The 55,729-nt window shown below is 63.8% G+C and carries 53 protein-coding genes, 2 tRNA genes and 2 pseudogenes (2 of these 57 only partly in view); 33 read left to right on the top strand and 24 right to left on the bottom strand.

Annotation, left to right across the window (positions count from 1 at the left end; translation table 11 throughout):
• On the bottom strand, positions 1–837 hold the 5' portion of the coding sequence (locus tag EAG14_RS06800; RefSeq protein ID WP_121728430.1) for an alpha/beta fold hydrolase. Its footprint begins 66 nt before the window's first position; only the first 837 of its 903 coding nucleotides appear in the window; its start codon is at positions 835–837; the stop codon falls past the left edge of the window.
• 31 nt (positions 838–868) lie between these two features.
• A complete protein-coding gene (locus tag EAG14_RS06795) occupies positions 869–1,867 on the bottom strand; it encodes a tripartite tricarboxylate transporter substrate binding protein (RefSeq protein WP_240456958.1) in 999 nt (332 codons plus the stop codon).
• 119 nt (positions 1,868–1,986) lie between these two features.
• Here EAG14_RS06795 and EAG14_RS06790 point away from each other — a divergent pair, with 119 nt between their 5' ends.
• Positions 1,987–2,952, top strand: a complete 966-nt coding sequence (locus tag EAG14_RS06790) for a LysR family transcriptional regulator (RefSeq protein ID WP_121728428.1) — start codon at positions 1,987–1,989, stop codon at positions 2,950–2,952.
• Here the strand turns inward: EAG14_RS06790 and EAG14_RS06785 are convergent.
• The 3 genes from EAG14_RS06785 to EAG14_RS06775 form a co-directional block, all read right to left on the bottom strand.
• Positions 2,910–3,563, bottom strand: coding sequence for a hypothetical protein (locus EAG14_RS06785; protein WP_121728427.1), 654 nt, complete (start codon positions 3,561–3,563; stop codon positions 2,910–2,912). The genes EAG14_RS06790 and EAG14_RS06785 overlap by 43 nt on opposite strands.
• 39 nt (positions 3,564–3,602) lie before the next feature.
• Positions 3,603–4,253, bottom strand: a complete 651-nt coding sequence (locus EAG14_RS06780; RefSeq protein ID WP_121728426.1) for a DUF1003 domain-containing protein — start codon at positions 4,251–4,253, stop codon at positions 3,603–3,605.
• A 263-nt stretch (positions 4,254–4,516) separates the two neighbouring features.
• Positions 4,517–5,458 carry a cation diffusion facilitator family transporter gene (locus EAG14_RS06775; protein ID WP_099656044.1) on the bottom strand — a complete coding sequence of 314 codons (942 nt, stop codon included), beginning with the start codon at positions 5,456–5,458 and terminating at the stop codon, positions 4,517–4,519.
• Between the two features lie 103 nt (positions 5,459–5,561).
• Here EAG14_RS06775 and EAG14_RS06770 point away from each other — a divergent pair, with 103 nt between their 5' ends.
• Entirely contained in the window at positions 5,562–5,927 is a 366-nt protein-coding gene (locus EAG14_RS06770; protein WP_121728425.1) for a FlxA-like family protein, read from the top strand.
• Between the two features lie 25 nt (positions 5,928–5,952).
• On the opposite strand, the pseudogene EAG14_RS06765 reads toward EAG14_RS06770, so the two are convergent.
• The 6 genes and pseudogenes from EAG14_RS06765 to EAG14_RS06740 form a co-directional block, all read right to left on the bottom strand.
• Positions 5,953–7,586, bottom strand: a pseudogene (locus EAG14_RS06765) (ABC transporter ATP-binding protein).
• Positions 7,586–8,662 carry an ABC transporter permease gene (locus EAG14_RS06760; protein ID WP_121730339.1) on the bottom strand — a complete coding sequence of 359 codons (1,077 nt, stop codon included), beginning with the start codon at positions 8,660–8,662 and terminating at the stop codon, positions 7,586–7,588. Before EAG14_RS06760 ends, EAG14_RS06765 begins: the two are co-directional and overlap by 1 nt.
• Before the next feature lie 29 nt (positions 8,663–8,691).
• Positions 8,692–9,108 carry a DUF86 domain-containing protein gene (locus EAG14_RS06755; RefSeq protein ID WP_121728424.1) on the bottom strand — a complete coding sequence of 139 codons (417 nt, stop codon included), beginning with the start codon at positions 9,106–9,108 and terminating at the stop codon, positions 8,692–8,694.
• The gene (locus EAG14_RS06750) at positions 9,098–9,532 is read right to left on the bottom strand and encodes a nucleotidyltransferase domain-containing protein (protein ID WP_121728423.1); all 435 of its coding nucleotides are present in this window, start codon (positions 9,530–9,532) and stop codon (positions 9,098–9,100) included. The genes EAG14_RS06755 and EAG14_RS06750 overlap by 11 nt, the downstream gene beginning before the upstream one ends.
• A 9-nt stretch (positions 9,533–9,541) precedes the next feature.
• Positions 9,542–10,576 (bottom strand): microcin C ABC transporter permease YejB, encoded by a 1,035-nt coding sequence (locus tag EAG14_RS06745; protein ID WP_121728422.1) that lies wholly within the window; start codon positions 10,574–10,576, stop codon positions 9,542–9,544.
• A gap of 83 nt (positions 10,577–10,659) precedes the next feature.
• Positions 10,660–12,495, bottom strand: coding sequence for an extracellular solute-binding protein (locus tag EAG14_RS06740; protein WP_121730338.1), 1,836 nt, complete (start codon positions 12,493–12,495; stop codon positions 10,660–10,662).
• 102 nt (positions 12,496–12,597) lie between these two features.
• Here EAG14_RS06740 and fabI point away from each other — a divergent pair, with 102 nt between their 5' ends.
• Positions 12,598–13,398 carry an enoyl-ACP reductase FabI gene (gene fabI, locus EAG14_RS06735; protein ID WP_099656051.1) on the top strand — a complete coding sequence of 267 codons (801 nt, stop codon included), beginning with the start codon at positions 12,598–12,600 and terminating at the stop codon, positions 13,396–13,398.
• Between the two features lie 99 nt (positions 13,399–13,497).
• On the top strand, positions 13,498–14,391 hold the full coding sequence (locus EAG14_RS06730; protein WP_121728421.1) for a DNA ligase: 894 nt from the start codon (positions 13,498–13,500) through the stop codon (positions 14,389–14,391).
• A 104-nt stretch (positions 14,392–14,495) separates the two neighbouring features.
• Here the strand turns inward: EAG14_RS06730 and EAG14_RS06725 are convergent, their stop codons facing one another.
• On the bottom strand, positions 14,496–16,778 hold the full coding sequence (locus tag EAG14_RS06725; protein ID WP_099656053.1) for an arginine/lysine/ornithine decarboxylase: 2,283 nt from the start codon (positions 16,776–16,778) through the stop codon (positions 14,496–14,498).
• A 161-nt stretch (positions 16,779–16,939) separates the two neighbouring features.
• On the opposite strand from EAG14_RS06725, the gene EAG14_RS06720 reads away from it, so the two are divergent.
• The 5 genes from EAG14_RS06720 to galU all read left to right on the top strand — a co-directional run bounded on the left by EAG14_RS06720 (position 16,940) and on the right by galU (position 22,592).
• Entirely contained in the window at positions 16,940–17,365 is a 426-nt protein-coding gene (locus EAG14_RS06720) for an NfeD family protein (RefSeq protein ID WP_099658716.1), read from the top strand.
• A 58-nt stretch (positions 17,366–17,423) separates the two neighbouring features.
• Positions 17,424–18,341 carry an SPFH domain-containing protein gene (locus tag EAG14_RS06715; protein ID WP_099656054.1) on the top strand — a complete coding sequence of 306 codons (918 nt, stop codon included), beginning with the start codon at positions 17,424–17,426 and terminating at the stop codon, positions 18,339–18,341.
• An 84-nt stretch (positions 18,342–18,425) separates the two neighbouring features.
• Positions 18,426–18,515, top strand: a tRNA-Ser gene (locus EAG14_RS06710).
• A 228-nt stretch (positions 18,516–18,743) separates the two neighbouring features.
• On the top strand, positions 18,744–21,641 hold the full coding sequence (locus EAG14_RS06705) for a valine--tRNA ligase (RefSeq protein WP_121728420.1): 2,898 nt from the start codon (positions 18,744–18,746) through the stop codon (positions 21,639–21,641).
• A 63-nt stretch (positions 21,642–21,704) separates the two neighbouring features.
• Positions 21,705–22,592, top strand: coding sequence for a UTP--glucose-1-phosphate uridylyltransferase GalU (galU, locus tag EAG14_RS06700; protein WP_099656113.1), 888 nt, complete (start codon positions 21,705–21,707; stop codon positions 22,590–22,592).
• A 117-nt stretch (positions 22,593–22,709) separates the two neighbouring features.
• Here galU and EAG14_RS06695 read toward each other — a convergent pair whose 3' ends face one another.
• From EAG14_RS06695 to cysM, 3 genes are all read right to left on the bottom strand, one after another.
• Complete coding sequence (locus tag EAG14_RS06695) at positions 22,710–22,937, bottom strand: sulfurtransferase TusA family protein (protein WP_099656114.1); 228 nt, start codon at positions 22,935–22,937, stop codon at positions 22,710–22,712.
• 5 nt (positions 22,938–22,942) lie between these two features.
• Positions 22,943–23,512: an NUDIX domain-containing protein gene (locus EAG14_RS06690; RefSeq protein WP_121728419.1), complete on the bottom strand. Its 570-nt coding sequence runs from the start codon at positions 23,510–23,512 to the stop codon at positions 22,943–22,945.
• Positions 23,513–23,627: 115 nt separating this feature from the next.
• On the bottom strand, positions 23,628–24,530 hold the full coding sequence (cysM, locus tag EAG14_RS06685) for a cysteine synthase CysM (protein ID WP_099656116.1): 903 nt from the start codon (positions 24,528–24,530) through the stop codon (positions 23,628–23,630).
• 41 nt (positions 24,531–24,571) lie between these two features.
• Here cysM and EAG14_RS06680 point away from each other — a divergent pair.
• The 10 genes from EAG14_RS06680 (at position 24,572) to EAG14_RS06640 (ending at position 32,823) form a co-directional block, all read left to right on the top strand.
• Positions 24,572–24,656, top strand: a tRNA-Leu gene (locus EAG14_RS06680).
• A 653-nt stretch (positions 24,657–25,309) separates the two neighbouring features.
• Positions 25,310–25,651: an AlpA family transcriptional regulator gene (locus tag EAG14_RS06675; RefSeq protein ID WP_121728418.1), complete on the top strand. Its 342-nt coding sequence runs from the start codon at positions 25,310–25,312 to the stop codon at positions 25,649–25,651.
• On the top strand, positions 25,648–25,986 hold the full coding sequence (locus EAG14_RS06670) for an ogr/Delta-like zinc finger family protein (RefSeq protein WP_121728417.1): 339 nt from the start codon (positions 25,648–25,650) through the stop codon (positions 25,984–25,986). The genes EAG14_RS06675 and EAG14_RS06670 overlap by 4 nt, the downstream gene beginning before the upstream one ends.
• Before the next feature lie 494 nt (positions 25,987–26,480).
• Positions 26,481–26,834, top strand: a complete 354-nt coding sequence (locus EAG14_RS06665) for a hypothetical protein (RefSeq protein ID WP_121728416.1) — start codon at positions 26,481–26,483, stop codon at positions 26,832–26,834.
• Positions 26,831–26,977, top strand: coding sequence for a hypothetical protein (locus tag EAG14_RS22685; RefSeq protein ID WP_162995926.1), 147 nt, complete (start codon positions 26,831–26,833; stop codon positions 26,975–26,977). Before EAG14_RS06665 ends, EAG14_RS22685 begins: the two co-directional genes overlap by 4 nt.
• Positions 26,974–31,047, top strand: coding sequence for a hypothetical protein (locus EAG14_RS06660; RefSeq protein ID WP_121728415.1), 4,074 nt, complete (start codon positions 26,974–26,976; stop codon positions 31,045–31,047). Before EAG14_RS22685 ends, EAG14_RS06660 begins: the two co-directional genes overlap by 4 nt.
• A complete protein-coding gene (locus tag EAG14_RS06655; protein WP_121728414.1) occupies positions 31,028–31,705 on the top strand; it encodes a hypothetical protein in 678 nt (225 codons plus the stop codon). Before EAG14_RS06660 ends, EAG14_RS06655 begins: the two co-directional genes overlap by 20 nt.
• On the top strand, positions 31,702–32,127 hold the full coding sequence (locus EAG14_RS06650; protein ID WP_121728413.1) for a hypothetical protein: 426 nt from the start codon (positions 31,702–31,704) through the stop codon (positions 32,125–32,127). The genes EAG14_RS06655 and EAG14_RS06650 overlap by 4 nt, the downstream gene beginning before the upstream one ends.
• Positions 32,128–32,224: 97 nt before the next feature.
• Complete coding sequence (locus EAG14_RS06645) at positions 32,225–32,431, top strand: hypothetical protein (RefSeq protein WP_121728412.1); 207 nt, start codon at positions 32,225–32,227, stop codon at positions 32,429–32,431.
• A 14-nt stretch (positions 32,432–32,445) separates the two neighbouring features.
• Entirely contained in the window at positions 32,446–32,823 is a 378-nt protein-coding gene (locus EAG14_RS06640; RefSeq protein ID WP_121728411.1) for a hypothetical protein, read from the top strand.
• Here EAG14_RS06640 and EAG14_RS06635 read toward each other — a convergent pair.
• Positions 32,769–33,907 (bottom strand): IS3 family transposase gene (locus EAG14_RS06635; protein WP_371414366.1). Its coding sequence is split into 2 segments (ribosomal slippage): positions 32,769–33,658 and positions 33,658–33,907, totalling 1,140 coding nucleotides; the frame shifts between segments, so codons are not numbered across the junction. The two genes, EAG14_RS06640 and EAG14_RS06635, sit on opposite strands and share 55 nt — an antisense overlap.
• A gap of 747 nt (positions 33,908–34,654) precedes the next feature.
• Between EAG14_RS06635 and EAG14_RS06630 the strand changes: the two genes are divergently transcribed.
• A complete protein-coding gene (locus tag EAG14_RS06630) occupies positions 34,655–35,602 on the top strand; it encodes a DUF4238 domain-containing protein (RefSeq protein WP_121728410.1) in 948 nt (315 codons plus the stop codon).
• A 53-nt stretch (positions 35,603–35,655) separates the two neighbouring features.
• Here EAG14_RS06630 and EAG14_RS06625 read toward each other — a convergent pair whose 3' ends face one another.
• Positions 35,656–36,834, bottom strand: a complete 1,179-nt coding sequence (locus EAG14_RS06625) for an integrase arm-type DNA-binding domain-containing protein (protein WP_121728409.1) — start codon at positions 36,832–36,834, stop codon at positions 35,656–35,658.
• Between the two features lie 423 nt (positions 36,835–37,257).
• Between EAG14_RS06625 and EAG14_RS06620 the strand changes: the two genes are divergently transcribed.
• Positions 37,258–37,566 (top strand): hypothetical protein, encoded by a 309-nt coding sequence (locus EAG14_RS06620; RefSeq protein ID WP_121728408.1) that lies wholly within the window; start codon positions 37,258–37,260, stop codon positions 37,564–37,566.
• Between the two features lie 251 nt (positions 37,567–37,817).
• The gene (locus EAG14_RS06615) at positions 37,818–38,006 is read left to right on the top strand and encodes a hypothetical protein (protein ID WP_099741632.1); all 189 of its coding nucleotides are present in this window, start codon (positions 37,818–37,820) and stop codon (positions 38,004–38,006) included.
• Between the two features lie 124 nt (positions 38,007–38,130).
• Here EAG14_RS06615 and EAG14_RS06610 read toward each other — a convergent pair whose 3' ends face one another.
• From EAG14_RS06610 to EAG14_RS06595, 4 genes are all read right to left on the bottom strand, one after another.
• Entirely contained in the window at positions 38,131–38,721 is a 591-nt protein-coding gene (locus EAG14_RS06610; protein WP_240457030.1) for a hypothetical protein, read from the bottom strand.
• Positions 38,722–38,840: 119 nt separating this feature from the next.
• Positions 38,841–39,857 carry an MlaD family protein gene (locus EAG14_RS06605; protein ID WP_099741633.1) on the bottom strand — a complete coding sequence of 339 codons (1,017 nt, stop codon included), beginning with the start codon at positions 39,855–39,857 and terminating at the stop codon, positions 38,841–38,843.
• Between the two features lie 42 nt (positions 39,858–39,899).
• Positions 39,900–40,700 carry an ABC transporter permease gene (locus tag EAG14_RS06600; protein ID WP_121728407.1) on the bottom strand — a complete coding sequence of 267 codons (801 nt, stop codon included), beginning with the start codon at positions 40,698–40,700 and terminating at the stop codon, positions 39,900–39,902.
• Positions 40,701–40,879: 179 nt separating this feature from the next.
• The gene (locus EAG14_RS06595) at positions 40,880–41,353 is read right to left on the bottom strand and encodes a Cd(II)/Pb(II)-responsive transcriptional regulator (RefSeq protein ID WP_099741635.1); all 474 of its coding nucleotides are present in this window, start codon (positions 41,351–41,353) and stop codon (positions 40,880–40,882) included.
• A gap of 288 nt (positions 41,354–41,641) precedes the next feature.
• Here EAG14_RS06595 and EAG14_RS06590 point away from each other — a divergent pair, with 288 nt between their 5' ends.
• The 10 genes and pseudogenes from EAG14_RS06590 (at position 41,642) to EAG14_RS06545 (ending at position 50,378) form a co-directional block, all read left to right on the top strand.
• Positions 41,642–42,277 carry a YitT family protein gene (locus tag EAG14_RS06590; RefSeq protein WP_121728406.1) on the top strand — a complete coding sequence of 212 codons (636 nt, stop codon included), beginning with the start codon at positions 41,642–41,644 and terminating at the stop codon, positions 42,275–42,277.
• 60 nt (positions 42,278–42,337) lie between these two features.
• Positions 42,338–42,832, top strand: coding sequence for a hypothetical protein (locus EAG14_RS06585; protein WP_121728405.1), 495 nt, complete (start codon positions 42,338–42,340; stop codon positions 42,830–42,832).
• Between the two features lie 81 nt (positions 42,833–42,913).
• Positions 42,914–43,390, top strand: a complete 477-nt coding sequence (locus EAG14_RS23040; RefSeq protein WP_205603502.1) for a hypothetical protein — start codon at positions 42,914–42,916, stop codon at positions 43,388–43,390.
• Positions 43,387–44,838, top strand: coding sequence for a TolC family protein (locus EAG14_RS06575; RefSeq protein ID WP_121728404.1), 1,452 nt, complete (start codon positions 43,387–43,389; stop codon positions 44,836–44,838). Before EAG14_RS23040 ends, EAG14_RS06575 begins: the two co-directional genes overlap by 4 nt.
• 28 nt (positions 44,839–44,866) lie before the next feature.
• Positions 44,867–46,249, top strand: a complete 1,383-nt coding sequence (locus tag EAG14_RS06570) for a multicopper oxidase family protein (RefSeq protein WP_121728403.1) — start codon at positions 44,867–44,869, stop codon at positions 46,247–46,249.
• A 12-nt stretch (positions 46,250–46,261) separates the two neighbouring features.
• A complete protein-coding gene (locus EAG14_RS06565) occupies positions 46,262–46,765 on the top strand; it encodes a plastocyanin/azurin family copper-binding protein (RefSeq protein ID WP_121728402.1) in 504 nt (167 codons plus the stop codon).
• Positions 46,766–46,969: 204 nt separating this feature from the next.
• On the top strand, positions 46,970–47,479 hold the full coding sequence (locus EAG14_RS06560; protein ID WP_121728401.1) for a DUF411 domain-containing protein: 510 nt from the start codon (positions 46,970–46,972) through the stop codon (positions 47,477–47,479).
• Positions 47,476–47,906, top strand: a pseudogene (locus EAG14_RS23220) (copper-binding protein). The gene EAG14_RS06560 and the pseudogene EAG14_RS23220 overlap by 4 nt, the downstream one beginning before the upstream one ends.
• Before the next feature lie 44 nt (positions 47,907–47,950).
• Complete coding sequence (locus EAG14_RS06550) at positions 47,951–48,961, top strand: P1 family peptidase (protein ID WP_121728400.1); 1,011 nt, start codon at positions 47,951–47,953, stop codon at positions 48,959–48,961.
• Positions 48,962–49,055: 94 nt separating this feature from the next.
• Entirely contained in the window at positions 49,056–50,378 is a 1,323-nt protein-coding gene (locus tag EAG14_RS06545) for a TAXI family TRAP transporter solute-binding subunit (RefSeq protein WP_121730336.1), read from the top strand.
• Between the two features lie 38 nt (positions 50,379–50,416).
• Here the strand turns inward: EAG14_RS06545 and EAG14_RS06540 are convergent, their stop codons facing one another.
• The 3 genes from EAG14_RS06540 to ettA form a co-directional block, all read right to left on the bottom strand.
• Positions 50,417–52,033, bottom strand: a complete 1,617-nt coding sequence (locus EAG14_RS06540) for a DUF1631 family protein (protein ID WP_256371478.1) — start codon at positions 52,031–52,033, stop codon at positions 50,417–50,419.
• Positions 51,955–52,836: a DUF1631 family protein gene (locus EAG14_RS23570; protein WP_256371477.1), complete on the bottom strand. Its 882-nt coding sequence runs from the start codon at positions 52,834–52,836 to the stop codon at positions 51,955–51,957. The genes EAG14_RS06540 and EAG14_RS23570 overlap by 79 nt, the downstream gene beginning before the upstream one ends.
• Positions 52,837–52,899: 63 nt before the next feature.
• Positions 52,900–54,561, bottom strand: a complete 1,662-nt coding sequence (gene ettA, locus EAG14_RS06535) for an energy-dependent translational throttle protein EttA (RefSeq protein WP_099656133.1) — start codon at positions 54,559–54,561, stop codon at positions 52,900–52,902.
• 319 nt (positions 54,562–54,880) lie between these two features.
• Here ettA and EAG14_RS06530 point away from each other — a divergent pair, with 319 nt between their 5' ends.
• Positions 54,881–55,729 carry the beginning of a DEAD/DEAH box helicase gene (locus EAG14_RS06530; protein WP_121728399.1) on the top strand. 960 nt of this gene lie beyond the right edge of the window, so 849 of the gene's 1,809 nt are visible here — the first part of the coding sequence; its start codon is at positions 54,881–54,883; its stop codon lies off the right edge, out of view.

Raw genomic sequence — 55,729 nt, 5'->3', positions numbered from 1 at the left:
GTAGTGGCCGCAGGGCAGCGCATGACCGCGCACGTCGGCCGCCACGCGCTGCCACTCCTTGAGCGGCTCAAAGCACTGGTGCACCACGCCCTGCTCGCCCCACAAAGCCAGCAGCGGCATGGCCAGCTGGCGGCCCGCATCACGGTCGGCGCGGTCGTGCACCAGGTCGATGCCTGCGGCGGCGCGGTAGTCCTCGCAGATGCCGTGGGCCGTGCCAGGCAAGGTCAGGCAGCGCACGTACTCGGCCAGGGCCCGGGGGTCGAACGGTGCCAGACCTGCGCTGCGCCGACCCATCACGTCGCGCAGGTAGGCGGCAGGGTCGGCCTCGATCAGGCGCTCGGGCAGCGGCGCGGGCTGGATCAAAAAGAACCAGTGCCAGTAGGCGCGGGCGAAGGCATTGCTGGTTTGCTCGTACATGGCCAGCGTGGGCGCAATGTCCAGCAGCACCATGCGCTGCACGGCATCCGGGTGGTCGGCCGCCAGGCGGTGGGCCACGCGGGCGCCTCGGTCGTGGGCCAGCACGGCAAAGCGCGGGTGGCCCAGGTGCTGCATCACAGCCAGCATGTCGGCGGCCATGGTGCGTTTGCTGTAGAGCAGGTGCTCCGCGTCGCCCTCCGGCTTCGCCGAGTCTCCGTACCCGCGCAGGTCCGCCAGCACCAGCGTGAAGTGCTGCGCCAGCACGGGTGCCACCTTGTGCCAGATGGCCGAAGTCTGCGGGTGCCCGTGCAGCAGCAGCAAGGGTGGGCCCGAGCCACCGACAAGTGCATGGATGTGTTGGCCATCGGGCGTGGACACGCGGTGGGGAGTGAAGCCGGGGAAAAGCGGAGCGGTGGTCATGGTTGTGAGGCAATGTGGAAGGCGAGCCCGCTCACTCGGCGGTGATGCCGCGCTCTTTGATCAGTTTGGCCCACTGGGGCATTTCCTGCTCCAGCCGGGCGCGGGCCTGCTCGGGGGTGGAGGGGATGGGATCGAATCCATCTTTGGCCATGCGCTCCTTCAAGGCGGGGGTGCCCAGCGCCTGGTTGAGTGTGGTGTTGAGCTTGTCGATGATGGGCCGGGGCGTGCCAGCGGGTGCGAAGACGATGAACCAGGTTTCGAAGGCGTAGCCCGGCAGGCCTGCCTCCGCGATGGTGGGCACCTCAGGCATCAGGGGCGAGCGCTTCGTGCCCGTGACGCCCAAGGCGCGCAGCTTGCCCGCCTGCACATGCGGTTGCGCGGCCGACAGCACAGGAAAGCTCATCGCCACCTGGCCTGACATGGTGTCGATCATGGCCGGGCCGCCGCCGCGGTAGGGGATGTGCACGATGGGCGTGCCTGCCACGGCCTTGAACAGCTCGGCCGACATGTGAAAGGTGCTGCCCGCCCCGGCCGAGCCATAGGAATATTGCCCCGGCTTGGCCTTGAGCAGTGCGATGAGCTCCTTGAGATTTTTCGCTGGCAAGGCGTTGTGAACCACCAGCACATGCTGCGAGCTGGCCACCATGCCAATGGGCGCCAGGTCCTTCAAAGTGTCATAGGGCATCTTGGCCGTGAGGCTGGGGTTGATGGCCAACGACACCGTTTGCAAGCCGATGGTGTAGCCGTCTGGCGGCGCCTTGGCCACCATGTCCACACCAATGTTGCCGCCCGCACCGCCCTTGTTCTCGATGAACAGCGAGGCGCCCAGGGCCTTGCCCCATTCGTCCGTCACCAGCCGCGCGGCAATGTCGGCACTGCCACCGGGCGCGTAAGGCACCACGAGCTTGACGGCGCGGGCGGGATAGGCCTGCGCCCAGGCGCCTGCAGCGGCCCCCAAAGCCAAGGCGGCGGTCACCAGGGTGCGGCGCGCCAGCACAGGTACAGGGCAGCGGCGGAAGGATGCGTTCATGGGTTTGTCTCCTGCAGGTCTTTTTGTTGGGTCTGGGCATCTTATGAGTGCATTGCATCGGCATAAAGTCATTCAAAATCACTTCATTCGTAAATCAAAAGCATTAATCACCCCACCCCATGGACGCGTTTTCAGACCTGCGCTTTTTTGCCTTGCTGATGAAAGAAGGCAGCCTCGCTGCCGCCGCGCAGCAAATGGGCATCACCCCGCCTGCGGCCAGCCGGCGCCTGGCGCAGCTGGAGCACCGGTTGGGCGTACGCCTGCTGCACCGCACCACGCGGCGCATGGCACTTACGCCAGAGGGCGAGAGTTACCTGCTCGAAGGCACCCGCATCCTGGCCGACCTTGATGCGCTGGAGCGCACCGTGGCAGGCGCCCGCAGCACGCCACGGGGCCTCATCAAACTGGCTGCCACGCTGGGCTTTGGCCGTGTGCACCTGGCCCCTGCCCTGTCGGCCTTTGCCCAGGCCTACCCTGAGGTGGAGGTGCAACTGCACCTGACCGACCGCCCCATCAACCTGGTGGAGCAAGGCTTTGACGCTGCCGTGCGCTTTGGCGATTTGCCCGATTCGCGCCTGACCGCGCGCCGCCTGCGGGCCAACCGGCGCGTGCTGTGCGCCGCCCCCAGCTACCTGGCCCGCGCCGGCACACCGCAGCAACCCGCCGACCTACTTGGCCACCAGTGCATCGTGATCCGCGAAAGCGACGAGACCTACGGCACCTGGCACCTGAGCCAGGGCCCGCGGCAAGAAACGGTGAAGGTGCGCGGCATGCTCAGCACCAACGATGGCGGCGCCGCCACCACCTGGGCGCTGGATGGCCGGGGGGTGTTGCTGCGCTCAGAATGGGACGTGGCCCCGCACTTGGCCACAGGGCAGCTCATCGCCGTGCTGCCCGCCTGGCAGTTGCCACCGGCCGATGTGATGCTGGTGTACCCCACGCGCAGCGACCTGTCGGCCAAGACGCGGGCGCTGGTGGATTTTTTGGGCACCTGGTTTGCCCGCAACACCCTCCTCCGCCCCCAGAGGCAGATACACCACCGTCAGGGTGATGGCGTGGGGTGCCCTGCCACATGCAGCGTGTGAAACGGCATGTGGTGCATCAGCTCGCGCAGCAGCAACAAGGCGGCGAAAAACGATGCTCGCTCGGGCAGGCCTTCGCTGGCGGCAGGCCGACCCTGGGCAACGTAGGTGAGGCGCTGGAACAACCGCTCCATGGCGTCCAGTGCCAGCACCTGGTCGGCGGCGGCGGGCACACCAGCAAGCCCAGCCAGTTCGGCCAAAGCCTCGTCGGCACTCCACCACGCCACAGGCCCACCAACCGTCTGGGCCGCATCGGCCCAAGGCTGGTACTGCTGGTGCGCAAGGTACACCTCGTCTTCCACATGGGCGATGGCTGTCTCCAGATCCAGCGGCGAAGGAATGGCAGCACGAAAAAAGCGCTGCGCCGTGGCCTCCATCCCCAAGGGCAACACCAACAGGTGCGCTGGGCGTGCCTCAGCAGGGCTCCACAAGCACACCTGCGCGGTGTGTGCCCCCAGGTGCAGCAGCGCGAGGGGCTGTGCGGGCGCGGTGGGCGTGCCCTCCATCCTCATGCGCTCGATGAGCTTCGCAGCCCACGGCGGCAAATCGGCCACCACGCTGGGGGCCAGCGTTGCGCTGGGGCTTTGAAGCGGTTCGTGAGAGTGTGTGGGCATGGCGTGTCGGGGTGTATCCAAGAACCTGCGCAATGCACTTTACGGCGGTGTCTGGGCGTGAGTTTGCGCGCTGGTGCCCAGTGGCTGCGCCTCTGACGGAGGCAGGCCGTGGCGAATGCGCTCGTGCATCTCGACGGTAAGTGCCTCAATGCGTTCCGTCAGCTGCTTGGTCAGCTCGGTCAGGCGGGTGTTTTGCTCTAGCAGCTCCAGCATCTGGGTGGCGTTTTGCGCAGCGATCAACTGGCGCTGTTCGTTGGCCACGGCCAGGGCCTCGCGGTGCTGGGCATCGGCCTCGGCGTGCATTTTGTCGCGGGCGGCCTGCCGGGTTTGGGCCAGCAAGATCAAGGGCGCAGCATAGGCCGCCTGCAGGCTGAAAGCCAGGTTCAACAAAATGAAGGGGTACACATCAAAGTGCAGCCACCCCGCAGAGTTGACGATGATCCACACGGCCACCACCACGGTCTGCGCGCCCAGGAACAACGGGGTTCCAAAAAATCGGGCAAAAGCCTCGGCCCGCAGGGCAAACTGGTCGGCCCCAAACGTAGGGGCCAGATGCGCATGCTGCGAGTGGTAACGCCGGTGCTCGGCCCCGGCCGCTGCGATGGCCCGCGCACCCGTTTGCGTGGCTGTGGCGGGGGCGCTGTCTGGCCCCTGGCCAGGCTTACCTGACGGGCCTGCGGGATGGTTCATGCCGATACCTTTCGCACCATGGAGTGATCACCCACGCATGGCCGTGGCTGGCAATGCGCGTTGGGCAGGGTTTGAGAACCTGTTCAAAGAACGTCTGGGCCTAGTGTCCTGCATAGCCCTCGCGAGGCGGTGGTAGTGCGGATCGGGATGGGTCGCAAGGCGCTTTTTGGCAGCCAATAGCCGGGCTATTGGCAAGAAAAGCAACGCAGCGAACCGCCCGAAGCAGCACTGCCACAGACCGCAGGGAGTCATGCAGGGCATCCCTATGGCTTGAGCGTGTGGTCCAGATCGGGTTTGCGCCAAGGGTCCACATGCGTCATGAGGTTGAGCACCCGGTGGCGCTGCATGACGCGCTGGCGCGCCAGCACGGCAATGTCGTGCCCGGCCTCCACGGTGATGCGGGCGTCTACCTCCAGGTGGGCGTCCACCACCACCATGTCGCCCATTTTGCGCGTGCGCACATCGTGCACGCCTGCCACGCCGGGGGTGTCCAGCAGGGTCTGGCGAATGGCCTGCACCTCTTGCTCGTCCACCGCGCGGTCCATCAGGTCGTGCATGGCGTCCCAGCCAAACTCCCAGCCCATCTTGCCCACCATGAAGCCCACGATCAAGGCCGCAATCGGGTCGAGGATGGGGTAGCCCGCCAGGTTGCCCGCAATGCCCACGCCCACCACGAGCGATGAGGCAGCATCCGACCGCGCATGCCACGCGTTGGCCACCAGCATGCTGGACTTGACCCGTTTGGCCACGGCCAGCATGTAGCGAAACAGCAGCTCCTTGCCCAGCAAGGCACCGCCCGCCACCCACAGGGCCACGGCGTGCACCTGGGGCACGGTGTCGGGGTTCTCCAGCTTCAGCACGGCCGACCACACCATGCCCACACCCACGGCCAGCAGCAGCAAGCCCAGCACCAACGAGGCTGCGGTCTCAAACCGCTGGTGACCATAGGGGTGGTCTTCGTCGGCGTCTTTTTGCGAGTGGTGGTTGGCAAACAGCACCACAAAATCAGCCACCAGATCGGACAACGAGTGGATGCCGTCGGCAATCAAGCCCTGCGATTTGGACAGCACGCCCACCACGATCTGCACGGTACTGAGCACCAGGTTGACCACCACGCTGACCCAGGTGCTGCGCGAGGCGGCAGCGGCGCGCTCTTGGGGCGTGTGCTGGGTGTCTTCGCTGTCGTCAAGTTCGTTGAAGTTCATGGGCGGTGATTCAAATTCCGTGAAGCACCACAGGCTACACGCCCAGTCTTAAGAATGCATTGAGGCCCGTTCAGTTTTGCGCAAATATGCCGATAACCCAGGCATGCAAGTCTCTAGCGCCTCCTCCACCAGCAGCGCATCGGGCGCCCAGTCCTCCAGCGAAATCGCCAAGCTGCAAAAGCAACTGCGCCAGTTGACCGACGAACTCAAAGGCGTGGCCACCTCTGACCTGGACGCCAAGGCCAAAAAGCAAAAGGTAGAGGCCCTGCAAGCGCAGATCCAGATGGTGCAGGCGCAAATTGCAGCCATTCAGCGCCAGAACCAGCAAGAGCAGATTGAAAAGCAAAAGCAGGCCGAGCTTGCCAAGGCACAAAAAGCCGCTGAAACCCAGGCCAAGCAAAACAACAGCGCCACGCCCGGCCGCCAACGCACACCCGGCCTGGGCGACAACGTAGACACCTTCGCCTGACCGCCGCCCGACCGCTTGCCGCGAACTACGTTTTCGAAGCGACCATCGTGGCTGCAGCCACGAGCTTTTGCGTGTAGGGGTGTTCCGGTTGGTTCAGCACGGCATCGACCGTCCCGCACTCCACGATGGCGCCGTCTTTCATCACCAGCACGTCGTGCGCCATGGCGCGGATCACCTCCACATCGTGCGTGATGAGCAGGTAGCTCAAGCCCTTTTCACGCTGCAGGCGCTGCAGCAAGGCCAGCACCTGCTGCTGGATGGTCACATCGAGCGCGCTGGTGGGCTCATCGAGCACCAGCACCTGGGGCTGCACGATGAGGGCTCGGGCCACCGCCAGCCGCTGGCGCTGGCCGCCTGAAAATTCGTGCGGGTAGCGCGCCAGCAAGCCGGGGAATTGCGCCTCGGTCAGGCCCACCTCGGCCAGGGCTGTTTCCACGCGGCGGCGGCGCTCGGCCACCTCCATCGCAGGCTCGTGCACCCATAGGCCCTCGCCCACGATTTCTTCCACCGTCATGCGTGGCGAGAGCGACGAAAACGGGTCTTGAAACACCACTTGCACCCGCCGGCGCAAGGCCTGGTTGGCCGGGGTGTTGCGCGTGGCGGGCTGCTGCCACGCCTGGCCGTTGACCTGCAAATCGCCCCCCGACGGCAGCAGCCCCAAAATGGCCTGCGCCAGGGTGGACTTGCCCGAGCCTGATTCGCCCACCACCCCCAGTGTTTGCCCAGGCAGCAGTTGCAAATCAGCCCCCTGCACAGCCACAAACTCGCCCTTTTTGAACCAGCCCCGCACGCCGGGCAGGGGCGTGGGGTAGGTCACGCGCAGCTGGCGCGCCTGCACCACGGGCGGCGTGCCTGCGGGCGGGTCCGCCTCGACCACATCGCGCCGTGGCTGGCTGGCCAGCAGGCGGCGGGTGTAGGCATGCTGCGGGTTGGCAAACACCTCGGCCACCGCGCCCTGCTCTACCAGCACCCCCTGCTCCATCACGGCAATGCGGTCGGCAAAGCGGCGCACCAGGTTCAGGTCGTGCGTGATGAGCAGCACGGCCATGCCGGTCTGGCGCTGCAGCTCAGAGAGCAGGTCCAGAATCTGGCCGCGCAGCGTCACGTCGAGCGCGGTGGTGGGCTCGTCGGCCAGCAACAGTTTGGGGCTGCTGGCCAGGGCCATGGCGATCATGGCGCGCTGGCGCTGGCCACCCGAGAGCTGGTGCGGAAAGCTGTTGGCGCGGCGCGCGGGCTCAGGGATGCCGGTTTTTGCTAGCAATTCAATAGCTGCTTGCGCACATTGCGCGCCCGTCAGGCCCTTTTTGAGCAACAAAATCTCGGCAATCTGCTGGCCAATGGTCATCAGCGGGTTGAGGGCCGTCATGGGCTCCTGAAAGACCATCGCCACATCCCCCCGCGCACGCCGCGCATCTCACGCTCGGTCAGGGCCAGCAAGTCGCGCCCGGCAAACGATGTCTGGCCCGAGACTGCTGCATCGCCTGCCAAACGCAGCAAGCTCAAAGCGGTGATGGTCTTGCCCGAGCCAGACTCGCCCACCAGCGCCAGCTTTTCACCGGGGGCGATGTCAAAGTTCACGCCACGCACCACCTCTTTGGTGCCAAAGCGAACGCGCAGGTCCGCGACCTGCAGCAGGGGTGTATTCACAGGCTGTGGCATCACTGGTCAGCCTTTCGTGGGTCGAGCGCATCGCGCAGGGCATCGCCCATGAATGTCAAAAGCAGCAGGGTCACCACCAACACCGCAAAGGTAGACAGCGAAATCCACCACGCATCAATGCTGTTCTTGCCCTGGCTCAGCAGCTCGCCCAAGCTGGGTGTGCCGGGCGGCACGCCCAGGCCCAGAAAATCCAGCGAGGTGAGCGCGAGGATGGCCCCGCTCATGCGAAACGGCAAGAAGGTGACCACCGGCGTGAGGCTGTTGGGCAGGATGTGGCGCCAGATGATTTGCAGGTTGCTCACGCCGAGGGCGCGTGCGGCCTTCACGTAGTCAAGCTGGCGGTTGCGCAGGAACTCGGCACGCACATAGTCCGACAGGCCCATCCAGCCAAACAGGCTCAGCAAAATCAGCAGCAACGCAATGCTGGGGGCAAACACGGCGCTGAAGATGATGAGCAAATACAGCTCGGGCATGGAGCCCCAGATTTCAATGAAGCGCTGAAAGGCCAGGTCCGTCTTGCCCCCAAAAAAGCCCTGGATGGCGCCCGTGACCATGCCCAGCACCACCCCGGTGGCCGTGAGCGCCAGGCCAAACAGCACACTGACCCGAAAGCCGTAGAGCAGCTGCGCCAGCAAGTCACGCCCCCGGTCGTCCGTGCCCAGCCAGTTGTCGGCCGTGGGGGCCGACGGGTTGGGTGACTTGGCAAAGTAGTTGAGCGTGTTGGGGCCGTAGGGGTTCAGGGTGTACAGCGCCCAGTTGCTACCTGCGGAGAGGCGCTCTTTGATAAAAGGGTCCAGGTAATCCGTGGGGGTCTCAAAGTCGCCGCCAAAGGTCTTCTCGGGGTAGTCCTTGAGCATGGGGAAGTAGGTCTGCCCCTCGTAGCGCACGATGAGCGGCTTGTCGTTGCTGACCAGCTCGGCACACAGGCTGACCAGCACCAGGGCGCAAAACAGCCACAGGCTCCAGTAGCCCTGCCGGTTGCGCTTGAAGCGCAGCCAGGCGCGGCGGGAGGGGGACAGCGACGCGGGCGCAGCACTGGCAGAGACAGAAGGTAGAGAAGGTGTGGTGGAACCCATGGTGCGGATGGTTGCCTGCTTGTCCAAAGTCATGCAGCGTCGTGCAACAAGAGGGCCTTGCTGTACTGCAAAAATTCGTCCAGGTGCTTTTCAATGATGGCGACGGTAATGGGCAATTGCAGGCTCTGGTAGTCATGCACCGCAATGTTGCGAAAGCCCACCATGCGCTGCAGGCCTGCGGCCAGCCCCTGTTCAATGCGGCTGGCGCGGGCCAGCAGGGCAAACACATCCCGCGCACTTTGCGGAACGCCTAGCCGGTCACGCCTGATCAAATGTTGCCCCATGTCCAGCGCGGCCTCGCAGGCGCGCTGAATGTTCAAAATTGCGGCGTCCTGGCGGCTGAAGTTGGTGGCAAAACTGGCGGGGTCACTGAAATACTCTTCGCGCGCGCGCAGCACACAGCGCTCAATCGTTGCGGCCTTGTTGATCAGCACGTCATCGGCCATACACACTCCCACGCAGTTGAATGTCCGCCAGCAAGCCAGCCCGTGCAGCATCCAGCTCGGTCTTTTCGCTCAGGACAGTACTCTCAAAGATGGCAGCCTGGGCATCTCTGGCCCAACACCGCACGCCCTGCATGATGACTTGGTACTGCATCACGGTGGAAGCAGCGCGCAAATCCAGCAAATCGACAGGACAACCGGCCACGTCAGCCAACTCGCCCGACAAACTCCACAGCTGGTGCACATCGGCGTAACCAGCCACCAGCACCGCCAAGTCCAGATCGCTCTGAGGCGTTGCCGTGCCTTGCACCTGGCTGCCATAGGCATACACCGCCAGCAGCCCAGGCAATTGGGCCTGCAGCAGATGCACGGTGAGCTCTATCACGTCGGCGGGCAAAGATGCAAATGGCGTGCGCGTCGATGGCATGCGTGTCTTTCAATCAAACTTCACGCGCGGGTCTACCCACACGTAGCACAGGTCGCTCACCAGCTTGGTCACCAGACCGATCAGCGTGAACAGGTACAGCGTGCCCAGCACCACGGGGTAGTCGCGGCGGATCACGCTTTCGTAGCTGAGCAGGCCCAGGCCATCGAGCGAGTACAAGGTTTCGATCAGCAGGGAGCCGGTGAAAAACGCGCCGATGAACGCGGCCGGAAAGCCGGTGATGATGGGAATGAGCGCATTGCGAAACACATGCTTCCACAGCACCTGCCGGTCGCTCAGGCCCTTGGCGCGGGCGGTGAGCACATATTGCTTGCGGATCTCTTCCAAAAACGCATTCTTGGTGAGCATGGTGGTCACCGCAAAGCTGCCCAGCACCATGGACGTGATGGGCAGCGCAATGTGCCAGAGGTAGTCGGTAACCTTGCCCCACAGCGACAGCTCTTCCCAATTGGCAGACGTGAGCCCCCGCAGTGGGAACCACTGCAGCTGCCCGCCAAACACCACCAGCAGCGCCACCCCCAGCACAAAGCCCGGAATGGCGTAGCCCACCAACACGAGCAAGGTGCTGACCAAGTCAAATTGCGAGCCCGCCCGCACAGCCTTGGCCACGCCCAGTGGCACGGCCACCAGGTAACTGATGAAGAAAGTCCACAGGCCCAAGCTGATGGAGACCGGCAGCTTTTCTTTCACCAGGGTCCACACGTCCTTGTTCTGGAAAAAGCTCTTGCCCAGATCAAACCGCGCAAACTGACCCAGCATTTGAAAGAAACGCTCGTGGGCCGGTTTGTCAAAACCGTACAGGGCCTTGATCTGATCCAGCCGCTTGGGGTCCACGCCCTGGGCGCCGCGGTAGCTCATGCCGCCGCCCTCGGCACCGCCACCGCCCGCAGCGCCAGCCTTGGCCTCGGCCATGTACTGCTCCACCGGGCCACCGGGCACAAACTGCACCACCACAAAGGTGAGCAGCAGCACCCCGAGCAAGGTGGGGAACATCAGCAAAAACCGCTTGAGGATGTAAGCAAACATGGGCTGGATGGCTGAATGGGAGGGGGCCGTGCGTTGTATTTGCGTTGGGCAACAGAGCAGTGAAGCGATCAGGCAGCGCCGAGTTAGCGCTTGTCTGGGGCCGTTTGCGGTGGGTTGCGCGCCCACCAGGTGTCAATCGCCCAACCTTCGCCGCTGGCATAGGGCGGCATGGTGTCGGGCCGCGCCAGGCGCCAGGCGTTGAAGGCCATGCGGTGGGTGCCAGCCGCCCACTGCGGGATGAGGTAGTGGCTGTGCGCAATGATGCGTTCGAGCGCGTGGCAGGCGGGCAGCAGTTGGGCTTCGGTCTTGGCAGAGGTCATCGCCTTGATCATTGCGTCCACCGCAGGGTTCTTGACGCCCGCAAAGTTGCCAGAGTCTTCCACGTCGGCCGCCGCGCTGCCGAACATGTCGGCAAACTCCTGGCCCGGGTTGTTGGTGCCCTGATAAGCCATGGAGGTGATGTCAAAGTCAAACTTCTGCAGCCGCTGCTGGTACAGGGCAAAGTCCACCGAGCGGAACTTGAGCGTGATGCCGAGCTTTTCCAGCGCACGCATCCACGGCGTCACGGTGCGCACACCGCCTTCGTTGCTGTCCATGTATTCAAGCACCATGGCCTCGCCCTTGCCGTTGCGCAGGGCGCCATCGCGCACTTCCCAGCCCGCCTCTTTGAGCAAGGCCTGCGCCCGGCGCAAATTGGCGCGCAGCGATGAATCGCCGTCGGTGCGGGGCGGCACCGTCATGGGGCCAAAAGCGGCAGCGGGGATAGCCTTGCGCCAGGGCTCCATCAATGCCAGTTCTGCATCGGATGGCGTGCCCCGGGTTTCGCAGGCGGTGTTGCCAAACAGGCCATTGACCCGCTGGTAGGCACCGTAGAACAGCTGGCGGTTCATCCATTCGTAGTCCATGGCCAGGCCCAGCGCCTCGCGCACCCGTGCATCCTGCAGCATGGGGCGGCGGGTGTTGAGCACGTAGCTCTGAAAGCCCGAGGGCAGTTTGTGCTGGAACTCGCCCTTGACCAGCTCGCCAGTGTCGAATTTTTTCCCCGTGACGCGGCGGGCCCAGTCGCCCGCACTGAAAAAGCGCATCAGGTCAAACTCGCCCGCCTTCAAGGCCTCCAGCCGCGCGGTGTTGTCCTTGTAGATCTTGACGAGGACGCGGTCAAAGTTGGCCGTGCCCTTGCGCACGTTCAAATCGCGGGCCCAGTACTGCGGATCTCGTACATAGGTGATGTCTTTGCCAAACTGCACCGGGCCAATTTTGTAGGGGCCGCTGCCGATGGGGGTGTCTGTCACCACCTGGTCGAACGGCTTGGCCTTGCCGTTTTCCACACCCCAGTCGCGGCTGAACACGGGCAGGCCGCCCACGGTCAGGGGCAGCTCGCGGTTGGGCTGCTTGAAGCGGTAGCGCACGGTGTGGTCGTTCACCACGTCCACCCCTGCCACATCCACCAGCAGGCTCTTGTAGGCGGGCGAAGTGAAGGGCCCCACCAGGGTGTCGAAGCTGTGCTTCACGTCCTGCGCCAGCACCGGTTTGCCGTTGTGAAAGCGCGCCTCGCGCCGCAGCTTGAAGGTGGCCGAGAGGCCATCGGGTGCCACGTCTACATCCTCGGCCAGCAGGCCGTAGCCCGTGGCAGTCTCGTCCTGCGCGCCCACCAGCAGTGAGTCAAACATCAGCGACGAGAGGTACGCCGGGGCGTTGCCCTTGATGGTGAATGGGTTGTACTTGTCGAACGTAGACACCCGCAGGTTGCTGACCAAGCGCAGCTCCCCGCCCTTGGGGGCATCGGGGTTCACGTAGGCAAAGTGGTCAAACCCGGCAGGGTATTTGGGCTCGCCCCACAGGGCGTAAGCATGGGCCGCCCAGGCGGGCGCAGCACTGCCCATACATCCCACCAGCAAAAAAGTAAGCCAAAACCGCATGCGACAATTCTGCACTACGTTCATCGGCCACTGCAGCAGGCAGCGCATATCCACATGCACTGCGCCTGCAGGCCCCATCCCCATTCCACAAGGAGAACAAACATGGGTTTTCTGACCGGCAAGAAGCTGCTCATCACCGGCGTACTGTCCAACCGCTCCATCGCCTACGGCATTGCCAAGGCCTGCCACGAACAAGGCGCCGAGCTGGCTTTCAGCTACGTGGGCGAGCGCTTCAAGGATCGCATCACCGACTTTGCCGCCGAGTTCAACTCCAAGCTGATCTTTGATTGCGATGTGGGCAGCGATGAGCAGATCGAGCGCATGTTTGCCGACCTGGCCCAGGTGTGGCCCCAATTTGACGGCTTTGTGCACAGCATTGGCTTTGCCCCCCGCGAGGCGATTGCCGGCAACTTCCTCGACGGCCTGAGCCGCGAAGGCTTTCGCATTGCGCACGACATCAGCGCCTACAGCTTCCCGGCCATGGCCAAGGCGGCCCTGCCTTACCTCAATGACAAGTCGTCGCTGATCACGCTGAGCTACCTGGGCGCGCTGCGCTCCATCCCCAACTACAACACCATGGGCCTGGCCAAGGCCAGCCTGGAAGCCTCGGTGCGCTACCTGGCCGAGGCCGTGGGCCGCACCGAAGACGGCCGCAGCATCCGCGCCAACGGCATCAGCGCGGGCCCCATCAAGACCCTGGCAGCCAGCGGCATCAAGGACTTCGGCAAGCTGCTGTCCCGCGTGGCCGATGCATCGCCCCTGCGCCGCAATGTGACGATTGAAGACGTGGGCAATGTGGCCGCCTTCCTGCTGTCCGACCTGGCCAGCGGCATGACGGCCGAGATCACCTACGTGGACGGTGGCTTCAGCCAGACCGCAGGCCTGAGCGCTGACCAGGTCTAAAACCCGGCCGGGCTGAACAGGCTCCGTAATAAATTGGCTTCTAGCGCTTACCCCATAAGCGCTAGAAGCTATTTTTTTGATAGCACTCCACATCGCCCTATGCACCGCAGACGCTGCCTGACCTGGCTGGGCCTGGCGCCCCTGAGCCCTCTCCTCACGCTGGCCCTCCCCCAGGCCTGGGCCGCAGGCGCACCCGCCCTGCTGCTCGCCAATGTGTACCGCCCTGGCATGCCGCTGGCCGACTACTGGGTGAGCGAGAAGTACGACGGCGTGCGCGGCTACTGGGATGGACACACGCTGCGCACGCGGGGTGGAGAAACGGTGGCCGCGCCCGCGTGGTTTACCGCAGGCTGGCCCGCCACGCCCATGGATGGCGAACTGTGGGCCGGACGCGGGCGCTTTGGGCATGCCCAGTCCACCACGCGCCAGCAGCAGCCCGATGACGCCGCCTGGCGGCAGATGCGCTTCATGGTGTTTGATCTGCCCGCCCATGGTGGTGTTTTTGACGAACGGCTGGGGGCCTTGAAGACGCTGGTCGCATCCATTCAGCAAAACTGGGTGCAAGCCGTGCCACAGCAACGTGTGGCCACCGATGCCGCCTTGCAGGCCCTGCTGCAACGCACGGTGCGCGCCGGGGGTGAGGGGCTGATGCTGCACAAAGGCAGCTCGCTGTACCGGTCAGGCCGCAGCGACGATCTCATCAAGCTCAAGACCCACGAAGACACCGAGGCCCTGGTGGTGGGCCACCTGCCGGGCAAGGGCAAACACGCCGGGCGGCTGGGCGCGCTGCTGGTGGAGATGCCCACGGGCCAGCGCTTCAAGCTGGGGGCGGGGTTGACCGACGCCGACCGCGCCGATCCGCCGCCCATTGGCAGCTGGGTGACCTACCGCTTTCGCGGCACACACGAGGGCGGCTTGCCGCGCTTTGCCAGCTTTGTGCGGGTGCGGCTGGACATGCCTGCCACCACGGCGCCCCCATCGATTCGGCAATAAGCTATCAAAAAAATAGCTGCCAGCGCTTGATGGATAAGCGCTAGCAGCCATTTTCAATCAAACCCTATCGGCAAGCAGGGCCTCGAATGGCCCTTCAGCGGCAATCAGGGCTTGTTGGCCACGCAGTCCGCATAGAAGCGGACTTGGCCGCTTTCGTCTTCCACTTCCACCAGGCCGTGGATGTCGGTCTCAAAGCCGGGGCACAGCTTGGCAAATTCGCGGGCGAACTTGAGGTAGTCCACGATCTTCTTGTTGAAGACTTCGCCGGGAATGAGCAGCGGAATGCCCGGTGGGTAGGGTGTGACCAGGCCCACGGTGATGCGGCCTTCCAGGTGGTCAATCTCCACGCGCTCGGTCTTGCGCTGGGCAATGTGGGCGTACGCGTCCGAGGGCTTCATGGAAGGCGTCAGGTCCGACAGGTACATCTCGGTCGTCAGGCGCGCGATGTCGTACTTGGCGTACATCTCGTGCACGTGCTGGCACAGGTCCTTGAGGCCCATGCGCTCGTAGCGCTTGTGCTGCTGGCAGAACTCGGGAAGGATGCGCCACATGGGCTGGTTCTTCTCGTAGTCGTCCTTGAACTGCTGCAGCGCCGTCAGCAGCGTGTTCCAGCGGCCCTTGGTGATGCCGATGGTGAACATCACAAAGAAGCTGTACAGGCCCGTCTTCTCGACCACCACGCCGTGTTCAGCCAGATACTTGGTGACGATGGAGGCGGGGATGCCCGTCTTGTCGAACTTGCCATCCAGGCTCAGGCCGGGCGTGACGATGGTGGACTTGATCGGGTCCAGCATGTTGAAGCCGTCGGCCAACTGGCCAAAGCCGTGCCACTTGCTGCCCTTCTTGCCCTTGGCGTCGCTGCGGATGATCCAGTCTTCGGCGCGGCCCATGCCCTCGTCCACGAGCTTTTCAGGGCCCCAGACCTTGAACCACCAGTCGTTCTTGCCGAAGTCGTCCTCGATCTGGCGCATGGCGCGGCGGAAGTCGAGCGCTTCCAGAATGCTCTCTTCCACCAGCGCGGTGCCGCCGGGCGGCTCCATCATGGCGGCGGCCACGTCGCAGCTGGCAATGATGCTGTACTGCGGGCTGGTCGAGGTATGCATCAGGTAGGCCTCGTTGAACAAGGGCCGGTCGAGCTTCACCGTTTGCGAGTCCTGCACCAGCACGTGCGATGCCTGGCTGATACCGGCCAGCAGCTTGTGGATGGACTGCGTGGCGTACACCACCGAGTGCTGGGGGCGCGCGCGCTTCTTGCCCATGGCGTGGTAGCTGCCATAGAACGGGTGGAAAGCTGCGTGGGGCAACCAGGCCTCGTCAAAGTGCAGGTTGTCCACGTAGCCGTCGAGCATGCCCTTGATGGTTTCGGTGTTGTAGAGCACGCCATCGTAGGTGCTTTGCGTGAGCGTGAGCACGCGGGGCTTGACCTTCTTGGCATCCACGCCCTTGAGCAGCGGGTTGGCCTTGATCTTGGCCTGGATGGCTGCAGGCTCGAACTCGCTTTGCGGGATGGGCCCGATGATGCCGAAGTGGTTGCGCGTGGGCTTCATGAACACGGGGATGGCCCCGGTCATGATGATGCTGTGCAGGATGGACTTGTGGCAGTTGCGGTCCACCACCACCACATCGCCGGGCGCCACGGTGTGGTGCCACACCATCTTGTTCGATGTGGACGTGCCGTTGGTCACGAAGAAGCAGTGATCGGCATTGAAGATGCGCGCGGCGTTGCGCTCGGACTCGCCGATGGCGCCGTTGTGGTCCAGCAGCTGGCCCAGTTCTTCCACCGCGTTGCACACGTCGGCGCGCAGCATGTTCTCGCCGTAGAACTGGTGGTACATCTGGCCCACCGGGCTCTTCAAAAACGCCACGCCACCCGAGTGGCCGGGGCAGTGCCAGCTGTAAGAGCCGTCTTCGGCGTAATCGAGCAGCGCCTTGAAAAACGGCGGCTGCACGCTTTCGAGGTAGCTCTTGGCCTCGCGGATGATGTGCTTGGCCACAAATTCGGGGGTGTCCTCGAACATGTGGATGAAGCCATGCAGCTCGCGCAGGATGTCGTTGGGCAGGTGACGGCTGGTCTTGGTTTCGCCGTGCACGTAGATCGGCACTTCGGTGTTCTTGCGGCGCACTTCACCAATGAAATTGCGCAGGCTCAAAACGATGGGATCCAGTCCCTCGCCCACAGTGAACTCTTCATCGTCGATGGACAGAATAAAGGCACTGGCGCGGCTTTGCTGCTGGGCGAACTGCGACAGATCGCCGTAGCTGGTCACCCCCACCACCTCGAAGCCCTCGGCCTCTATGGCCTGCGCCAACGCGCGAATGCCGAGACCCGAAGTGTTCTCGGAACGATAGTCTTCATCGATGATGATGATGGGAAAGCGAAACTTCATGCGCAGCCTCCGTGAAACCGTGCCCTGCCCGGCCAAAAAACGAAATAGGCGCGAAGTGTAAGGAATAACCGTGTCACGCCTTTGAAGTCCAATCCTTTTGACCCAGAATGTGGTGCACTAAACACATCACACAGGCGCGTGCCCGCACGCAAGGAGGCTGTATGGCGGAATCCACCCTCTGGTGGTTATTGGCCGGGGGAATTGTGGCGGCAGAACTGCTCACTGGCACCTTCTATTTGCTCATGCTGGCCCTGGGCGTGGCCGCTGCAGCCATCGCAGCCCACCTGGGCATGTCCACCACACTGCAAATAGTGACGGCCGCCGTGGTGGGCGGAGGATCGGTCATCGGCTGGCATGCCGTGCGGCGCAAGCGCCCCGGAGATCCATCCGCCCGCGCCGACCGCAGTGTGAACCTGGATGTGGGCGAAACCATTCTGATCGACCACTGGAACCCCGACGGCACCAGCAGCGTGAAGTACCGCGGCGCCACGTGGACGGCCATCCACCGCACGGGCGTGCAGCCGGCCACAGGCATGCACCGCGTGGCCGAGTTGGTCGGCAACCGCTTGCTGGTCGACCCGGTCTGAACGCCCTCTTTCTAGCGCACCTCTTTTTACTTGTTCACCTGCAAACCAAAGGCTTCTCATGGAAATTGCCATCGTCTTCCTGATCATTGCGGTGATCTTCATCGCCCGCTCCGTCAAGGTCGTGCCCCAGCAAAACGCCTGGGTCAAAGAGCGCCTGGGCAAGTACGCCGGCACCCTTACCCCCGGCCTGAATTTTCTGGTGCCGTTTGTGGACCGCGTCGCCTACAAGCACAGCCTCAAAGAAATCCCGCTCGATGTGCCCAGCCAGGTCTGCATCACCCGCGACAACACGCAATTGCAAGTGGACGGCATCCTGTACTTCCAAGTCACCGACCCCATGCGCGCCAGCTACGGCTCCAGCAACTACATCATGGCCGTGACCCAGTTGGCGCAGACCTCGCTGCGCTCGGTCATCGGCAAGCTGGAACTGGACAAGACCTTTGAAGAGCGCGACATCATCAACGCGCAAATTGTGCAGGCCATTGACGAAGCGGCGCTCAACTGGGGCGTGAAGGTGCTGCGCTATGAAATCAAAGACCTGACCCCGCCGAAGGAAATCCTGCACGCGATGCAGGCCCAGATCACCGCCGAACGCGAAAAACGTGCACTGATTGCGGCCTCCGAAGGCCGCCGCCAGGAGCAGATCAACATCGCCACCGGCGAGCGCGAGGCCTTCATTGCCCGCTCCGAAGGCGAAAAGCAGGCAGCCATCAACAAGGCCCAGGGCGAAGCCGCCTCCATCACCGCCGTGGCCGAAGCCACCGCCCACGCCATTGAACGCGTAGCCGCCGCCATCCGCCAGCCCGGCGGCGAGCAGGCCGTGCAACTCAAGGTGGCGGAGAAAGCCGTCGAGGCCTACAGCCAAGTCGCATCGGACGCGACCACCACCCTCATCGTGCCCAGCAACATGACCGAGGTGTCTGCCTTGATCGGGTCTGCCATGAAGATGGTGCAGACCACGCAGCGCGGCCAGTAAACGACACGCCCGCCCGGGGCGCCCGAAAGAAATTCTCACAGTTCAAACGTAACCCGCAAAAGCAATGCTATAGTAGCGGGCTTCGGAGAGGTGGATGAGCGGTTTAAGTCGCACGCCTGGAAAGCGTGTGTGGGCTAATCCCCACCGCGGGTTCGAATCCCGCCCTCTCCGCCATATGCAAGCCCAAGTGGTTCTACCACTTGGGCTTTTTGCATTGGGCAGTCCGTTTGTTTGGAGCCGTCCAGGCCATACAGGGCAGGCCCGGCGATGCCGGTAACCCTCTGGCACAGACACAAATGCAGCTGTGGCCGAAGCCGCTCGGCCCTGCCTTAAAATGCCCGGCTCACCCTCTTGTCTGTCGAGGCAGCCCCAGCGGCTGCCTCCTGCAACACCACACCATCCATGAGCACGCCCCTGCAACAACCCGGCCTCGAAAGCCTGTCCAAGTCCTTTGAACCCGCTGCGCTGGAAGCCCACTGGGGCCCTGAATGGGAAAAGCGCGGGTATGGCACCGCAGGCCACCGTGGCACGGGCGCGCCGCAGGCGGGCGAGCCAGCGTTTTCCATCCAGCTACCGCCCCCCAACGTGACGGGCACGCTGCACATGGGCCATGCGTTCAACCAGACGATCATGGACAGCCTCACGCGCTATCACCGCATGCGCGGCTTCAACACGGTGTGGGTGCCGGGCACCGACCACGCGGGCATCGCCACGCAGATCGTGGTGGAGCGCCAGTTGCAGGAACAAGGCATCAGCCGCTACGACATGGGCCCCACCCCGCCCGAGGCGCGCAAGAACTTTGTGAGCAAGGTGTGGGAGTGGAAGGAAAAGTCCGGCAACACCATCACCACGCAGATGCGCCGCATGGGCGACAGCGTGGACTGGAGCCGTGAATACTTCACCATGGACGACAAGCTCTCCAAGGTGGTCACAGACACCTTCGTGAAGCTGTACGAGCAGGGCCTGATCTACCGCGGCAAGCGCCTGGTGAACTGGGACCCGAAGCTGCAGTCCGCCGTGTCCGACCTGGAAGTCGAGAGCGAAGAAAAAGACGGCTCGCTGTGGCACATCGCCTACCCGCTGGCCGATGGATCGGGCAGCCTGACGGTGGCCACCACCCGCCCTGAAACCATGCTGGGCGACGTGGCACTGATGGTGCACCCTGAGGATGCACGCTACACGCACCTCATCGGCAAGATGGTCAACCTGCCGCTGTGCGACCGCCAGATTCCGGTGATCGCCGACGAGTATGTGGACAAGGAGTTCGGCACCGGCGTGGTCAAGGTCACCCCCGCGCACGACCAGAACGACTATGCCGTGGGCCAGCGCCACAAGCTACCGATGATCGTGGTGCTGACGCTGCAGGCCACCATCAACGAGAACGCCCCCGCCAAATACCAGGGCATGGACCGCTTCGTGGCCCGCAAGGCCGTGGTGGCCGACCTCGAAGCCCTCGGCGCGCTGGTCGAGGTGAAAAAGCACAAGCTCATGGTGCCGATCTGCACCCGCACCGGCCAGGTCATCGAGCCCATGCTGACCGACCAGTGGTTCGTGGCCATGAGCAAGGTGAGTGAGCAGGACCCCACGGGCAAGAGCATTGCGCAAAAGGCCATCGACGCGGTGGCCACGGGCGAGGTGACCTTTGTGCCCGAGAACTGGGTGAACACCTACAACCAGTGGATGAACAACATCCAGGACTGGTGCATCAGCCGCCAGCTGTGGTGGGGCCACCAGATCCCGGCCTGGTACGACGAAGACGGCAACGTGATCGTGGCCCGCACGGAAGCCGAGGCGCAGGCCAAGGCACCGGGCAAGACGCTGCGCCGCGACGAGGACGTGCTCGACACTTGGTATTCATCGGCCCTCGTGCCCTTCAGCACCATGGGCTGGCCTGAACAGGGCGATGCGCCCACCGACGACTTCAACCTGTACCTGCCCAGTACCGTGCTGGTGACGGGCTACGACATCATCTTCTTCTGGGTCGCCCGGATGATCATGATGACCACACACTTCACGGGGCGCGTGCCCTTCAAGCACGTGTACATCCACGGCCTGGTGCGCGACGCGCAGGGCAAGAAGATGTCCAAGTCCGAAGGCAACGTGCTCGACCCGGTGGACCTGATCGACGGCATTGCGCTGGAGCACCTGCTCGACAAGCGCACCACCGGCCTGCGCAAGCCCGAGACCGCACCCACGGTGCGCAAGAACACGCAAAAGGAATTCCCCGAGGGCATTCCGGCCTACGGCGCCGATGCGCTGCGCTTTACCTTTGCGGCGCTGGCCAGCCTGGGGCGCAGCATCAACTTCGACAGCAAGCGCTGCGAGGGCTACCGCAACTTCTGCAACAAGCTCTGGAACGCCAGCCGCTTTGTGCTGATGAACTGCGAAGGCCAGGACTGCGGCCTGAAGGAGCACACCAAGGAAGAGTGCCAGCCCGGCGGCGCTGCCCACGGCTACATGCACTTCAGCCAGGCCGACCGCTGGATCTCGTCGCTGCTGCAAAAGACCGAGGCCGAGGTGGCCAAGGGCTTTGCCGAGTACCGCCTGGACAACGTGGCCAACACGATCTATGACTTTGTCTGGAACGAGTACTGCGACTGGTACCTGGAGATTGCCAAGGTGCAGATCCTGAATGGCACCGAGGCCGAACAACGCGCCACGCGCCGCACCCTGATCCGCACGCTGGAAGCCATCCTGCGCCTGGCGCACCCCATCATCCCATTCATCACCGAAGCCCTGTGGCAGACGGTGGCGCCCGTGGCTGGGTTGAAGGGTGAGTCGGTCAGCATCGCTCGTTACCCCCAGGCCCAGCCCGAGAAGATCGATGAGGTTTCAATCGCCCACATGGGCCGCGTGAAGGGCTTGGTGGACGCCTGCCGCGCACTGCGCGGCGAGATGAATGTCTCGCCCTCCACCCGCCTGCCGATGTACGTGGTGGGTGACACCGACTTCATGCGCGGCGTAGCCCCCGTGCTGCAGGCGCTGGCCAAGCTCAGCGAAGTGAAGGTATTTGACGACGAAGCCGCGTGGGCTGCCGCCGCACAGGCTGCACCCGTGGCCGTAGTGGGCGAAGCCCGCATGTGCCTGTACATGGAAATTGACGTGGCGGCCGAGAAAGCACGTTTGTCCAAGGAAATCGCACGCATTGACGGCGAAGTCACCAAGGCCAACAACAAGCTCTCGAACGAAGCGTTTGTGGCCAAGGCACCGCCCGCCGTGATCGACCAGGAGAAAAAGCGCATCGCCGACTTTGGCGCCACCTTGACCCGCTTGCGCGATCAACTGGCGCGGCTGGGCTAAGCCGCCCTCACCAGCGCTGCCGCCCTGTTATTTTTGCACGCATTCCACTCTAGAAGGAGCTCCATGACTGCTGTATCCACCATCCGTAAAGCTGTTTTTCCCGTCGCTGGCCTGGGCACCCGCTTCTTGCCTGCCACCAAAGCCAGCCCCAAGGAGATGCTGCCCGTGGTGGACAAGCCGCTCATCCAATACGCCGTGGAAGAAGCCTATGCCGCCGGCATTCGCCACATGATCTTTGTGACAGGCCGCAGCAAGCGCGCCATCGAAGACCACTTCGACACCGCGTACGAGCTGGAGTCCGAGCTGGAGACCGCGGGCAAAAAAGAGCTGCTGGCTTTGGTGCGCTCCATTCAGCCAGACGATATGGACTGCGCCTTTGTGCGCCAGCCCCGCTCGCTGGGCCTGGGGCATGCCGTGCTGTGCGCTGAGCCACTGGTGGGCAATGAACCCTTTGCCGTGCTGCTGGCCGATGACCTGATGGTGGGCCCTGAAGGCGGCCAGCCCGTGCTGGCGCAGATGGCAGCCGCTTTCCGCCAGCAAGGCCGTTCGGTGATTGCCGTGCAAGAAGTGCCCGAAGACCAAGTCCACCGCTACGGCATCGTGGCGGGCGAGCCTGCCGGTGGCCCACTGATTCGCATCAACCGCATTGTGGAGAAGCCCAAGGCCGACGTCGCCCCATCGCGCATGGGTGTGGCGGGGCGCTACATCCTCACGCCCGGTGTGTTTGATGAAATCCGCAACCAGCCACGCGGCGTAGGCGGAGAAATCCAGCTCACCGACGGCATCGCACGCTTGATGCAAAACGAGGCCGTGTACGCCTTTCAGTACGAAGGCAAGCGCTACGACTGCGGCAGCAAAGAAGGCTTTTTGGAGGCCACCGTGGAGCTGGCATTGCAGCACCCCCAAGTGGGCGACGCCTTCCGCAACTATCTCAAAGGCTTGTCGCTGTAATCAGCGCCAAGGCGGGGCGCCCTGCCCCGCCCTCCGTGGCATTTAGCTACCGCACGGGCCTGTGCCGGGCCCAAAGGCTAGGCCGAAACGCAGGGCCCACCTGCACAAGCCGCCCGTTCAGCGGCGGCGCAGGATGTGAATGAACTCCTCGCCCACGGTCTGCTGCTCCACCAGCTCATTGCCCGTTTGGCGGGCAAAGGCCTGAAAGTCGCGCAGCGAACCCACATCGGTGGCCAGCACCTTGAGCAACTGGCCGCTGGCCATGTCAGCCAACGCCTTCTTGGCCTTCAGGATGGGGAGAGGGCAGTTCAGGCCCCGGGTGTCGATTTCTTTGTGGGTTTCCATGGTCTTCAATCCTTAGGCGGCAGGCCCAGCCCGCGGCGTCGCTCTGCGTTCTCTTCTTCTGTAAAAAATACGGGCTCATGCCCCCGCGTGCGCAGCCAGTCGGCCAGCGCACAACCGGTACCCGCAGGCCAGCATTTGAGGTCTGCCAGATCATAGAGCCGGTAGTCCACCAGCTCGGGTGACAAACGCACCTCGCCTTGCGCCACCACATGGTAGGCAATGATGATCTGGTTCATGCGCAAAAACTCATAGGCCCCCACCAGCGTGGTGGACTGCACGTCGAGGTTGGTCTCTTCCTTCACCTCGCGCGCAATGCCTTCTTGTGGCGACTCACCCGCCTCCATGAAGCCGGTGATCAGCGCAAACATCTTTTCGGGCCAGGCCGCATTGCGGGCCAACAGCACCTGGCCGCCCACCTCCACAATGGCGGCCAGCACGGGCGTGGGGTTGTTCCAGTGCGTCCAGCCGCAAGCGGGGCAACGCAGCCGCGCCTTGTCGCCGCCATCTTCTGCCTGCGTGATCCAGGCCAGCGGCGTGCCGCAGTGGGTGCAATGTCGAACTTCGTACTGCGTCATGAAATGTTTCCAAAACAATAGCTGCTTGCGCTTATTTACCAAGCGCTAGAGGCCAATTTCATTCAAAACAACCCCACACAAGGGCTCTGCAATGCACTGCCCGGCAGACGCCAGCTCAGGCCGGAAACACGCCGGTAGACAGGTAGCGGTCACCCCGGTCGCACACCACAAACACCACCGTGGCGTTTTGTTCGCGCTGGGCAATCTGCTGGGCCACCCAGCAAGCGCCTGCCGCAGAGATGCCCGCAAAAATCCCCTCTTCGCGGGCCAGGCGGCGGCACATCTCCTCGGCGTCGTCCTGGCTCACAGACACCAGCTCGTCCACGGTGCGCGGGTCGTAAATCTTGGGCATGTACTCTTGCGGCCACTTGCGAATGCCCGGGATGCGCGAACCTTCTTGCGGCTGCGCCCCCACGATCTGGATGCCAGGGTTCTTTTCTTTGAGAAAGCGCGAAACCCCCGTGATGGTGCCCGTGGTGCCCATCGCGCTCACAAAGTGCGTGATGCGCCCGCCCGTCTGCTCCCAAATCTCGGGGCCCGTGGTTTCGTAGTGCACCCGCGGATTGTCGGCATTGCCAAACTGGTCCAGCACCTTGCCCTCGCCACGCTTTTGCATGGCCTCGGCCAGGTCACGTGCGTGCTCCATGCCACCGCTCTTGGGCGTCAGCACCAGCTCGGCACCGAATGCCTTCATGGTCTGTGCACGCTCAATCGACAAATCCTCAGGCATCACCAACACCATGCGATAGCCCTTGATGGCCGCCGCCATCGCCAGTGCAATGCCCGTGTTGCCAGAGGTCGCCTCGATCAGGGTGTCGCCAGGGCGAATGTCTCCACGCTCTTCAGCACGGCGGATCATGGACAGCGCAGGCCGGTCCTTCACCGAACCGGCGGGGTTGTTGCCTTCCAACTTGCCCAGAATCACATTGCCGCGCGCGGCGTTGTCCTGGGCACCAATGCGCTGCAGCGCGACCAGTGGCGTGTTGCCAACCGCTTGTTCGATAGTTTGGTAATTCATGGTCACTACTGTGCCATAATTTGCGTCTTCACAAATTACCCGCCCGGGTGGTGAAATTGGTAGACGCAGGGGACTCAAAATCCCCCGCCGCAAGGCGTGCCGGTTCGATTCCGGCCCCGGGCACCATCGACTAGTCCGGAAGAGTCCAAACTCTTCCGGACTTTTTTATTTCTCCTTTGAAATCAGCATCTTAGCTGTCCGTACCCGTCCAGACCAGTCCACCCCCATCCGAGAAAATTGGGGGCACATTTGGGGGCACATTTTCAAAAAGTGGGGGCACATTTATATGCCCCCAGGTCTACAGCATGTGCCCCCACGATGGGGCCGCATCGCACGCTGGACAGCACCCCGCAGCGGTCACATCGGACTGCAGCCAGTGCCCCGGCGCATCCCCGTGGTATTTCCGTCATAAAAAAGCGCCCGAACCTGATCCTGGGCACATTTTTTTGCGAGCCCGACAAGGTCTCACATACCCACCAACCGCCCGCCGGTTGTGCCCCCAGTTCGACCCGGATGTGCCCCCACTGGCGCCGGTTTGTGCCCCCAGACCTGACCTTGCGCCCTCGCCTCTCTGGCCGCTGAGCTAATTTTTGGGCGCGCGATTGGCCGTCCACAACCCCCCAAATCCAACCAAACCCACCACGCGGCGAGCTGACCACCTGCCCAAAGTCCGCCTTTCGGCGTCCGACCCGCCCACTTCGCCCAACTTCAGCATGTGTAGAGCGCGCACACATGCAGCACTCGTTTGTCCATAGCCATCCGTACATGACCATAGAGCCATGTACTCATCCACAGACATCCGAGACGCCCAAGACACCGCAGCCCAGCCGCTGCGCCCCTTCCGCGACCGCCTGCTTCGCCTGGCGGATGTGAAGCACATGACCGGCCTCGGCCGCAGCAGCATCTATGCGGGCATTCAGGCCAAGTCCTTCCCGTCCGCCGTGAACCTGACCGCCCACGCGGTGGCCTGGCGTGAGTCGGACATTGATGCGTGGATCGCTGCCCGCCCACCGGCCGCCCTGCCCATCGAACCGCCCGCACCCGTTGCTGCCAAACCCGCGCCCAAGGCAGCGCGCACCCGCGCAACGGCCAGCGCTGCAACCAAACGGAGCCGCTCATGAGAATGCGCTGCCCCCACTGCAAGAGCTGGGCGAGTGTTCGCAACAGCATCGAGATAACGCCCTTGCTGCGCGACATGTTCCTCATCTGCAAGAACCCGGCTTGTGGCCACACCTTCGCCGCTGCGATGGAGATCAACCGCACCTTGTCCCCATCGGCCACGCCTGATCCATCCATCCTGCTGCCCCTGAGCCCACACGTCCGGCGCCGTGACGTGATGGAACAGATGGCACGCCACCCCATCGCCCAGTGCGACCGCCTGCCCCCGGCAGATGCCGACCGCCCGGGCACCGATACCGACGCCACAGAGACCGAATCGGCCGCCCTAGCGCCGTAGGTCCACCCCCACCCCACCGCACCGCCTTGCGGAGCCGTTTTGCGGCCCTGCGGCCCGAACTCCGCCCGAAGAACCCTGTTTGCCCTTGATGACCATGCCCACCGCCCCCAGCTCCCGCAGTCCTGGCCAGCCTGTTTGCCGTCCGTGCAATACCGCACACGCCGCGAACTTGCCGCGCCAGTTCGCCCCCAAACACCCACCAAAATCAACCAAACCCACCAAGCGGGTCTATACTTCGGGCGTTACGTCACAAAAAGGCGTAATCGGGATTGGTCTCCCGCTACATCCGCTGCGACGCAAGCCGCAGTCTCTTCCGCAGAGCACCTGCGGCTTGTTCGTTCGTGCCTCCAGTTTTTGGCGGCTCGGACAGGGAGCCGCAAGGCTCGCCGGTTCGCGCAAGCGGGTGTCCGGTAGACCAACCTGTTCGAGCTGCCGCCCTCGATTGGTCTCGGGTGCGGTGGTTTCTGCAAACCACACTCGCTTGGAGGCCTCCCATGGCTGACCGTATCCCCTCGGGCGCATCCGCGTCCGGCGCAGCTGCACGCGCGCATTCCTCTCCCTCTTGCTCTTGCCCTCCCCCGCTGTCTGACCGTGCCCCGCACTCGCTGGCCATCGATGCCAACGACAACGCGGGCGACCTGCGCACCACGCTGCAGGCCTATGGCGCCATCGAGAAGCTCATGAGCTGCCACGGCGCGCAGGACAGCCAGACCATCGTCGCCCATCGCGACGAGCTGGGCGCCCTGCTGCGGCTGGTGAATGAGCGTTTCGCTCAGGACCTGGACGCGCTGGACTCCACGCTGCGGACCCTGCACAGCGCCCTCTGCGCACGGGAGACCCTGCAATGAAGACCTACCTCATCAAGTGCATTGACGGGGCGGGCACCTTCCACCGCTACACCCAGCAGGCCGCATCGCATGCGGCCATCGGTTCCAACGCTTTCGAGCGCTTTGGAGACCTGCGTTTGCTGAGCGTGCGGAGGGTGTCATGAGCAGCACGCCAGACAACCCGCGCCGCGCAGGCGCACCAGCGTGCAAGGGCTGCCGCGACAACTTTCCGCTACCGCAAGCCCTGGACGTTTTTGACCGAATGGTGGTGGCTGGCTACGTGGAACGCCGCACCGCCTGCAGGGCATGCCCAGCGGCGCACAAGCCCTGCCTGGAACCTGCAGCGCATGGATTGCCAGCGGTGGACCTGCGCGCGTACAGCCCACAAGTTGCACGCCCAGCGCAATCTACTGAGCCCGCGCGCCGCTCCAATCCACGGCACGCCTACGAACAGAACCGCCAGCGCATCGCCCAGCTGTGGAGCGAGGCGCAGCCCATCACATCGGGCGATGTTGCAGACCACTATCTGGTGCGCCAAGGCTTGCAGGGGCACGACGCCGCGAACTGGCCCGACGCTTTGCGCCTGCATCCCGCGCTGGAGTATTGGCACACCGACCACACCGGCCGGGCAGCATGCCTGGGCACGTTTCCCGCGCTGCTGGCCGCGCTGGAGATTGATGTTCACCCGCACGGGCTGCACCGGCCTGCGGAGCGCCACAAGGTGGCCCTGCAGCGCATTTACCTGACCGCGCACGGCACACCCGCCCCGGTGCCTTCGTTCATCAAGGCCACGGGCACCGATGGACACATCAAGGGCGCGGCCGTGCGGCTGTCTGCACCGCGTGTGCAGGCCGATGGCGTGGTGCTGGGTGTCGCTGTGGGTGTCGTGTCCGCGCTGCGTTTTGCGGCGGCCCTGCGCATGCCGGTGTGGGCTGTTGCAGACGCTGCAGCGCTCGCGCATTTTCGGTGGCCGCGCGAGGTGACGCATCTGCACGTGTTCACCGATACCAGCGAGGCCGCGCACGCCGTGCCCGCCTGCGAGCTGGCGCGCAAGGCTGCGCGCTGCGGTCTCACCAGCTACGTGCAGACGATCACGCCACGCACTGCCGACACCACCACCGCCCCAACGTTTGAAGGAATCACCATGGCAAAGAAGAAGGCCAACGCCACAAGCACGGGCGCGGCATTGAACGACACCAGCACGCAGGCACCAGCGACAACACCAACCCGCGCACCGGCGCTGCAGTTCACCGTGTTCACTTCCACCGAGCCCGAACGGCTCACCAAGGTGCTGAGCCTGAACCGCGATGGCACGCTGAACAAGCAGGCGGCCGCGTCGATGATGGCGGGCACCGCGCAGCGCGTGCGCGTCAGTGGCTTGCACGAACTCGCGCAGGCCCTCGACCACCTCAACCCCGCCCAGGCCGTGGGCTGGGGCATCTGCGCGCAGGAACAAGCCGCCATCGTGGCGGAGCGGGATGCTCAGGTGAACGATGGAGCGCACGGCGCTATCTCTCGCACACGCCAGCACTTCGCGTTTCCACGCGGGCCGGGCGTGCTGATGCTCGATCACGATGGATGCCCGAATGGGGAGCTGAACGCGGACGAGCTGCGCCAGCGGTTGATAGACGCATGCCCCGCGCTCGCTGATGCGCCGATGCTCTGGCGCCCGAGCTGTTCGGCCGGTGTGCAGGCGCCCGATGGGCGTGTGCTCTCTGGATTGGACCGGCACCGCCTTTACATCCCTGTTCGTGATGCCTCACGCATCCCGGACGCGGGCAAGACGCTGTTCACGCTGCTGTGGGCATTTGGCCAAGGCTGGTATGAGGTCGGGCGAGCTGGCCAAGCGTTGGAGCGGTCCCTCATTGATGCGACCGTGTGGCAACCCGAGCGGCTGGACTTCTGCGCGCCTCCCGTGCTGCTCGATGGCCTGGACCGGCCCGGTGCTGCAGCGCGCATCTATGGCGATCCGGACGGCCTGTTCGACCTCGGCTTGATCGAGTGCGATGGGGAGACCCGCAAACAGGTGCAGAGCCTCAAGCGGGCGAAGCGCGAGGCCATCGCCGGGCAGTGTGCAGCGCAGCGGGAACGCTGGGCCAATGCCAAAGCGCCATCGCTGGCCATGCGGCGCGGCATACCGTTGGAGAAGGCGCGGGATGTGCTGGTGCGGGCCAGTGAGAAGCGCGTGTTGATGGGGCATTTCATGCTCACATCGGCAGAGGGTGAACCCGTGTCGGTGGGGGAGATCCTCGATGCCCCCGACCGCTGGCACAACAGCCAGTTTGCGGACCCACTGGACCCGGACACCGACCGCCGCGTGGCCGTGGTGAACCTCAAGAGCGGACAGCGGCCGTACCTCTACACGCACCGCCATGGGGGCATGCGTTTTGAGCTGATGCGGCAGTCGGCGCGCGTACAGATTGGGCGCGGGATGCGGGTGGCCACGACCGATGCGGTCCTGTCGGTTTTGAAGTCGCGCGGGGAGCTTTTCGACTACGGCGAGGGAGCGATTGCGTATGTCAGCGAGGGCAAGGCGCGGCCGGTCTCTCCCGATTGGTTGACCGACCACATGGGGCGCGTGTGCGACTTCTATTCGGTGCGCAAGCGCAAGGATTCGGCCGGTGATGACCAGACCGAAGAAGGTGCAGAAGATGCGCCTCTCGGGGTGGCCCGCGCCATCCTGGCCAAGCATGGCGAGCGGGGTTTTAAGAAGCTGGTGGCCGTGGTCACTGCGCCCACGCTGCGGCTCGACGGCTCGATCCTCGACCGCCCGGGGCATGACGATGTGTCGGGCCTGCTGTTCTACAGCGAGCACCCGAACCCGCCGAAGGTGCCCAGCAGTCCCACGCCTGCGGACGCACTCACGGCCCTGCGGTTCTTGTGGCGGCCTCTCGCGCTGTTCCCGCTGGTGGACGATGTGGCGCGCGGCGTGGTGCTGCATGGCCTGCTTTCGGCCGCTCTGCGGGCGAGTCTGCCCACGGCGCCGGGCATTGGCTTGGACGCCCCGGCCGCAGGCAGTGGCAAGACCTTGTTGGCCCGCTGCATTGGCATCCTGGCGATGGGCACCGACCCGGCCATCCTGCCGCCAGCGGACACCGACGAAGAAACCCGCAAGCGGCTGTTTGCCGTGCTGCGCGAGGGCCAGCGCGTGGTGCTCTGGGACAACGTGCGCGAGCCCTTGGGCTCTGCGTCGCTCGATGCGTTCTTGACTGCGCCGACCTTCGCCGACCGCATCCTGGGCAGTAGTGAGACCGTGACGCTCCCGAACCGGGCCTTGTTCATCGCCACGGGCAACAACCTGCGCATGACTTCGGACACCTGCCGCCGCGTGCTGACCGCCCGCATCGACACGCAGAGCGAGAAGCCCTACACGCGGGATTTTTCTTTCGACCCGGCGCAGATGATGACGAATGACCGGCTGCAGTACGTGGTGGCAGCTCTCACCATCGTGCGGGCCTACATCACGGCCGGGCGGCCGAAAGTGGCCAAAGGGCGCACGGCCAGCTTTGAGCATTGGGACGATCTGGTGAGACAGCCGCTGTGCTGGCTGGCGGGGCTGGTGCAGCAATCGGCAGACGCAGAGCTGCCCACGCTGGCGGACCCGATGGAGGCGGCTGCGCGAGCGTTTGAACAAGACCCGGAGACCACCAAGCTGGCCGCCATGCTGGAGGCTTGGCACGAGGCGTTCGGGGGCATGCAAACGACCGTGGCCAGTGTCATCCGGCGCGGGGATACCGATGAACGGCTGGGCGGGGCGATGGACGAGATCGCTGGCCAAGCTGGAAAGGTCAACTCGCGCATGCTGGGGCGGTGGGTGGAACGCATGACCGGGCGCATCGTGGGCGGCAAGCAGTTCGTGCGGATTGGCCTGCGGGCCGGGGTGCTGCATTGGTCGGTGGGCAAGGTGGGGGCATCGGCACCACAAACGCAAAACGTGAACGCGCCATCGGCCGCCGAACACCCACCAAAAGCCACCAAACCCACCAATCCGGGGCAGACCGGACACGAACCGGCCGATTCGCAAAATCAAAACGTGAACGCGCCGTTGACCGGCAGACACCCACCAAAAGGCACCAAACCCACCAAAAACGGGGGTTCGGACACCTCCCAGGCACCCGGCGTGGTGGGTTTGGGGGGTTTTGGAGGGTTTTCTCCAGCCGATCCGCGTGCCAGCGTTTCCGATACGGGCGGTGCGGCCAATTCGGCCGGTGACGATGTGGAGTTCTTCCAATGACGGTCCCGCATTCATCGCCTTTGGTGGGTTTGGTGGCTTTTGGGGGTTAACTTCGGACAACCGGCGCACCGAGTTTTGCGAGTCGGGGGAAGAAACTGGCACGCAGGCCGACCCGGACTTGGTGGGTTTGGTGCCTTTTGGTGGGTGTTTGGCGGTCAACGGCGCGCACAAAATTTGCACCGATGCCGTTTCGAGCGATCCCGCCGTGGTGGGTTTGGTGGGCTTTGGTGGGTTCCTGGCGGCGAATCGACCGAGCACGTTTTGCGCTGACGCCGGTTTGACCGATGCCGACAAGGCCCTGGCCACGGCCGCGCGGGGCATTCTGCAGACGCTGGAATCAGCGGGTTTGACCCTGGCTGTGACGAATGCCGGAGCCCTGCAGGTCTCGCCCGCAAGTGCCTTGCGCCCCGACCAACGGGTGGCCATCCGCGACCACCGCGCGGGCCTCGTGGCCTTGCTGCGGCTGCGCGGCGCGTTGTTTGTTGATGACGAGCGCCACCGCTGCCGCGACTGCGTGCATCTGCAGCGCAAGGGCTATTGCGCGATGGCACAGAAGGGCCTGATGCCCGGGGTCAATCCGTGGTTCACGCCTGCGCCCAACGTGCTGCAGCACTGTCACTTCTTCCACCCGAACGCGGTGGAACTGGGGGCGCCATGAGCACGCGCAGCACATCAACCCAGGCCCCTGCATCGAAGGTGGCCATGTCCAACGCAGAGCGCCAGCGCAAGCACCGCGAGAAGCGCAAGGCGGAGTTGCAGGCACTGCGCGCCGGTGCTGCTGCCCCGTTGTCGTCGCGGTTGGCTTTGCCTCTGCCATCACCCGCACCCAGTACGGCCCCTGCCCTGCGTGACGACGCGCAGTCCTTGCGCATGCAACTCGATGCAGCCCGCAAGCGCTGCGAAGCGCAGGCCGCTGAGCTGGCGGCGCTGCGTGAAGCGCATGAACCCCTGGCGGCCCGTTTGCAGGCCCTGCGCGTTGTGCTGCGCGGCCTCATCGGGAAGTTCTCACCTGCGGCCCGGCATGTAGCCCGCAGCCACTTGCAAGAGACCGGGTTTATCGAGTGGCTGGACGCGGATTGATCGCTGCATGGCCCTGCTCTGCTAGGTCGCTCCGCCGCCCCTTTTGTTCTCCTTTTTCTGTTTGTTCCCTTCCTTTTTTACCTCTGAAAGATCACCCATGTTTGCCAATGAATCCCAAGCCCGCGAAGCCTATGTATCCGCCAATCGCAAGCTCGAAGCCGCCCTCGCTGAGTACACGCAGGCGCGCACCGAGCTGCACAAGATCACCGGGGAGTTCTCTGCCGTGGATCAGAAGCTGTCGCTGCAATTCAGTACCCGCTCGGGCAAGACCCAGACCGCCGAAGTTGTTCTCACCGATTGCTGAAAGGAATCACCACCATGACGACCCACACCACCAAGACCGCCACGATTCAAGACGAGCTGGCCCAGGCCCAGACGGCCTACGACATCGCGCTGGAGACGTTGCTCAAAGCCTGCGCGGATTTCAACGAGGGCTCGGGCAAGCAGTACGCCGAGCTGATGCAGCGCCATGCGGACCTGCGCGGCAAGATCGCCACCCATGAGGCTGCGGCAGAGACCGCGACGCTGGAGTTCAAGCAACTGCTCGCGGCCGCGAACTTCGAGAAGACGAAGGCCGTGAAAGAGGCGCTGTTCAAGAAGAACGATGCGATGTGGACTTCACCCGGTTTCGTAGACATATTTCAACTTCCGTTTCGAAGTTGTTCGAATGCCAGCGGACTCAGTTGGTCTAGGTGACTGTGCCGACGGATTCGATTGTAAAAACCTTCGATGTAGTCAAACACATCTGACTTGGCGTCTTGCCTGGTGGCATAGATATGGCGTTTGATTCTCTCCTTCTTCAAGCTGCTGAAGAAGGACTCTGCTACCGCGTTGTCCCAACAGTTTCCACGTCGGCTCATGCTTGGCACCAATTGGTTGTCCTTGCACCAGCGGGCGAAGTCGTCACTGCCAAACTGACTTCCTTGGTCGGAATGGATCATCACTGGACCCGTTGGGCGCCTGCGCCACACTGCCATCGTGAGCGCATCCAACACCAACTCTGTAGCCATGCTGGAGTTCATCGCCCAGCCGACCACCATGCGCGAGTACAGGTCAATTACGGCCGTTAGGTACAACCAGCCCTCATGGGTTCGGATATAGGTAATGTCGGTGACCCACACTTGGTTCGGTAGCGTGACCGTGAACTCACGTTGCAACCGGTTCGGTGCGGCAGTCGCAGGAAGACCGACTCGGTAGCGTGGCCGCTTGTAACCACGCACTGAGCGCAGTTGGGCCTGGCGCATCAGGCGTGCTACACGTTTTTGACCGCACGCCATACCGTCCTCTCGCAAGTCCCGCAGGATGCGTGGGCTTCCATAAATCCCGTGGCTGTCGTCAAAGGATTGCCGAATGCTTGCCAGCAAGACATCGTCGGCTAAGGCGCGTTTGGACTTTGGATTGGCCTTCCAAGCGTAATAGCCACTGCGCTGTACGCGCAGAACGCGGCACATGCTGCTGAGCCGGAACTGGCCTTTATGTTCGGCCATGAATGCGTACTTCACCCGGACAGCTTGGCAAAGTACGTTGCGGCCTTTTTTAGGATGTCGCGCTCCTCATTGGCCCTTTTGAGCTCCGCTTTGAGCCGGGATACCTCGGCCTTGAGCTGGCTTGTCTCTGCCCCCCCTGCGCTCGATTGCTCTTTGGCAAGCCGCACCCACAGGTACAGGCTTTTGTCCGACATGCCCAATCGCTTGGCTACATCCACTACCCCATGACCACGCTCGGTCACCTGTTTGACGGCTTCTGCCTTGAACTCAGCCGGGTATCGCACTCTCTTCATTTCTCACTCTCCAGTTCAATTTCGACCTTGATAGGTGTCTATTGAACCGGGTGAAGTCCAGGTAACGGGACCTGAAGTCGGACTCGTCATAACGTAACGATCCGGAGAATTCAGTCATTGTGGGCGATGCCGACTACGTCATGTCGCCACTTCAAGAGCACGTCGGCCGCACCGATGCATGGGAAAACCTGGGATGGCGATTTCTGTACTCAAGCTACCTCCCATGCAAGCTCTGAACGTCAGGCAAAAGCAGTCAAATCACGTCAACTCATAGCTCGAAAAAACCGGCCGCCAAACCGCACCGGGCGTTGCATTTGGCGGGCCGTCAGTGTCAGCAAAACAGCGCTGTTTAGCGGGCAGGCGAGGCGGGGTCTCCACTGCGCGCCACGACCTCGCGGCAATGCCTCCGACCTTGAACCCAAAACCGCTCGCCAGTCGGCTGACGGGAACGCATCAAATCATGATGTTGAAAGCACTTACCACTGCGCAGTCGGGATCGGGCGTTTAGCGCGATCTGGATGCATGCGAATTGCTCGATGCAGTGAGTCATTGCCCTGGGATTTCCGGCTGGCCTCTGGCCGCGCCAGGACAAGTACGCTACTCAAACATGCACGGCAACCCGCAGCTCATCGATGTGGGTCGCCCGGCGCTGCGTTCTCTCCGATACGGCCCCTAAATACTACAAATCTGATAAAACGCCAACAATCGAAACCAACTTGAATTACTCACTCGAATAATACCAACACCATGACCCACGCAAAAAATCATCACTACGTTCCTCAATTACTATTGAAAAACTTTTCATCAAACAAAGGACGGCTACATGTATTTGACAAGCTAAATACTCGACCTTTTCCAGAGAATCAGAAAAATATAGCTAGCGAAAATTACTTCTATAACTTCAGCGAAGATGGAATCAATCACTCCATGGAGGAATGGCTATCCCAACTAGAAACAAAAGCAGCCCCAATAATTGACGAAATAGTTTCATCCAAAAATCTGGACAGCATTAATAGCGCCACAAAATCTGAATTATCATTTTTCTTTGCAGTTCAAATGGCAAGAACTAAAATGCCACAGGAAAAAATCAAAAGATTGGTTAAGAGATTTCGCGAACTCCTTACAGAAAATGGTCAAGAAATATCCAACCTTGACGAGAAACTTAAAGATTTTGTCACTGAGCCTACGGAAAATGACCTAAAGGCAGGTACAGCCAAGGCAATTCGGGTCGACGCCCCAATGTATGCGCCATATCTCGAAAATAAAATCTGGATGCTTATTGAGCGAAGCCAAGAAACCCCATTCATCATAGGTGACCACCCCGTCGCTCGAAAGAATGAAATCGATAAGGACTGGTCAGATTTCCCTGGACTTATGAAAATAGGAGTTGAGTTTTATATACCACTCTCTCCCGATCTGTGCCTTGCCATGTGGTGCCCATCAATCGTGCAAGGGGTGATAAATCAATTTGCACCAGAGAAAGAATGGATCGTAGACAGAACATTTAAAGTTGCAAACATTCTTTCAGGCTCCAAAAATTCATCAAAAATAGTTAACGCCCTTCAAGTTTATTGGAGCGAGCGTTTCTTGTTTTCAAAAAATGATGATTTTGGTGATTTGGCTGAAAAAATTAATAACCTCCCATATATGAGGCATGGCCCTAGACCAAAATTAAATATTGAGCGCGACGAATAAATATCGCATCAAATTACTGGCGCAACTACACACATTTAGGATGCGAACCATATTCAAAACACCTTTTTATCTCCATCCAGATAATCCGCCCACCATTGCATCAACCTCGTCCGGTCCGCCATGTACGTTGTCCGGTGGTATGCAGCTCTGATCTCGTTTTGTTCACGGTGCGCGAGCTGCCGCTCAATCACATCCGGGTTCCATCCGTGTTCGTTGGCCACGGTCGAGAACAAGGCCCGGAACCCGTGGGCCGTGGCGATGCTCTTGTAGCCCATTCGCGCGAGCGCTGAGTTGAAGGTGTTCTCGCTAAGTGGCTTGCTGGGGTAGTACGGGCTTGGGAACACCAGCTCGCGGCCACCGCTGATGGCTTCGATCTTGTCCAGCACTTCAAGGGCCTGTTTGGACAGGGGCACGCGGTGTTCCTCGCGCATCTTCATGCGCTCTGCGGGGATGGTCCACAGGGCCGCCTTGTGGTCGAACTCCACCCAGCGCGCGCCGCGCACTTCACCAGGCCTGCAGGCCGTGAGCATGAGCATGCGCAGGCCCAAAACGATGCTCGGGGAGCCGTCATAGGCCGTGAGCTTGAGCATGAACTCGGGCAGCTCTTTTTCTGCCAGGGCGGCCCGGTGTTGGACGGTGCGAGGTTTGAGGATTTCCGAGGGCACGAGATCGAGCATGGGGTTGACGTCGATGCGCTGGTGTGTGACGGCCCAGCGGTAGATGGCCTTCACGCGCTGCAGCACCCGGCCAGCCTGGTCGGCCGCGCCGCGTGCTTCGACCTGTTTGACCGCTTCCATCACATCTCGGGCCTTGAGACTGGCCATGGGGCGTGAACCCAATGTGGGAAAGATGTCGTTTTCGAGCGAGGCCGCGATGCGGCCCATGGTGACGGGCTCCCAGCGGGCGGACTGGTGATCGATCCAGTCTCGGGCCACGGCTTCGAAGGTGTTACGGTTTTCGTGGACAACCCGAGCCTTTTGCTCCTTGCGGGCCTCCCCGGGGTCCTGGTTGTCTTGGAGCAACTTGCGGGCCTTGCTGGCGGACTCCCTGGCCATCTTCAAACTGATGTCGGGGTACACGCCAAAGGCCAGGCGCTTTTCTTTTCCTGCGAAGCGGTACTTCATGCGCCAGTAGCGCCCGCCTGCCTTGGTGATTTCGAGATAAAGGCCCAGGCCGTCTGAGTGTTTGCCGGGTTCGGAGAGGGTGCGGAGCTTCGTGTCTGTGAGTTTCAAGGGGGCACCAAAAAGGGCTGGGGGCACAAATGGGGGCACATTCTGCCAGCACAAAGCAGAGAGTGAGCATTCATGCGGGTTAGCGCCCAGATTGTGAGAGTGGCCCCGGGCACCACAGATAAGGCCGGAAGCTTCCACAAGCTTCCGGCCTTTTTTATTTCCCCTTTGGAATCAGCATCTTAGCTGTCCATCCTCATCCAAACCAGTCCACCCCATCCGAGAAAATTGGGGGCACATCGTGTACGCCGTCAGGCCCAAAGCATGCGCCCATACGGCAGAGCCATGGCGCAACCAGCAAAACACTTCTTTTTCCTTTATTCAGCGCCCACAACAATCCATCCCCAAACCCGCTCAACACGCCGCCCTCGCTCTGCACTTCAAAATACTGTATATTTAAACAGTATTCAAAACCAGGAGCCCGGCATGGAAGTGATTGACACCCTGTACACCGTCACCCTGCGTGACTACCCCGATGATGTGCCCGCCAAAGCAGTTGCTGCGGCAGAAGCACGCTACACCAAAGCGCTGGAAAACGCGCTGGGCGGGCCCGAGCAGGTGGCCGCGGCCCTGGACACCATGGGAGACCTGGAAGGCGCCAGCGCTGATGAAATCTCCAAGGCCGACATGGAACTGGCTGCGCGCTGGGCCAAAGCCTGCAGCGCAGCCCGCCAAGCCGGGTTTCGGGATTTGGGGGAGGCAGAAGGCATGTACTTTGAAGTGCAGACTTCATAAAGCCAACACCGCCTCCTCTGTCAGATGGCGAGCACGACACAACTGGTCACAAACTGCATGCCAGATAAGCACTTGTCTTACAGACGGAACTGGGCAGGTTTGGTGGAATCTCATCCACTGGCCATTGAGGCTGGCGCGGGGTGAGCCATTGCGGCCCCCGCACCTTTGAATTGCGCAAGAGCGGTCCGTCTCATCCGGCAGCGATGCCGCCATGCTTGGATTAACCGCACTCCCCTGAAAGGAGCTATGCCATGACACTTCATCACCTCTCTCCGCAAACGGCTGCCGTGCTTGCGTTCCTCGTCACAGTGGCCTTGGCCGTGGCGGCCGCACTGGTTGGCGCCATGCCAGAGTGGGTGGCGCAATCTGCGGATTCGCTGCCTTTGCTGCCCGCGCAGTGGGACACATTGTTACCGCTGGAGGCGTCTGCCTCGCACTGACAAACTGAGACTGGGCGTGGGGCATGTAATTGGTTTGCTATGGCCTGATCGCTCAAGCCCAGCGCGGCATAGGCCTGCGCACCCCTCGCAGCCCCACCCTACCGCCGTCGATTCAAAGCAACGTTCAGGGCGCCACCACGGCCAAGCGCCTGCGCGCACGGGCTGCAGTGTCCACATCGCCCGCAGCTTGCGCCTGATCAGCCTGCACGGTCAGCCAAGCGATCAGCGGGCGGCGCCACCCTTGGGCTGATGCGGTGTCTACCGCCAGCGCCACCACCGCAGGCCCCGCCTGTCCGGCCTGGAACAGCGCCGCAACCCCCACCAAGCGAGACAAAGGATCTTCCACAGCAACCAGCATGGCTGCCGCATCGCCACCGCTGGCAGTGCCAGCAAGGCGCTGCGCCACGGCGCGCTGGGGTGGTGGCAGCACGGCGACCTGCGCAGCCGTCAAACGCTGGGCTTGCAAAAAGTCGGCGTAGGCCAACTCCGGCGCGGCGGCATCGCGGCGCAGGGCCTCAAAGCCCGCACAGGGCCCTGCCAAGGCCAGGCTGGCCGATTGGGCGGCGCACCGCAGCAACTCAGTGCGGGCCAGCAGGTCGGCACGGCCGGTGCTAGCCAATGCCTGTCGGGCACGCTCCCACTCTTGCGTTTCGACGCGCGCCTGGCCCGTCAGATAGGCGTTCAGGGCTTTTTGGGTGGCGGCATGGGCATTCATCTGCCAGTCGGGCACGGGGGGCTGGCTGGAGCACGCAGCCAGCACCGCGCAAGCCAATAGCCAAGGCCACCGGGCGCCGCGCAAGGCCCGGTGGCGCCATCCGGTGTTAGGTGCAAAGCTCATGGCAGCTTGATCTCCGTGTCGCGCGCAAACGGCCATTTGCGCTGGATGTCGTTGACGAGGCCTTCCACCCGGCGCAGGTTGCTCTCCACCTCGGCACGCAGCGCGCCCAGGTCGGTGGTGGCTTCACGGGCGTTGGCACCGATGGCCTGGGCCTCGGCCAGCACGGCATCCACCTTCTTGAGGCTGGTGCGCGTGTCTGCCAACAAACCATTGAGTTGCGCCACCGTAGCGCGCAGGTCGGGCACCAGGGCATCTTTGCCGTTCTCGCCAAACACCTGCCGATCGGCCTGCTTGGCCAGCCCGTCCAGCCTCGCCAGCAGGGTGTTGGAGCGCTCCAGCGTCGCGAGAACTTTCTTGGCGTCGGCCTCGTTGCCCATCACCACGCCCAGTGCGCCGCTGGGACCGTTCAGCCGCTGGGTGAGCGCCTGCACGTTGGCCAGGCTGCTGCCCAGGGCGGCGTCCTGCGCCGTCAAGGCATTGAGGTTGCCCAACAGCTCACGGGCAGAGGCCATCAGCTGCGGAATTTCTGCGGTGGCATCGCCGCGCAGCACGGGGCGCGTGGCGCCGTCGGGCAGCAAGGGGTCGGTGAGGATGCCACTGTAGGCTCGGATGTTGGTGGCGCCCACCACCCCGCGCACCAGGGTGAACACGCTGGACTCGCGCAGCCAGTGGGCGTCTTTACGGGGCACGTCCACGATGATGCGGGCGTTGCCGGTTTCGGCCAGCTCAATGCGGCGCACGCGCCCGATGGGAAAGCCCGAGAACGTCATGTCCATGCCCACCACCACGCCCTCAGAATCATCGGCCGTGAGCACCAGGGTTTGCGTGGGCTCGAAAGCCCCCCGGGCATAGAGCAGGTACAGACCAGACCCGGCAATCAACAGCACGGTGAACAACAACAGCGCAGCCGCCTTGAGCTCCAGGTAAGCCACCGGCCGCAGGGTCTCCACAGGGGCAACGCCAGATTCCTGTGGCGGCGCATTGGAAGGGGATGGGGATGATGGAGGATTCATGGCATCAGAAACAGGGGTTGGGCCAGTGCGCGCGCATGGCCATCAGTAGTAGTTGCCCACCAGCGAGCCCACCTCGATGAGCAGCAGCACCGCAAACATGCGCGCCAGGCCGCCCAGCTCGGAGTCGGGCTGGGCACGCTCGCCCGTGTCGTACAGCCCAGCGGCCATGGGGATGAGCGCCACGGCCAGGCTGAACAGCAAGGTCTTGATCACAAACACCAGTGTGACGGCGGGTGCAAACACCTGCCCGAACATGCGCGTGTAGCTGGGCAGGCCCGCCAGGTTGAAGCCGTACACCCCCAGGTACGCCAGCACCAGCGCCACCACGCAGCTGAGTGCGGCGAGAGTGATGCAGGCAAACACGCCCGCTACGGCACGCGGCAGCAGCTCGACCCGCACCGGGTCAGCCCCCAAACGGCGCAGGTGGTCAAACCGGCCTGACTGGCGCAGCAGGGCCAGCTGCGTGCCGTTGGGGATGGTGCAGCGCATAGCCACGAAGAGCGCGGCCGTGAGCGGAATCAGCTCCAGCACCAGCACGCGAATCACCATCTCCAGCGCGTAGCGCGACAAGCCGTAGCTGAGCGCAGTGACCACCACAATGCGCGTGAGCACCAGGCTGATGAGCGCCGCCAGCACGGTGAAGCCAATGAGCACCGGGGCAGTGTCCAGGTACAGGTGGCGCGCCAGGGCGCGGCGTGTGCCCCGCCCGTAGCTGGATGGCGACAACACCAGCACCAGCACCACCGCCCCTAGGTACAGAATGCGCCACCACGCCAGCGCCCAGCGCCGAACCACGCTCCAGACACGTTCGGGCAAGGAGAGGCCGGGCCAGTGCGAAATCATGGCCGGATCATAGCGAGGTGCTGCCAGCGCAGTGGCAAGCCCCTGGCCCGCAGCACCACAAGCCTTTTAGGCCTCTAGGGCCATTGGATAAAGCGCGATTAGCTATCAAATCAATAGCAAAACAATCCAAAGCCCTGGGCGCGCTGAAACAGGTGCTCACAGCATCGCTGGCAACCGCGTCAGACATGGCGCTTGCCGAGCGCCGCACCCGCCAAGGCGGCCAGCGTGTCAGGCACCTGGGCATCGGCGCGCTGGTGCAGGGCCTCGATGATGTGGCACTGCGCGTCGGTGCCGTCGCAGCGGCTGCGCAGGGCCAGCAAATCGGCCTCCAGGGCCTGCAACTCTGCCAGCCGGGTGCGCACATGCTGCAGGTGCTCGTCCAGCGTGTCGCAGGCGGCATGGCAGTCTTCCTTGCGGCCCCAGTCCAGCGCCAGCAGGGTGCGCACCTCGTCCAGCGACATGTCCATGGCGCGGCACAAGCGGATGAAGCGCAGGCGGTGCACATCGTCCGCGCTGTACAGGCGGTAGCTGTTGTCGCTGCGGGCGCCGGGCGGCAGCAAGCCTTCTTTTTCGTAGTAGCGGATATTCGCGGCCGACACGCCAGACTGCCGGGCGGCCTCTCCAATGCGATGCAATGCCAGCGACTGCGCCATAGAGCCATGCCTTTAAGTGACTTGAAGGTTTTCATCATGCCATCGCGGCACGCTGCCAGGCTGGCCCTGGTATCTCTGCACGCGCGAACAGAACGCTTGTTTGATAAAAAACTGCCTCTAGCGCTTTAAAATCAAGCGCTACCAGCTATTTAATTGATAGCATTCAGAGCACAAACCTGAAAAGCCCCTGGCCCAACCAACGCCAGCGCCCCTTTGCTTCTTGACCCACAGCAAGCCCAGGCACAGGGCTTGCATGGTCCAATCCAGCCTTCCCTTTCTTTTGCCGCCATGTCCCGCTCCACCGCCGCCCCCGTCACGCCGCCCCCTGTTGCGGTGCCCCACTCGCTGACCGAAGACGCCGTTGCCATCTTCACCGGCGTGCTGCTGATTTCGGTGGGCGTGGCGTTTTTCACCAGTGCCGGCTTGCTGACGGGCGGCACCGCCGGGCTGGCGTTTTTGCTGCACTACGCCACGGGCATTGGCTTCGGCAAGATTTTCTTTGTGGTGAACCTGCCCTTTTACTGGCTGGCCCTGCGCAAACTGGGCCGGGCCTTCACCGTCAAGACCTTCATCGCCGTGCTGCTGCTGTCGCTGCTGACCGAGCTGCAGTCGCAGTTTCTGCAATTTGCCCAGTTGCAACCGCTGTACGCCGCCATTGCGGGCGGGCTGATCACGGGCACCGGATTTTTGGTGCTGTTTCGCCACCGCTGCAGCTTGGGGGGCGTGGGCATTTTGGCGCTGTACCTGCAAGACCGCTACGGCTGGCGCGCAGGCAAGGTGCAGATGGCCGTGGACTGCTGCGTCGTGCTGCTGGCCCTGTGGACGGTGGAGCCTCTGCGTGTGGTGTGGTCCATTGCCGGGGCCGTAGCGCTGAACCTGGTGCTGGCCATGAACCACCGGCCCGGCCGCTACATGGCGACCTGAGCGCGGATCAAAAAGGCCGCGCTGCGGAACCAACCCCACCGCCGCCGTATCATTCACCCCATGCGCCGCGCCCTGTCCCTGTTGCTGATCACCTTCCTGGTCCTGCGTGGCCTGGTGGGTACGGCCATGGCAGCGGGCATGCTGCCCCCGGTGGCTGTGGCCCACAGCCAGGTGATGGCCGCACAGACAGGAGCACAGATGGGCGAAGCGGCCCACGGTGGCCCACATGCCGAGGCAGCACATCCCAGCGACCACCACGGTGCGATGGACCACGCGGCTGCGCAGGCAGCCCATTGCGACGACAGTGAAGAGGGTGAGGTGCACGGTTACTCTCACTGCGCATCCACCGCAGCAGCCACACCCGCCCCCACATCGACCTGTGCAGACGGCCACGGCAGCACCTGCACCGTGTGCGAAATCTGCCATGCCACCATGGTGCTGCCTGCGGCCCCGCCAGCCGCACAGGGCCCAGCCCCCACAGCCGCCATTGCGCGCGCCGTGCGCACACCCGCCAACGCCCCTGTCGCGCCGGCCCACAAGCCCCCCATCGCCTGAGCTCCAACACCCGTAGTGCGTCTGCAGTGGCCTGAATCGGCCAACTGCAACGCTCCTTCGAGCTTGTTTTTGGAGATCGCGATGCCATCGCACCTTGATTTTTGGGCCTGTGCCCCTCAGCGGCGCTGCCCGCCCTTTTTCCGCCTGCCAACCACAAAGTGCCTGCTGGCGTGGCTGCTGGCCAGCACCCTGGCCGCCCCCGCTTTGGCGCAGCCAGCGCACGCCTCGAATGAGGCCACCGCCCCAGCGCCGCTGCACCACCCCACCCTGCCGCTGCAGAGCCCCCAAGCCCCCGCCGAGGTGGACTGGGCTGCCGCCAACCGTGCCGTGGCCGAGTTTCCACGCGGCCATGCCGACATCGTGAACTGGGAGGCGCACAACGCTGCCGCAACTGTGGCACCCCCAACCCCATCGCCCCCAGCAGCCACAACAGATGGCACACCGCACCCCGGCATGCGCCACCAGATGCCCCAGCAGATGCATGACAAGGGGCCGCACCCCATGCCCCACGGCCACCACACCAACCAACCCACCACAGCCCCAGGGGGCCGCCCATGAACACCACTGCGCCCACCCTCTGGCGACTGACCGCCGCAGCCGCCGCCCTCACGGTGCTGGCAGGCTGCGCCAGCGTGTCGCCCGACGGCCTGCAAGGCCGTGCCATGGAGCAAGCAGCCCGCAGCGCCCCCACCCTGGCCGCACAACTCCCGCCCGCTGACCCGGCCACACGCAGCGAGGCACAGGCCCAATTGCGCACCTGGCTGGCCCAGCCACTGACGCAAGACAACGCTGTGCGCATTGCCTTGCTGCACCAGCCCGCGCTGCGAGTGCGGCTGGCAGAGCTGGGCATTCAAGATGCGCAGCGTGTGCAGGCCCTGCAACTGCCCAACCCGCACCTCACCCTGGGGCGGCTGGTGAATGGGCACGAGCGGGAGATCGAGCGATCGCTCAGCTTCGGCCTGCTGGACCTCATCACCCTGCCCTGGCGCACCCAGCGCCAGGCCGAGGCCCGCGACCATGCCACCCTGCTGGCCGCACAAGACGTGCTGCAGGTGGCCGCCGATGCCCGCCGCGCCTGGCTGCGCGCCGTGGCCGCGGAGCAGGTGGCCGCCGTGCACAGCCGCATGGTGGAGGCCGCCGAGGCCGGTGCCGAGCTGGCCCAGCGCATGGCGCGCACCGGCAACTGGAGCCGCCTGCAATGGGCGCGCGAGCAAGCCCTGCTCAGCGATGCCCGCGCCAGCCAAGCCCGAGCACAGCTGGCCGCCGCCACGGCGCGCGAGCAACTGCACCGCACCCTGGGCCTGTGGGGTGGCAACGCCAGCTTCACGCTGGCCAGCAGCCTGCCTGCCCTGCCCGCAGTGCCTGCCGATGTACTGAACGCCCAGGCCCTGGAGACCCAGGCCCTTGCGCAGCGGCTGGACCTGCAGGCCGCGCGCCGCCAGCTCGACACCACCAGCACCCGCGCAGGCTGGGCCGGTGCTGCCGCCCTGTTTGGCAGCGTGGGCCTGGGCTACCAGCGCAACACAACGACAGAGCGGGACAGCGGCCACCGCGACACCACCCGGGGGTGGGAGCTGGAGCTGCCCCTGCCCTTGTTCGACTGGGGTGGCACGGCCCGCACGGCGGCGCGGCTGGAGGTGGAGCGCAACGCCGCCCAGCTGCAAGACACCGCGCTGCGCGCACGCACCGAGGTGCGCACCGCCTGGCTCACCTACCGCACCAGCCACGACCTGGCCCGCCAGCAGCGCGACGAGGTGCTACCGCTGCGCACGCTGATCCAGAGCGAAACCACGCTGCGCTACAACGGCATGCTGGCCAGCGTGTGGGACCTGCTGGCCGAAGCCCGCACCGCCGCCGCCGCCAGCGCCCGCGCCATCGAGGCGCAGCGCGACTTCTGGCTGGCCGACACCGATCTGCGCCTGGCCCTCATCGGCGCACTCGACACCCCAGCCACAGCCCTGGGCACCACCACACCAGCAGAGGCCGCCGACAGCCGTGGCCACTGACCTCTCTCCAAAAAATCCAGGACACCCCATGCAACGACGCCAATTTTTCGCCGGTGCCGCTACCGCCGTCGCGGCCACATCGGTCAGCCGCGTGGCACTGGCCGCCCTGCCCGAGCCCGCCACCCAGGCATCGCCCGACACCGCACCGCCCCTGGTGCCCCCCAACGGGCGCCCCTACCAACCCGTGGTCACCTTGAACGGCTGGACCACGCCCTGGCGCATGAACCAGGGCGTCAAAGAATTCCATCTGGTGGCCGAGCCCGTGGTGCGCGAGGTGGCCCCCGGCTTCTTCGTCAACCTGTGGGGCTACAACGGCCAAAGCCCCGGCCCCACCATCGAGGTGGTCGAAGGCGACCGCGTGCGCATCTTCGTCACCAACCGACTGCCCGAGCACACCACCATCCACTGGCACGGCCAGCGCCTGCCCAATGGCATGGATGGCGTGGGCGGCCTCACCCAGCCCGCCATCCAGCCAGGCAAAACCTTTGTGTACGAGTTTGTGGCGCGCAGGCCTGGCACCTTCATGTACCACCCGCACGCCGACGAGATGGTGCAGATGGCCATGGGCATGATGGGCCTGTGGATCACACACCCCAAGGGTCAACACCCGCACATCGCCAAGGTGCAGCGCGACTACGCCTTCCTGATCAATGCCTTTGACGTGGAGCCGGGCAGCAAGACCCCCAAGGTCAACACCATGATGGAGCACAACATCTGGTGCTGGAACAGCCGCGCCTTCCCCGCCATCAGCCCACTGGTGGCGCGCCGCGGCGATCGCGTGCGCATGCGCGTGGGCAACCTCACCATGACCAACCACCCCATTCACCTGCACGGGCACGAGTTTGAAGTGACCGGCACCGATGGTGGCCCCGTGCCCCTCACCGCCCGCTGGCCCGAGGTGACCACCGACGTGGCCGTGGGCCAGATGCGGCAGATCGAGTTCACGGCCGACGAGCTGGGCGACTGGGCCCTGCACTGCCACAAGAGCCACCACACCATGGGCGCCATGGGCCACGGCGTGCCCACCATGATCGGCGTGGATCACAAGGGGCTGGTGGGCAAGATCCAGAAGATCGTGCCCGACTACATGGTGATGGGCGAGCGCGGCATGGCCGACATGGGCACCATGGAAATGCCGCTGCCGGACAACACCTTCCCGATGATGACCGGCACCGGCCCGTTTGGCCCGCTGGAGATGGGCGGCATGTTCACCACCCTCAAGGTGCGCCAGGGCCTGGGCGCCAGCGACTACCGCGACCCCGGCGACTTCCAGCACCCGCCGGGCACCCTCGCCTATGAATGGCAAGGCGCCCCTGCCGCCACACCACGCCCGGCGCGCGTGGACGCCCCCGGCACCGCCCCCACCGAACCCAGCGCCCGCAAACCCGCCGCCAGCGGCCACCAGCATTGACTTCACCACACCATGAACACTATTAAATTCATAGCTGCTAGCGCTTTATTGGTAAGCGCTAGCGCCGCTTTTTCTCATGAATCAGCACCCCACCACGCGCCCGCTGGTGCGCCCGCCATTGCGCCCGTGAAAGAGCAAAAGGCCTGGGGCATTGCGGGCGACGCGCAGGCCGTGCGCCGCACCATCACCCTGCGCATGACCGACGACATGCGCTTTACCCCCGCCCACATCGAAGTGCGCGAGGGCGACACCATTCGCCTGCGGGCCGCCAACCAGGGCCAGGTGCTGCACGAGATCGTGATCGGCACCGAGCCTGACCTGCAGGCGCATGCCGAGATGATGGCCAAGCACCCCGGCATGGAGCACGATGAGCCCTACATGGCCCATGTGCCACCCGGCCAACGCGGCGACATCGTGTGGCACTTCAATCGCGCAGGCCGCTTTGAATTTGCCTGCCTGATCGCTGGCCATTTCAGCGCGGGCATGAAGGGCACGATCACCGTAAAGCCCAAATGAAACACCCCCTGAGCCGCTTCGCGCCTTCCCCCTCTCTCGCTTCGCTGCGCGATGCGGGAGGGGGACACCCCCAGCACGGCGGGGCGGCGCGGCCGGCGTAGGCCCTTGTGCGGGGGGGCTGGCCTAGGCCGTGCCAGGCCCAAGGGCAGCGGCACACCCACGGCGCATTGGATTGAACTGCAATTGCAATACAGGAGCACCACCATGACTCACTACACACCCACCCCAACGAAAAACACCCGCCGCCAGTGGCTGGCCCAGGCCATGGCCTGCACACTGGCAGGGCCCGCGCTCACGGCCTACGCCGCCGCGCCCACCCCGGTTGAGGTCTGGAAAGACCCCAACTGCGGCTGCTGCCAGGACTGGGTGGACCACATGCAGGCCCACGGGTTTGCCGTCACCATCCACGCCACGGGCAACAATGCCGTGCGCGCCCGCCTGGGCCTGCCGCAAAAGCTGGGCTCGTGCCACACCGCGCTGGTGGGCGGCTACGTGGTGGAAGGCCATGTGCCCGCCAGTGATGTGCGCGCCCTGCTGAAGCAAAAGCCCCAAGCCCTGGGCCTGGCCGTGCCCGGCATGCCCGTGGGCTCCCCCGGCATGGATGGCGCGGTGTACGGAAACCGCCGTGACCCCTATGACGTGCTGCTGGTCGCCCGCGACGGCAGCACCCGCGTGTTCAAAAGCTACCCTGGCCACCAGAAAGAATCCACATGAGCCACAACTCCCGCCAACACACAACACCTTGCACGGCCTCCCACCTGCGCGCCGCCCTGCTGGCCCTGGGCATGCTCGGCGCGACCACGGCCTTTGCGGGCGACGACCACGACCACGGCGAAGCCTACGACAGCCATACGGCATCCACCCAGGTCGCAACCTCCGCCGCACCGGCTGCAGCCCCCGCTCAGGCGGCCACAGCGGCCGAGCTGAGCGAGGGCGAAGTGCTGCGCTGGGATGCACGCAGCGGCAAAGTCACCCTGCGCCACGGCCCCATTGCCAACCTGGGCATGCCCCCATGACCATGGTGTTCAAGGTGCAAAACGCCGACCAGGGCAGCGCCCTGCAAGCGGGCATGAAGATGCGCTTCAGGGCCGAGCAGTTGCAAGGCGCCTATGTGCTGACGCACATTGCACCGGCACCGTGACGCAGCCAGCAAACCGGCGATAACCCCCAGCCCATAATCGGGCCATGAGCAGCACCCCACCCGCCAGCGACGCTGGCAGCATCACCCGCGTGGCGGGCATTGAGGTTGGCCACCACACCGACAGCCGCCGCCCCACGGGCTGCACCGTCATCCTGGCGCGTGACGGCGCCGTGGCCGGTGTGGATGTGCGCGGGGCCGCCCCCGGCACCCGCGAGACGGACTTGCTCCACCCCTCCAACCTGGTCGAAAAAGTGCACGCCATCGTGCTGGCCGGTGGCAGCGCCTGGGGGCTGGATGCGGCCACGGGCGCCGTGCGCTGGCTGGAGGAGCAAGGCATTGGCTTTGACGTGGCCGTGGGCCGCCTGCCACTGGTGCCTGCTGCGGTGCTGTTTGATTTGCTGGTGGGCGACATGCGCATCCGCCCCGATGCGGCAGCGGGCTATGCCGCCTGCCAGGCCGCGAACCGGGCCGACCCGGCAGAAGGCAACGTGGGCGCGGGCGCAGGCGCGGCCGTGGGCAAAATTTTTGGCATAGGCCACGCTATGAAGGGGGGCGTGGGCACGGCTTCGGTCACGGTGGCGGGCGTCACGGTGGGGGCTTTGGTGGCGTGCAACGCACTGGGCGATGTGCTGAACCCCGACACCGCCCAGGTGCTGGCGGGTGCCCGCACGGACGACGGCCACGGGTTGCGCGACACCCGCCGCGCCCTGCTGCGCGGCGAGCCCCCCCAGCCGCTGCTGGCGGGCACCAACACCACGCTGGGCGTGGTGGCCACCGACGCACGCATCACCAAAGTGCAGGCCCACCGGCTGGCCATTGCGGCACACGACGGGCTGGCCCGCAGCATCAATCCCGTACACACCATGAGCGACGGCGACACCGTGTTTGCCCTGGGCACCGGTTGTGTGGAAGCCCACCCCGGCATGATGGTGCTGGCCACCATGGCCGCCGAGGCCACCGCACGCGCCACGGCACGGGCGGTGCTGGCCGCACGTTCTGTCACAACCGCCGAAGGCCTGCACCTGCCGGGCATGGCAGACTGGCGCCCTTCCTGACTTTGAACAGGGTCTAAGAACCTGTTCAAAGTCTTCGCAGGTGTCCTGCAAGGGCGCCCTGCACTGCTTCTTCCGCTTCAGAATGAACTCCCGCATGTCCAAGGCCCTTCGATCCACGCTGCTGTCATTGCGCGACCTGCTGTTGTCTGCAGGCCCACTGGCTTTCCTAGCGGTGGGCCTGCTGGCGCTGGCGTACTGGTGGCTCAACCCCACGCCGCCCAAGTCCGTCACCCTGGCCACCGGCCCGGCGCAAAGTGCGTACGAAGAGTTTGGCAAGCGCTACCAAAAGGCACTGGCCGCCGAGGGCATCGAGGTGCGATTGCTGCCCAGCGATGGTTCGTCGGCCAACTTGCAGTTGCTGCGCGATGGCCAGGCCGACCTGGCCTTTGTGCAAGGCGGCACGGCCGAGCTGCAGCCCGAGGACCCTGATGAGCTGGTGTCACTGGGCAGCCTGTTTGTCGAGCCCGTGTGGCTGTTTTATCGCACCGACGCTGCACTGCGCCTGCACCACAGCCCCCGGCTCGATGGGCTGCGGCAGCTGCGTGGCATGCGGGTGAATGTGGGCTCGGACGGCAGCGGCGTGCCCACCTTGATGGACCGGCTGCTGGAAGCCAACCGGCTGGAAAAAGGCGCCGTGACCATGTCGCGGCTGGAGGAGACCCCGGCCACCGTGGCCTTCCTGGCGGGCAAGCTGGACGCCCTGGTATTTGCGTCGGCCCCCGAGTCGCTGATGGTGCAAATGCTGCTGCAAACACCCGGTGTGCAATTGCTCGACATTGCCCAGCACGAGGCCTATGCGCGGCGCTTTCCCTTCCTGTCGCCCGTCACGCTGCCGCGTGGGGTGGTGGACTTGGCCAGCAATGTGCCGGCGCGGGATGTGCGCATGGTGGCGTCCACCACATCGCTGCTGGCCCGCGAATCGACTCACCCGGCCTTGCTCACGCTGTTTGCCCAAAACGCACAGCGGCTGCACAGCAGCCCGGGTTGGTTCAACCGCGCACGGGAGTTTCCGAACATGCGGCACAGCGAACTGCCCATTGCCAAGGAAGGCGAGCGCGCCATCAACGAGCCGGTGCCGATGATGCAGCGCTACCTGCCGTTCTGGCTGGCCAACCTGATTGAGCGCATGTGGCTAGTGCTGGGTATTTTGCTGGCCGCGCTGCTGCCACTGTCGCGCATCGTGCCGCCGCTGTACCAGTTCAGGGTGCGCTCGCGCGTGTTCCGCTGGTATGGCCGCCTGCGGGAAATTGAAGACACCGTGGAGTCTCAGCCCGCCGAGCATCCCGAGATGCTCAAAGCCCTGGACGCCCTGGAGGCGCAGGTGGAAAAGGTGACGGTGCCGCTGTCGTACGCAGACGAGCTGTATGCGCTGCGCAACCACATCCACCTGGTGCGCAAGAAGCTGCTGCGGGCTTGAAGAGGCCCTAGCCTGTCAGAGGCCAGAGCGCTGCGAGGTTAACGGCCCTTGGCCGCCTTGGTGGCGGAACGCGACAGGCCTGCCGGGGCCGAGTTGGCACTGCGCGAAGAAGACTTCACCCGCACCACACGCAGCGTGCCTTCGCCAGCCAGCTTGTCGCGCATGCGCCGCGTCATGGACTGGGTGCTGCCATCGGGCGATGTGAACAGGAACAGCGTGCCATTGGGGCTGGCCCAGGTCAGCTGGGTGCGCACTGGGCGCTGGTTGGTGATCAGCTCCACCCAGGCGCCCACCACAAAGTTGGCAAAGGGGTCCGCCGCTGCATCGCTGGCCGCAGATCCACTGCCGGTGTCCAGCACGGCCTGCAAGCTGTCTTCTGAAGGCATTTCAGAGCCCAGGCTGTCGGGCGGCTCGGCAAACACCTCGCCTTGAGGCAAGGGGATGGAGGTGCCCGAGGGCATGGGCATCTCAAACGCAGACTGGTGCAAGGCCACCAGCCGCTCCAGAAATGTGCTGGTTTTGGCGGCGGGGTAATCGACGGTGCGCAAACCTTCTCGCAGCTTGGCCAGCATGTCGGGGATCGCCTGCGTCAGCCGGTCCAGCTCCAGCCGGGTCAGCTCGGGCTGCGCACTCCACAGCAGCATAGGCACCAGCGCGAGGTAGCCCCCTGGGTCATCCTCAGCACCGTCGGCCTGGCTCACCTGCGCCAACGCCACCACATCGGCCCAAGGGCCTGCGGCAAAGTCGAGTACATCGGCAGGCACCTGCCCCATGTCGGGCAGCCGCCGAATGTCGGCCGCAATTTTCTCGGCCAGCATGGCGCGCTGCTCGGCCCGCTGAAGGACCCTCTTTTGCGCCGCTTCTTTCGCTTTGGCGCGCTGCTCCTGGGTGTCCCAGGCGGAGTACAGCGCCTTGAGCACGGTTTCAAAGGGCGTGGCGTCCTTGATCTGACTGGCCGCCAGATGGGCCACCGCTTCATTGATCAGCCGCACAAACTGGGCAAACCCTGGGGCCTCTTCCGAGGCAAATGCCAAGCTGCGCTGGGTCATTTCGTCCAGCAAACGGCGCGCGGGATGGCCTGCATCGGAGAAGAAGCGGGGGTCAAACCGCACCAACTGCTTGAGCGCGGGCTCCAGGTTTTGCACGGCACGCTGCACCGGCGGGAGCAAGCGGGTGTCTTGCGCCAGGGCCACCATCATGCCCCCCACCACATCGGCAGCCACCACGGGCGATTCTGTGGGTGCCACGAAGGGCACGGTGTAGATGGGCTGCCCCATTTGGGTGGGTGCGCGCCAGGCAGACAGGGGCGCCGCCTGGCTGCCGCCGCTCAGACGGTTTACCAACCTCTCCAGCTGCGCAATGTCTTCCATGGCGTCGGCCGCCACTGCGGGCACTGCCGCGTAGGCAGAGCCCATGGCGGCATGGCCACTGGGCACCGCCGTGCGCCCATCCACCCAGCCCACCGCAGGCATCTGGCCAGACTGCAAGGGCACCGCCTGAGAAGGCACGGCCACATAGGCCCCACGGGGGTCAAAGGGGTCGCCCCCCGCCAGCATCTGGCGCAGAATGCCCACCGTCAAGATGGCCTCTTCCGCCTCGGCAGCCATCTGCGGCTGCATGGCCGATTCGCCCTGCCAGCCCGTGTGCCCACCCATGCCACGGCCATAGCCTGTGTTGCCACCGTAGCCCGTGGTGCCACCGTACCCACTGGGTTGTCCGTAGCCCGTGGAATAGCCGCTGCCATACCCCGTGCCCCCCCCATACCTTGCGCCGGGCCGTAGCCTGTGCGCCCCGCCATGGCGGGCGAGCCCAGCACGGCATAGCCCACGGGCTCAATGCCTTGCTCGCGCAGGCTTTTGGCCATGCGCTGGTATTCCACCTCCAATAACTTACCCAGCAGGCTACGCATGTGTTGCATCCACAACTGGCGTACCTCTGACGGGGCGCCCGTTTCAGACACCACACGCTGCAAAGCACGGATGTAATTTTCGGGACGCAGAGGATTGCGCTCGGGCTGCACGCTGCGCAGGCCCTGGGCCGAGCTGACCAAGGTGTTGAGCTCTGCCAACACCGCTTCGGTCGCATGCACCGCTTGTTGCTGGGCCTTGGACAGCTCCACCTGGTCTTGCATTTCGCTCTCGTCCATGAGCGAAAGCTCGCCAAAATCCATCCCGGTTTCGTCGGCCGGGCGGGCTTTGGCGTTGGAAGGGCCTTCTGCAAAGATCTCCAGCAAGGCCATGGAGTAGCCCTTGACCATGCCAGCTTCGTGCTGCTTGAGCACACCCAGCGCATCGCTGATGTTGTTGCGCTGCTGGACGTTGCGAACTGAAGACTCCTCTTGCGTCAACGCATTGCGCGTGACCTCCACCAATTTGCCCATGAGCGCTTCGCCCTCGCGCACAGCGCTAACGACGCAGGCGCGAAAAACAGTTCTCGAACGGGACGCTGCCTGGGACATGGTGAAAGGAAGAAAAAGGGGTTTCCAGTTGCAATCCTACTTGACCTGCAGAACTTTGGAACCTTACTTGAGTGCCTTGTAACGCATCCGCTTGGGCTTGGCGCCCTCTTCGCCCAGGCGTTTTTTCTTGTCCGCTTCGTACTCTTGGTAATTGCCGTCAAAAAACGTCCATTGGCTGTCACCTTCGGCTGCCAAGATGTGGGTGGCAATACGGTCAAGGAACCAGCGATCGTGGCTGATGACCAACATCGTGCCAGCAAACTCCAACAGCGCATCTTCCAAGGCGCGCAGGGTTTCCACGTCCAAGTCGTTGGACGGTTCATCGAGCATCAGCACGTTGCCGCCCGCAATCAAGGTCTTAGCCAAGTGCAAACGGCCACGCTCCCCCCCTGAGAGCATGCCGACCTTCTTTTGCTGGTCGCCGCCATTGAAGTTGAAGCGACCGCAATAGGCACGGCTGGCCATCTGGAATTTGCCGACGTTCAGGATGTCAAGCCCGCCCGACACGTCTTCCCACACCGTCTTGTCGTTGGACAGGTCATCACGGTGCTGGTCCACAAAGGCCATCTTGACGGTGGAGCCGATGACGACTTCCCCCGAGTCCGGCTTTTCCTTGCCCGCAATCAGCTTGAACAGCGTGGACTTACCGGCGCCGTTGGGCCCGATGATGCCGACGATGGCGCCTGCAGGGATGTTGAAGCTCAGGTTGTCGATCAGCACCCGGTCGCCAAACGATTTGGTGACGTTCTTGAACTCGATCACCTGGCTGCCCAGGCGGTCGGCCACGGGGATGAAGATTTCGTTGGTTTCGTTGCGCTTTTGGTATTCGAAGTCGCTCAGTTCCTCAAAGCGGGCCAGACGGGCCTTGCTCTTGGCCTGACGCGCCTTGGGGTTCTGGCGCGACCATTCCAGTTCCTTCTTCAGGGCCTTGGCGCGGGCTTCTTCGCCCTTTTGTTCGGCTTCCAGGCGGGCACCCTTTTGGGTCAGCCAGTCGGAGTAGTTGCCCTTGTACGGGATGCCGGACCCACGGTCTAGTTCCAGAATCCACTCGGCGGCGTTGTCCAGGAAGTAGCGATCGTGGGTGATGGCCACCACGGTGCCGGAGTAGCGCTGCAGGAACTGCTCCAGCCAGTCCACCGATTCGGCGTCCAAGTGGTTGGTAGGCTCGTCGAGCAGCAGCATGTCGGGCTTGGACAGCAGCAGGCGGCACAGCGCCACGCGGCGCTTTTCGCCGCCGGAGAGCACGCCGATGTTGGCATCCCACGGGGGCAGGCGCAGCGCGTCGGCAGCGATTTCCAGCTGGTGCTCGGAGTCGGTACCAGCCGTGGCGATGATGGCTTCCAACTCGGCCTGTTCGGCGGCCAGAGCGTCAAAGTCGGCGTCTTCGGCACCGTAGGCGGTGTAGACCTCTTCGAGGCGCGCCTTGGCGGCGAACACCTTGCCCATGCCGGCTTCCACGCTTTCACGCACGGTCTGGGTGGGGTCCAGCTGGGGTTCCTGAGGCAGGTAACCAATGTTCAGGCCCGCCATGGGGATGGCTTCGCCTTCGATTTCCTTGTCAATGCCTGCCATGATTTTCAGCAGGGTGGACTTGCCCGAGCCATTGGTCCCCAGCACGCCGATCTTGGCGCCCGGGAAGAAGCTCAGGGAGATGTCTTTCAAAATCTGCCGCTTGGGCGGCACGATCTTGCCGACGCGGTTCATGGAGAAAACATACTGAGCCATTACATGCCCCCCACGAGCAAAGCGAGTGAAGGCCGCCAAAGGCGGGCAGTTGTTTCGATAAAACGTATTGGGCCATTACTTGTTCAACCTGCGAAAGTGGGCAGAAATTCTGCGTTCAAACCGAGATTATCGGGCCATGCGACAATAAGCGGCGTAACGGGCTCCAGTTGCTCGTCACATCAGCAGTTTGCTGGGGACGAAGGAATCACTTTCCTGGCTCCCAATTTTGAACCTCATCTGCCTGAGACTGGCTCAGCAACCCCTCTTTGGTTGCGACGACAGGCCGATACCCAGCGCCCGGACGGGCGCAATCTACGACATGAAATTTGAAGAACTGAATCTGGCTCCTGCCATCCTGAAGGCGGTGCTCGAACAAGGCTACGAGACACCCACCCCTATTCAGGCCCAGGCGATTCCCTCCGTACTCGCAGGCCATGACCTGCTGGCCGGAGCGCAGACGGGTACCGGCAAGACCGCAGCATTCACACTGCCAATGCTGCACCGCCTCAGCCAGGGCACAGCCCCCAAAAGCAAGTTCGGCGGCAAGGGCATCCGCGCCCTGGTCCTGACCCCCACCCGTGAACTGGCGGCCCAGGTTGAAGAGTCGGTGCGCGACTACGGCAAATACCTGGACATCAACTCCACCGTCGTCTTCGGCGGCGTTGGCATGAACCCGCAAATCGACCGCATCAAGCGTGGTGTGGACGTGCTGGTTGCCACACCAGGCCGTTTGCTGGACTTGCAGCAGCAAGGCTTCCTGGACCTCTCTACCGTCGAAATTCTCGTTCTGGACGAAGCCGACCGCATGCTCGACATGGGTTTCATCCACGACGTCAAGAAAGTCCTGGCGCTGGTCCCCAAAGACAAGCAAAGTCTGCTGTTCTCCGCCACATTCAGCGATGAAATCCGCGAGCTGGCCAACACGCTGCTCAAGAACCCGCAAAGCATCCAGGTCACGCCCAGCAACACCACGGTGCAACGCATCACCCAGGTGATTCACCCCGTGGGCCGTGGCAAGAAGAAGCAAGTGCTGCTGCACATCATTCAGCAGCACAACTGGAGCCAAGTGCTGGTATTCACCCGCACCAAGTTTGGCGCCAACAACGTAGCCGAGTTTCTGACCAAAAACGGTGTTCAAGCCATGGCACTGCATGGCAACAAGAGCCAG

It is taken from the genome of Acidovorax sp. 1608163, from assembly GCF_003669015.1.
Classification (GTDB): domain Bacteria; phylum Pseudomonadota; class Gammaproteobacteria; order Burkholderiales; family Burkholderiaceae_C; genus Acidovorax.
This window is presented reverse-complemented; position numbering and strand designations above follow the sequence as displayed.

Excerpts from the sequence above, each read along its gene's own strand:
- EAG14_RS06655 (WP_121728414.1), top strand. The coding sequence starts at position 31,028 with ATGTGGAGTTCTTCCAATGACGGTCCCGCATTCATCGCCTTTGGTGGG.
- EAG14_RS06725 (WP_099656053.1), bottom strand. The coding sequence starts at position 16,778 with ATGAAGTTTCGCTTTCCCATCATCATCATCGATGAAGACTATCGTTCC.
- EAG14_RS06670 (WP_121728417.1), top strand. The coding sequence starts at position 25,648 with ATGAGAATGCGCTGCCCCCACTGCAAGAGCTGGGCGAGTGTTCGCAAC.
- EAG14_RS06565 (WP_121728402.1), top strand. The coding sequence starts at position 46,262 with ATGAACACTATTAAATTCATAGCTGCTAGCGCTTTATTGGTAAGCGCT.
- EAG14_RS06780 (WP_121728426.1), bottom strand. The coding sequence starts at position 4,253 with ATGAACCATCCCGCAGGCCCGTCAGGTAAGCCTGGCCAGGGGCCAGAC.
- EAG14_RS06665 (WP_121728416.1), top strand. The coding sequence starts at position 26,481 with ATGGCTGACCGTATCCCCTCGGGCGCATCCGCGTCCGGCGCAGCTGCA.
- EAG14_RS06775 (WP_099656044.1), bottom strand. The coding sequence starts at position 5,458 with ATGAACTTCAACGAACTTGACGACAGCGAAGACACCCAGCACACGCCC.
- ettA (WP_099656133.1), bottom strand. The coding sequence starts at position 54,561 with ATGGCTCAGTATGTTTTCTCCATGAACCGCGTCGGCAAGATCGTGCCG.
- EAG14_RS06615 (WP_099741632.1), top strand. The coding sequence starts at position 37,818 with ATGACACTTCATCACCTCTCTCCGCAAACGGCTGCCGTGCTTGCGTTC.
- fabI (WP_099656051.1), top strand. The coding sequence starts at position 12,598 with ATGGGTTTTCTGACCGGCAAGAAGCTGCTCATCACCGGCGTACTGTCC.
- EAG14_RS06745 (WP_121728422.1), bottom strand. The coding sequence starts at position 10,576 with ATGTTTGCTTACATCCTCAAGCGGTTTTTGCTGATGTTCCCCACCTTG.
- EAG14_RS06660 (WP_121728415.1), top strand. The coding sequence starts at position 26,974 with ATGAGCAGCACGCCAGACAACCCGCGCCGCGCAGGCGCACCAGCGTGC.
- EAG14_RS06560 (WP_121728401.1), top strand. The coding sequence starts at position 46,970 with ATGACTCACTACACACCCACCCCAACGAAAAACACCCGCCGCCAGTGG.
- EAG14_RS06730 (WP_121728421.1), top strand. The coding sequence starts at position 13,498 with ATGCACCGCAGACGCTGCCTGACCTGGCTGGGCCTGGCGCCCCTGAGC.
- galU (WP_099656113.1), top strand. The coding sequence starts at position 21,705 with ATGACTGCTGTATCCACCATCCGTAAAGCTGTTTTTCCCGTCGCTGGC.
- EAG14_RS06640 (WP_121728411.1), top strand. The coding sequence starts at position 32,446 with ATGACGACCCACACCACCAAGACCGCCACGATTCAAGACGAGCTGGCC.
- EAG14_RS06695 (WP_099656114.1), bottom strand. The coding sequence starts at position 22,937 with ATGGAAACCCACAAAGAAATCGACACCCGGGGCCTGAACTGCCCTCTC.
- EAG14_RS06750 (WP_121728423.1), bottom strand. The coding sequence starts at position 9,532 with ATGCCATCGACGCGCACGCCATTTGCATCTTTGCCCGCCGACGTGATA.
- EAG14_RS06540 (WP_256371478.1), bottom strand. The coding sequence starts at position 52,033 with ATGGGTGGGCACACGGGCTGGCAGGGCGAATCGGCCATGCAGCCGCAG.
- EAG14_RS22685 (WP_162995926.1), top strand. The coding sequence starts at position 26,831 with ATGAAGACCTACCTCATCAAGTGCATTGACGGGGCGGGCACCTTCCAC.
- EAG14_RS06545 (WP_121730336.1), top strand. The coding sequence starts at position 49,056 with ATGTCCAAGGCCCTTCGATCCACGCTGCTGTCATTGCGCGACCTGCTG.
- EAG14_RS06645 (WP_121728412.1), top strand. The coding sequence starts at position 32,225 with ATGTTTGCCAATGAATCCCAAGCCCGCGAAGCCTATGTATCCGCCAAT.
- EAG14_RS06570 (WP_121728403.1), top strand. The coding sequence starts at position 44,867 with ATGCAACGACGCCAATTTTTCGCCGGTGCCGCTACCGCCGTCGCGGCC.
- EAG14_RS06550 (WP_121728400.1), top strand. The coding sequence starts at position 47,951 with ATGAGCAGCACCCCACCCGCCAGCGACGCTGGCAGCATCACCCGCGTG.
- EAG14_RS06705 (WP_121728420.1), top strand. The coding sequence starts at position 18,744 with ATGAGCACGCCCCTGCAACAACCCGGCCTCGAAAGCCTGTCCAAGTCC.
- EAG14_RS06650 (WP_121728413.1), top strand. The coding sequence starts at position 31,702 with ATGAGCACGCGCAGCACATCAACCCAGGCCCCTGCATCGAAGGTGGCC.
- EAG14_RS06760 (WP_121730339.1), bottom strand. The coding sequence starts at position 8,662 with ATGGGTTCCACCACACCTTCTCTACCTTCTGTCTCTGCCAGTGCTGCG.
- EAG14_RS23040 (WP_205603502.1), top strand. The coding sequence starts at position 42,914 with ATGCCATCGCACCTTGATTTTTGGGCCTGTGCCCCTCAGCGGCGCTGC.
- EAG14_RS06795 (WP_240456958.1), bottom strand. The coding sequence starts at position 1,867 with ATGAACGCATCCTTCCGCCGCTGCCCTGTACCTGTGCTGGCGCGCCGC.
- EAG14_RS23570 (WP_256371477.1), bottom strand. The coding sequence starts at position 52,836 with ATGTCCCAGGCAGCGTCCCGTTCGAGAACTGTTTTTCGCGCCTGCGTC.
- EAG14_RS06715 (WP_099656054.1), top strand. The coding sequence starts at position 17,424 with ATGGAAATTGCCATCGTCTTCCTGATCATTGCGGTGATCTTCATCGCC.
- EAG14_RS06790 (WP_121728428.1), top strand. The coding sequence starts at position 1,987 with ATGGACGCGTTTTCAGACCTGCGCTTTTTTGCCTTGCTGATGAAAGAA.
- EAG14_RS06720 (WP_099658716.1), top strand. The coding sequence starts at position 16,940 with ATGGCGGAATCCACCCTCTGGTGGTTATTGGCCGGGGGAATTGTGGCG.
- EAG14_RS06620 (WP_121728408.1), top strand. The coding sequence starts at position 37,258 with ATGGAAGTGATTGACACCCTGTACACCGTCACCCTGCGTGACTACCCC.
- EAG14_RS06595 (WP_099741635.1), bottom strand. The coding sequence starts at position 41,353 with ATGGCGCAGTCGCTGGCATTGCATCGCATTGGAGAGGCCGCCCGGCAG.
- EAG14_RS06605 (WP_099741633.1), bottom strand. The coding sequence starts at position 39,857 with ATGAATCCTCCATCATCCCCATCCCCTTCCAATGCGCCGCCACAGGAA.
- EAG14_RS06740 (WP_121730338.1), bottom strand. The coding sequence starts at position 12,495 with ATGCGGTTTTGGCTTACTTTTTTGCTGGTGGGATGTATGGGCAGTGCT.
- EAG14_RS06590 (WP_121728406.1), top strand. The coding sequence starts at position 41,642 with ATGTCCCGCTCCACCGCCGCCCCCGTCACGCCGCCCCCTGTTGCGGTG.
- EAG14_RS06675 (WP_121728418.1), top strand. The coding sequence starts at position 25,310 with ATGTACTCATCCACAGACATCCGAGACGCCCAAGACACCGCAGCCCAG.
- EAG14_RS06600 (WP_121728407.1), bottom strand. The coding sequence starts at position 40,700 with ATGATTTCGCACTGGCCCGGCCTCTCCTTGCCCGAACGTGTCTGGAGC.
- EAG14_RS06610 (WP_240457030.1), bottom strand. The coding sequence starts at position 38,721 with ATGAATGCCCATGCCGCCACCCAAAAAGCCCTGAACGCCTATCTGACG.
- EAG14_RS06630 (WP_121728410.1), top strand. The coding sequence starts at position 34,655 with ATGACCCACGCAAAAAATCATCACTACGTTCCTCAATTACTATTGAAA.
- EAG14_RS06585 (WP_121728405.1), top strand. The coding sequence starts at position 42,338 with ATGCGCCGCGCCCTGTCCCTGTTGCTGATCACCTTCCTGGTCCTGCGT.
- EAG14_RS06690 (WP_121728419.1), bottom strand. The coding sequence starts at position 23,512 with ATGACGCAGTACGAAGTTCGACATTGCACCCACTGCGGCACGCCGCTG.
- EAG14_RS06770 (WP_121728425.1), top strand. The coding sequence starts at position 5,562 with ATGCAAGTCTCTAGCGCCTCCTCCACCAGCAGCGCATCGGGCGCCCAG.
- EAG14_RS06785 (WP_121728427.1), bottom strand. The coding sequence starts at position 3,563 with ATGCCCACACACTCTCACGAACCGCTTCAAAGCCCCAGCGCAACGCTG.
- EAG14_RS06755 (WP_121728424.1), bottom strand. The coding sequence starts at position 9,108 with ATGGCCGATGACGTGCTGATCAACAAGGCCGCAACGATTGAGCGCTGT.
- cysM (WP_099656116.1), bottom strand. The coding sequence starts at position 24,530 with ATGAATTACCAAACTATCGAACAAGCGGTTGGCAACACGCCACTGGTC.
- EAG14_RS06575 (WP_121728404.1), top strand. The coding sequence starts at position 43,387 with ATGAACACCACTGCGCCCACCCTCTGGCGACTGACCGCCGCAGCCGCC.